We start from the raw sequence: 55,742 nt of genomic DNA, 5'->3' as shown, positions 1-55,742 counted from the left end.
CTCTTGGCGCGCCGGCTCTCGTAGGAGTCCATGGCGCGGCCCAGCTGGGCGAACTTCTCGGTGTAGCTGAACGGGTAGATGCCCGAAGGCGTGTCGGGACGGTTCGCGTCGACGTACTGCGTGCCCAGGTTGGAGAACACCACGATGATGTAGTGGCGGCCTCCCTTGCCCGGCAGGGCCCGGACGATGCCGGCGTCACTGGCGGTGTTGTTCACCCAGCCGGTCTTGTGGGCGAAGGAGACCTCGGCCTTGGCGTTGCAGGGCCGCACGTCCCGGCCGAACTTGTTGCCCGCCACGGTGACGGTGCCGTCCGCGCCGACCCAGCGGGCGGGAGCGGCGTTGGGGATGCCGGGCGCCGGATAGGCGCCGCCGCACCAGTTGGTGGTCGACAGCATGTCGTTGAAGCCCTGCTGCCTGAGCTTGGACATGAAGAACGCGCGCGACGAGGCGCTCAGCACCGCGTCGCTGGTGACCGGCTTGCCGTTCGGCGCGGTCCAGACGCGGCCGGGGGCGCCGTTGACCAGGGCCAGCAGCTTGGCCGTGTCCAGCGAGCCCATGGTGATCGAGTTGGACCACCGCCCGCCGGTGGCCGGGTTGGTGCCCTTGAGCTGGAGCGTCTCCAGGCCGAGGTCCTGGAAGGTCCGGTTCAGCGGGTCGATCGCGTTCTGCTCGTGGAGCAGCTTGACCAGGGCGCAGGACGCGCCGTTCGACGAGCAGGTGAGCGACTCGTCCATGTACTGCCGGACCGTCTTGGAGGTGGCGGTGCCGCACAGGGACACGGAACTGTCGGAGGTGGGCCGGTAGTCGAAGGTGTCGTCCAGCTTGATCTTGCCCTGGTCCACCAGCCGCAGGACGCCGAAGTTGACCATGAGCTTCAGGACCGAGGCGGGATAGTTGAGCATGTGGTCCAGCGGAGCGTTCTCCCTGCCCGCGACCACGTCGATGGAGCCCTGCCCCTTGTTGGCGTACCAGCCGGCGTCGTCCCACTGCCGCCAGCGCACGCTCGTGGTGGACAGGTTGCGGTCGACCGGGACCACGACGCCGTCCTTGTAGAGCGGGCTCATCAGCACGGTGCCGGACGAGACGGGGCGCCCGTTCCTGTCCAGCTCGATGATGGTCGCGTCCATCTGCGGCTGCTGGACGATCGGCTTCGGCTCGGCCGCCGCGTACAGGCGCGCACGCTGCCTCGGCGACTGCGTGGCCTCCTTGTCCACGGGAGCCCGCAGCGCACGGGCCTGGGCCGAGCCGGGCGGCGCCGTGTCCAGGACCTCCTCGAACCGCAGCCGGTCGATGGTCTCCCGAAGCCGCTCGGCGACCGGGCTCGCCGTCCCCTTCTGCGCCTGGGCGGCCTTCTTCACGTCGACCGCCTCCGCCCCGGCCGAGCAGCCCGCCAGCGCGATCACCGTCATGAGGCCGACGGAGCCGTTCAGCCATCTACGTCTCATTGTTCTCGCCTTTCCCCGATGGTGAATTCGTGATCATAGGGAGCGGAGGGCGCACCCACAGCCGAACAACGGGAAAAGCCGTCAACGACGGATCAACGAAAAATCAACGACGAGAGGCGTCGCGTACTTCGCCGGCGCACTGACCTGCCGGGAGAGCGCTCGGCGTCGCCGGGGTCAGGACAGCAGGCCCTGGGCGGTGGCCATGTCCAGGGCCGCCCGGGCGGCGGGGGCCAGCAGGTCGCGGTCGGCGGGGGCCACGTAGCGGTACTCGTCGACCTCGCCGGCGGGGAGGATGTCGCCCTGATAGGCGGCCGTGAAGCAGGCCATGCGGACGTGGGTGAAGGCGGGCTGGTCGTGGGCGGGGGCCCGGATGACGCCGACCTCGCGGAAGGAGCCCTCGTCCAGTTGGACGGCCAGCTCTTCGCGGACCTCCCGGGAGAGGGCCGACCAGTCGTCCTCGCCGGGCTCGCGCTTGCCGCCCGGGAGGTAGAGCAGGTCGCGGCCGCGGGACCGGACGGCGAGCAGGCGGCCGTCGACGGTGTGCAGCCAGGCGACGACGTCCAGGTCCATGGTCACTCCTCGGTGGCGGGGCGGATGGTGAGCACGGCGTCGGAGGCGAGGCCGAAGCGGGCGGCGGCCGAGCCCTGGTTGACGGCGAGGCCGAGCCAGCCGGAGGAGTCGACCCAGAGCAAAGGCTCTCCCTCGGCCACGCTGCCGAAGGTCTCCACGAACGGGGCGCGGATGGTGCGGGGCGTGCCGTCCCGGGTGGTCCAGGTGACCTCCAGGGGCGTGCCATATGCGGGCGTGGCGGGCAGGTCGTCCCTTCTGGCGGCGAGGACGAGGCTGCCGAACCGGTCGATGTAGAGGGTGGACGCGGTCAGGGCGTCGTCGTCCTTGGTGACCGGTGGCACCTGCAGCGGGCGCAGGGCGCTCGGTGGGACGCGCGGGCCGAGTTCGGCCGGGGGCAGGCCGTTGGCCACGTGGGCGGCGGCGGGGGAGAAGATGTCGCGGCCGTGGAAGCTGGTGGACACCTCCGGCAGCCGGTAGGCGGGGTCGGCCAGCTCGTACGCGTGGATCGCGCCGCCCAGCACCTCGGCGGCCGGGGGCAGGAGCCCGTTGTCGGGGCCGATCAGCACGTCGCCGCGTCCGGTGACGACCGCCACGGGACGGCGCGGGGTGCCCACCCCCGGGTCGACGATCCCGACGTGCACGCCGGCAGGCAGGTACGGAAGGGCCTGGCGGAGCAGCATGGCGCCCTCGGTCACCGCGTAGGGCGTCACTTCGTCGCTGAGGACGAGCACGTTCGCCGACGGGGCGATCGAGTAGATCACACCGGCGCAGATGGCGGTGTAGGCGGCGCCGAAGTCGGTGGTCAGGCTGACGAACGGACGGTCGGGCACGGCAGCGAGGCTACCAAGCGGATCTTTCAGGTGACGGCGAAGAGGATGCCGATGACGCCCAGCAGCACGGTGACGGCGGTGGCGAGGAGGACGGAGGCGGGATCGGCGACCGGGGCTCCGGCGGCCAGGCGCCGGCCGCGGCGGTGGTGGGTGCGGCGGGCGCGGCGCAGTTGGAGGGCGGCGGCGCCGCAGACGGCCGCGGCGGCGAGAGCGGCGCCGGCGGCGGAGGGCGCGAGCCGGACGCAGAGCAGTCCCGCGGCCAGCAGGGAGAGGGTGGTGCGCGACCAGGCGAGGGCGGTGCGTTCGGGCTGGGCGCCGGGGTCCCACAGGCGGCTCACGGTCTGCCTCGCCTCGCCTAGGTGACCAGCAGGGCGACCAGCAGGACGACGGCGGCGGCCGCCAGGCCGTACGACATGATCGGGGCCAGCGCGGGCGGCGGCAGGGTCTCGGCGCGGCGCAGCGCGCGTTCGGTGCGCAGCCAGCGGCGGAAGGCCAGGACGGCGATCAGGGCGCCGGTGGCGGCGAAGCCGACGGCCAGCGCGTCGCGCGCGGGGGCGGCCAGCAGGTCGCGGCTGAGGGCCAGCCCGATCCCGGCGGCGATCACGGCCAGGGCGGTGCGGATCCAGGCCAGGAACGTGCGCTCGTTGGCGAGGGTGAACCGCGGGTCGGGGTCGTCGCCCTCGGCGAGCAGCCGGTCGGTCCACCGCCCGCGCTCGGGGTCCACGGCGGTCCTCGGAACATCACCCGGTGTGGTCGTCATTGCCGGTTCATCGTATGCGGCTACCGTTTTTTCCGCCGAACCGGTGTGATTGGTGAATCCGACTGGCAAAGGCTGATTTGTCTAATTGCCGGCGCCGGGGTCGTCCTCGCCGAAGCGGCGGGCCGAGGCGTCCTCCTGGGCCAGCCGGTGCAGGGCGGTGAGCACCTGCTCGTACAGCACCGTGGACACCAGCATGGCGTGCACCGCCCGGGTGCGCGGGGCGTCGGCGGCGACCGCGCCGATCTCGTGCTCGGCCACGGCGGTGGCGGCGCGCGTGTACGGGAGCAGGTCGGCCAGCGTGATGGGGAAGCCGAGGCGGCGCAGCGCGACGAAGGTCTGGGCGAGCAGGTCGCGGGCGGGGGCGCGCTCGGTGACGCGCCAGCCGAGCTCGCCGATCAGCGCGTCGACGTCCCGGCGCGCGGCCCGCCACTGGGCCGCCAGGTCCTCGGGCGCGGCCGGGTCCTGGTCGGGCGGGTCCACGTGCGGGCCGATGGCGTACTGGGTGATGCCGAACAGCCGGTGCATGCCGACGTCCTCGTCGTCGACCGCCGCCACGATGCGCCGGATGGCGGCCACCGGCAGGTCGCCGACCTCGCGCAGCGCCCGCACCAGCCGCAGCCGCTCCAGGTGCCGCTCGTCGTACTCGGCCCGGGTGGCGCCGGTCGCCGTGCCCTTCGGCAGCAGGCCCTCGCGAATGTAGAACTTGATCGTCTGGATGGTCAGCCCGCTGCGGTCGCTGAGCTCGGAGATCTTCACCGCGCACACCCCCCTTGACTGGATACTAGAGCTATCCAATACTTGGATACCAACACTATCTAACTGGGGGGACCAGATGTTCACCGTCGTCGACGGGGATCGCGTCGAGCGGATCGACGCCCGGCCCGGGCCCGGCGGGCGGCCCTTCGCCCCGCTGGACCGGCCGCTGCTCGGCTGGGAGCGCAAGCCGCACGGCTGGTGCCGCGACGACGCCTGCCTGCCCGCGGCCCGCGCCGCCGCGATCGAGACGCCCGACGGCGTGGACGTGGCCGCCTTCGCCGAACTGACCGGTCACGTCGCCGTCGTCGACGCGGCGGAGCGCGCCCTCGCCCTGGCCGCCGCCGCGCCGCGGCTCACCGTCGCCGAGGCGCCCGACTTCGAGCTGGACGGCGTCCGCCTCGCCGACTTCCGCGGACGCAAGGTGGCGCTGGTGTTCTGGGCCTCCTGGTGCGGGTGCCGCTACGACCTGCCCGCCTGGGAGGAACGGCACGCGGCGCTGCGCGACCACGGGTTCACGGTCGTCAGCGTGGCGTGCGACCGGTCGGCCGGCGACGCGCGGCCGTGGATCGAGGAGGCGAACGCCACCCATCCCGCCCTGGTCGACACCGAGGGCGTCGTCGCCGAGCTCTACAACGTGATCAACGTGCCGACGGTGGTGTGGATCGACGAGGAGGGCCGCATCGCCCGTCCCCAGGACACCCAGACCGCCACCGACCTGTTCCGCTCCATGAACGGCCTGGACTCCCAGGAGTCCTACGCGGCGCTGCGCCGCTGGGTGGTCGACGGCGACGCCGGGCTGGACCGGGCGCAGGTCCGCGAGCACCTGCGCGTCCCGACGGCCGAGGAGCAGCGGGCCCGCGCGCACGCCCGCCTGGCGGTCTGGCTGGCCCGCGAGGGCCGGGACGAGGCGGCGCGGCGGCACGTGGCCGAGGCCGCCGCCCTCGCCCCGCACGACGTGGCGATCCGCCGCGGCCTGATGCCGCTCACCGGAGACGACCCGTTCGGCGACGCCTATTTCGCGTTGCGCGACGAACTCGAGAAGGCGGGCATCCCCATCTACCGGCCGCTGCCCACCCGGCCCGGGACGTCGGTGTGAGAACACGGGCCGGCGACGTAACGGCCGCCGTGCAGGGGTAAGGCGCGGGCGGACGCACGCGCGCCGGGCGGGGCGTGACGACGGCGTAGGCGGCCAGCGCTCCGATCAGGGGCGGTCAGGAACGCCACCAGCGGCGCGCCGCCGAGGGCCGTCCGGTCGAGGGACGTCGAAGGACTAGGACGCGGTGCGGCGCATCGCCTCGGAGATCTTCTCGGCGGCGGCCATCACCGGACCGGCGTGCAGGCGCCCGGGGGAGCGGGTCAGGCGCTCCAGCGGGCCGGACACCGACACCGCGGCGATCACCCGGCCGCCCGCGCCCCGTATCGGCGCCGACACCGAGCCGACGCCCTGCTCGCGCTCGCCCACGCTCTGCGCCCAGCCGCGGCGCCGCACCTGGGCCAGGGTGGTGGCCTCGAACTTGGCGCCGCGCAGGCCCCGGTGCAGCCGGTCGGGCTCCTCCCAGGCCAGCAGCACCTGCGCGGCCGACCCGGCGGTCATCGGCAGCGCGGCGCCCACCGGGATGGTGTCGCGCAGCCCGCTGCTGCGCTCGGCGGCGGCCACGCACACCCGCACGTCGCCCTGCCGCCGGAACAGCGAGGCGCTCTCGCCGGTCAGGTCCCGCAGCTGGGCCAGGATGGGCTGGGCGATCGCCAGCAGCCGGTCCTCGCCCGCGGCCACCGCGAGCTCGGCCAGCCGCGGGCCCAGGATGAACCTGCCCTGGGTGTCGCGGTGGACGAAGCGGTGGTGCTCCAGCGCGACGGCGAGCCGGTGGGCGGTCGGCCGCGCCAGCCCGGTGGTCTGGACGAGCTGCGCCAGCGAGGCGGGACCCGCCTCCAGGGCGTTCAGCACCAGAACCGCTTTGTCAAGTACGCCGACTCCGCTAGAGTTGTCCATGACTTGATATTGCCGTCTCGTTATGTGAGATGCAAATCGGACGGCGAGCGCCGGCGCGACCCGCGCGCCGCTGCGAACGAACTCAGGTGAGGTGAGCGATGGGCCGTACATTGGCCGAGAAGGTGTACGACGCGCACGTCGTACGGCGTGCCGAGGGTGAACCGGACCTGCTCTACATCGACCTTCACCTGGTGCACGAGGTGACCAGCCCGCAGGCGTTCGACGGGCTGCGCATGGCCGGGCGCACCGTCCGCCGCCCCGAGCTGACGATCGCGACCGAGGACCACAACGTCCCCACGATCGACCTGCTGCGGCCGATCGCCGACCCGGTGTCGCGCACCCAGGTCGAGACGCTGCGCAAGAACTGCGCCGAGTTCGGCATCCGGCTGCATCCGATGGGCGACGAGGGACAGGGCATCGTCCACGTCATCGGCCCGCAGCTCGGCCTGACCCAGCCCGGCATGACCGTCGTGTGCGGCGACTCGCACACCTCCACGCACGGCGCGTTCGGCGCCCTGGCGTTCGGCATCGGCACCAGCGAGGTCGAGCACGTCCTGGCCACCCAGACGCTGCCGCAGATCAAGCCCAAGACGATGGCCGTCACCGTGAACGGCGCGCTGCCCGAGGGCGTCACCGCCAAGGACCTCATCCTGGCGATCATCGCCAGGATCGGCACCGGCGGCGGCCAGGGCCACATCATCGAGTACCGCGGCGAGGCGATCCGGTCGCTGTCGATGGAGGGCCGCATGACGGTCTGCAACATGTCCATCGAGGCGGGCGCCCGCGCCGGCATGATCGCGCCGGACGAGACCACGTTCGCCTACCTCAAGGGCCGTCCGCACGCGCCCCAGGGCGAGGAATGGGACCGCGCCGTCGAGTACTGGACGTCCCTGCGCACCGACGACGACGCGACCTTCGACAAGGAGGTCGTGATCGACGCGTCCGAGCTGACCCCCTTCGTCACCTGGGGCACCAACCCCGGGCAGGGCCTGCCGCTCGGCGAGTCGGTGCCCGACCCGGCCTCCTACGACGACCCGGTGGAGCGCGCCGCCGCCGAGCGGGCGCTGCAGTACATGGGCCTGACCGCGGGCACCCCGCTGCGCGAGATCGCCGTCGACACCGTCTTCGTCGGCTCCTGCACCAACGGCCGCATCGAGGACCTGCGCGCCGTCGCGGGCGTCCTCAAGGGCCGCAAGGTCGCCGACGGGGTGCGCATGCTGGTCGTCCCCGGCTCGATGAAGGTCAAGAAGCAGGCCGAGGAGGAGGGCCTGCACGAGGTGATCTCCGCCGCCGGCGCCGAGTGGCGGGAGGCGGGCTGCTCGATGTGCCTGGCGATGAACCCCGACAAGCTCACCCCGGGCGAGCGCAGCGCCTCCACGTCCAACCGCAACTTCGAGGGCCGGCAGGGGCCCGGCGGCCGCACCCACCTGGTGTCGCCCGCCGTCGCCGCCGCCACCGCCGTCACCGGCCGCCTGACCGCGCCCGCCGACCTGTAAGGACGTTCTCGATCATGGAAGCCTTCACCACCCACACCGGACGCGCGGTGCCGCTGCGCCGCAGCAACGTCGACACCGACCAGATCATCCCGGCCGTCTGGCTCAAGCAGGTCAGCCGCACCGGGTTCGACAAGGGGCTGTTCTCGGCCTGGCGCGAGGACCCCGAGTTCGTGCTGAACCGCCCCGAGTACGAGGGCGCCAGCATCCTGGTCGCCGGGCCGGACTTCGGCACCGGCTCGTCCCGCGAGCACGCCGTCTGGGCGCTGCAGCAGTACGGGTTCCGCGTCGTGATCGCCCCCCGCTTCGGGGACATCTTCCGCAACAACTCCACCAAGATGGGGCTGCTGCCGGTCGTGCTGCCCGGCGACGTCGTCGAGGAGCTGCAGACCCGCGCCGAGCAGGACCCCACCGCGCAGATCACCGTCGACCTCGGCGCCCGCGAGGTGCGCGCCGGCGACCTGGTCGCCCCCTTCGAGATCGACGACTACACCCGCTGGCGCCTGATGGAGGGCCTGGACGACATCGGCCTGACCCTCCGCCACGCCGAAGACATCGCCGCCTACGAGCAGCGCCGTCTCGACTGGCTGCCCACGACCGTCTGAACGGCCCGGCCCGGGGCGACATCCGGCCCGTAACGGGCCGGACCGCCCCCCGGGTGCGTGAGCATGCCCGCCCACCGACGACAATCGAGAGTGTGCGCAGACACACGCTCGTATCGTTGGGGGGCTCTCCTTGACCCATGCCGGACCCCAGCCGGGCGAGCAGCCGACGGTCCCGGCGCCGTGGAGCGGCCCCGAGTGGGACGATCCCGCGCTGACCCTGCTCGCCCGGCGGCTCCGCGACGCCCACCGCCTGGTGGCGCCGCTGCCCCGGGACACCCGCCGGCGCCTCATCCGGCACCTGCTGGCGATCACCGACCTGGCCAAGCGGGACGCCGACCTGGCCGCCCGCAGGCTGGACGCCTTCCTGGCCGACTTTTCCGGCACGTCCGACGCCCGCTAACGTGCGGGGTGGCCGGACAGGTCCGGCTCCCGGGTGAGACGGGGGCGATGCCGACAAAAACGTCAGCGACACGGGGATTCTTGCGTGCAGGTGATTGTGTCGCTGCGGAGGCTGCCTTAGTTTCGTTCGGGCAAGGGGGGAACTAGAGGAGTAACCCATGAACAAGCGTGAGCTGGTCGACGCCATCTCAGAGCGGCTGGGCAGTAAGAAGGCCGCAGCCGAGGCGGTCGACGCGATCCTGGAGACGATCCAGGACGCCGTCGCCAAGGGCGACAAGGTCGCGATCACCGGGTTCGGTTCGTTCGAGAAGGCCGACCGGCCTGCCCGTACGGCTCGCAACCCCGCAACCGGCAAGACCATCCAGGTTCCCGCGACGTCCGTGCCCAAGTTCAAGGCGGGCGCCGACTTCAAGAACCTGGTGGCCGGCAAGAAGTAGGTCGTCGGCAGACTACCCGTGGCAGCGCCCGGGCCGCCGCCCCAGGCGGCTCCCGGGCGCTGCGGCATTCCATGCGCAGCTCAGCCCGCCGCAGGGCCCTTCCGAGCCGCGTCCGCGGGGCTCGCGGCGATACGGCCGCTTCGGGGCCGCTCAGGGCCGCTCAGCGCTGTGCAGGACTGTTCGTGGCCCCTGACCTGCGCGGTCGCTCACGTGGCGTCGCCGGGCAGCGGGAACGTCGACAGCGTCACCACCGTGATCCGGCCGCCCTCGGCGGCCAGGTTCACCCGCTGGCCGAATCGCAGCATCCGCAGGCCGCCCGCCTCGAACGCGGCGGTGTCGAAGGGGAGCTCGGTGCCGTCGTCGAGCAGCACGCTGCCCGAGCGCGTCTCCGGGTCGTACGTCCGCACCGTCCCCTGCATAGCGGCCACCCTAGCCGTTCCCACGCCCCGCGCGGTGATCAAGGTTCCCGCGTTCGCCGCCGGCCCGCTAGGCGGGAGTGTGCAGGGCGGTGATGAGGCGGGCGACGGCCGTGGTGCGCGGGCCGCAGCCCAGGGCGAGGGCCTCGCGCAGGTCCGGCAGGGTGTCGACGTCGCGGCGGACGCTGGCGGTCTCCGGGACCAGCAGCTCGCGGGCCCCGCGGGCACGGTGCGCGGCACGCGAGTCGCCGCCGAAGGCGGGCGCGAACGGCACGCCGGGCCGCGCCGTGTACAGGGTGGTGCCGATGCCTGCGGCGTCCGGCACGAACGCCGTCGGCGCCCCGGCCGCCGCGTCCAGGACCCGGGCCAGCTCGTCCGGACGCAGGGCGGGCAGGTCGGCGGAGATCGCGCCGACCCCGCTGTCCGGGGCCAGCTCGCGGCCGCGCACCGCCCCGTACACCAGGGCCGGGTTCAGCCCCGCGTCCGGCTCGTCCGGCACCACGCGGGCGCCCAGCGCGGCCAGCTCGGCGGCGGGCACCGGGTCGTCGGTGACGACGATCACGTCGCGGACGCGGTCGCAGCGCAGCGCGGCGGCGACCGTGTCGGCCGCGACCGCGAGCGCCAGGGCCTGCCGGTGCGGCCCCGCCGACGCGGACATGCGGGACTTCGCCCGGGCCAGCACCTTGACCGGCACCACGAGCGACCACTGGAGATGATGCGCAGCGCGCTGTGCTGTAGACATGGCAACTCGACACTATGCGCACGCAACCGCGAAACTGAGGACACCCCGCGCTCACCGCGTGGGCGCATCGAGAAAGGGACGGGCATGAGTCAGGGGTACGGGTATTCGCCGGGCTGGCGGAAGCTCACCATCGTCGTGCTGCGCCCGCTGCTGTACGGGCTGCTGAAGCGAGACTGGCGTGGCCGTGCCAACGTGCCCCGGAAGGGCGGCCTGATCCTGGCCGTCAACCACATCTCCGAGTCGGACCCGCTGGCGCTGTCGCACTTCGTGTACGAGTCGGGGCGCTACCCGGTGTTCCTGGCCAAGTCCCAGCTGTTCGGCGTCAAGTTCATCAAGAAGATCCTCTACGGCACCGGGCAGATCCCGGTGTACCGCGACCGCACGGACGCCGCGCTGGCCCTCAAGGACGCCGAGAAGGCCCTGGAGGCTGGCCAGTGCCTGATCTTCTTCCCCGAGGGCAGCTGCACCCGCGACCCGGAGCTGTGGCCGATGACCGGGCAGACCGGCGTGGCCCGCATGGCGCTCAAGACCGGCGCCACGGTCGTCCCGGTGGCGATCTGGGGCACCCACGAGCTGCTGCCGTACCGCAAGGTCGAGAAGCGGGGCCTGGCGGGCAGCCTGAAGAAGGGCTTCCACCCGTTCCCCCGCAAGAAGATCAAGGTGATCGCCGGGCCGCCGGTTGACCTGTCCCGGTACGAGGGCAGGCCGCTCACCAAGAGCACCCTGCGCGAGGCTACCGGCGACATCATGACGACCATCGCCGGGCTGCTGGGCGAGCTGCGCGGCGAGGAGCCTCCCAAGGAGCTGTACGACCACCACAAGGTTCTGGAGGAGCGCCGCCGGGCCACCGCCGAGGCCGGCTCCGAGACCCGCTCCGGGGACGGGGCCGGGAAGCCCGTCGAGGCCGCGAGGCCGGAGAAGACCGCGGACGCGGGCGAGGGCAAGGGGGCGGAGACCGCGTGACAGTCCGCACCGCCGTGATGGGGGCGGGGTCCTGGGGGACCGTGTTCGCCAAGCTGCTGCGCGACGCGGGCGGCGAGGTCACGGTGTGGGGGCGCCGTCCCAAGGTCGTCGAGGCGATCAACGAACGCCGCGAGAACCCCGACTACCTGCCGGGGACCGTCCTGCCCGAGGGGCTGCGCGCCACCACCGACCCGGCCGAGGCCCTGGCCGGCGCCGACTTCGTGGCGCTGGCCGTCCCCGCCCAGACGCTGCGGGAGAACCTGGCGGCCTGGACGCCGCTGCTGCCGCCCGAGTCGGTGCTGGTCAGCCTGATGAAGGGGGTGGAGCTCGGCACCTGCCGCCGGATGTCGGAGGTGATCGCCGAGGTTGCCGGGGTGCCGGACGAGCGGGTCGCGGTGTTCTGCGGGCCCAACCTGGCCCGCGAGGTCGCCGCCGGGCAGCCCGCCGCCGCCGTCGCCGCGTGCGTGGACGAGGAGCGCGCCCGGCGGCTGCAGGCCGCCACCATGACCCCGTACTTCCGCGTCTACACCACCACCGACGTGATCGGGTGCGAGCTGGGCGGCGCGGTCAAGAACATCGTGGCGCTGTGCGTGGGCATGGCGGTGGGGCTCGGCTTCGGCGACAGCACCCGGGCGCTGCTGATGACCCGCGGGCTGGCCGAGACGGCCCGGCTGGGCGCCGCGCTGGGCGCCGACGAGCACACCTTCGCCGGGCTGGCCGGGATGGGCGACCTGATCGCCACCTGCAGCTCGCCGCTGTCGCGCAACCGCACGTTCGGCGAGAACCTGGGCCGCGGCATGACGCTGGAGCAGGTGGTGGCGGTCACCAAGCAGACCGCCGAGGGCGTCAAGTCGTCCGAGGCGGTGCTGGAGCTGGCCCGCAAGCACAACGTCGAGATGCCGATCACCGAGGCGGTCGTCAACGTGCTGCGCCACGGGGTGCCCATCAAGGACGCGGCGATCTCGCTGATCTCGCGTTCCCCCAAGCCGGAGCGCTACGGAGTGTGACATGCTGTGAACGATGCGTACCACGGGAAGCAGTCGTTCACACGGTGAGAACACCCGCGCCGTCCATCTGCCGGCGCCGCCGCTGCCGCGTCAGGCCCCGGTCGGGCTGCCGGTCTGGCGCGCCGGCGCGTTCGCCTTCGCCGGCGCCGCCGAGCACGCCGCCCTGCTGAGCGGCCGCGCGCCCGGCTACTCCTACGGCCGGATGGCCAACCCCACCGCCGACGCGTTCGCGGCCGGCCTCGCGGCCCTGGAGGGCCACGGGACGTCCGGGCCGGTGGAGGGCGAGGCGTTCGCGTCCGGCATGGCCGCCGCCACCGCCGTGCTGCTGGCGTTCACCGACGCGGGCGCGCACGTGGTCGCGCCCGCCGGGCCGCACCGCGACCTGTACGCGCTGCTGGACGGGCTGCTGTCGCGGTTCGGCGTCGACGCCTCGTACGTCGACGTCGCCGACGCCGCCGCCGTGCGCGAGGCGATCCGTCCCACCACCCGCCTGATCTGGGCCGAGGTGCCGGGCAACCCCGGGCTGGCCGTCCCCGACCTGCCGGGCCTGGCCGCGCTGGCCCGCGGCGCGGGGGCGCTGCTGGCCGTGGACGCCACCCTGGCCACGCCGGTGGTGTGCCGTCCGCTGGAGCACGGCGCCGACCTGGTGGTGCACTCGGCGACGGCCGCGATCGGCGGTCACGGCGACGCCACCGGCGGCGCGGTCGTCGGCGCGCCCGACCTGGTCGAGCAGGTCCGCCGCGTCCGCGTGCAGACCGGCGCGGCGCTGGCGCCCGACGAGGCGTTCCTGCTGCGCCGCGGCCTTGAGACCCTGCCGCTGCGGGTGCGCCGCCAGTGCGACACCGCCAACCTGTTCGCCGCGGCCGTCGCCCGGCACCCGGCCGTCCGGTCGGTCGACTACCCGGGGCTGCCCGGCCACCGCGGGCACGAGCAGGCCCGCGCCCTGTTCGACGCCGGCCCGGAGGGCACCCGGTTCGGCGCCGCGGTCACCGTCACCCCGTCCGGCGGGCGCCGCGCGGGCCTGGCCCTGGTCGACGCCCTGCGCCTGGCGACCCCGGCGACCTGCGTCGGCGGCACCCACACCCACGTCGCCCATGTGGCCTCCACCACCCACCGCTGCCACGACGACGCCGCGTTGCGCGCCGCCGGCATCGACCCCGGCGCGGTCCGCTTCTCCGTCGGGCTGGAGGACGCCGACGACCTGGTCCGCGACGTGACCGAGGCCCTCGACACCGTCGGCCGCACGCTCGACGGCGTCGACGGCGCCCGGCTCGTAGCCGACACCCACTGATCGCTGTAGGGTCGGACATCATGTCCGACGCATCACCTAAGATCCGTGTGGCCGTGGTCTTCGGCGGGCGCAGCAGCGAGCACGCGATCTCCTGCGTCACCGCGGGAGCCGTCATGGCCGCCATCGACCGCGACCGCTACGAGGTGGTGCCCGTCGGCATCGCCCGCGACGGCCGCTGGGTGCTCGCGCCCGAAAACCAGCGGCTGGCCATCGAGGACGGACGGCTTCCCGAGGTCTCCGCCGACGGCCAGGCCCTGGCGCTGCCGTTCGACCCGGCCAGCAAGGGCCTGATGGTGGTCGAACCGGGCCGGATGCCCGCCACCCTGACCGAGGTGGACGTCGTCCTGCCGCTGCTGCACGGCCCGTACGGCGAGGACGGCACCATCCAGGGCATGCTCGACCTGGCGGGCGTGCGCTACGTCGGCGCCGGGGTGCTGGCCAGCGCGGTCGGCATGGACAAGGGCTTCATGAAGCTGGTCTGGCAGGCCCGCGGCCTGCCGGTCGGCCGGTACGTGATGGTCGGCGACCGGGAGTGGCGCACCGCCCGCACCGCCAAGCTGGACGAGATCAAGCAGTTGGGCCTGCCGGTGTTCGTCAAGCCCGCCCGCGCCGGGTCCAGCATGGGCATCTCCAGGGTGGAGACCGAGGACGACCTGACGGCGGCCATCGAGGCGGCCCGCGAGCACGACCCCAAGGTCATCGTCGAGGCCGCCATCGTCGGCCGCGAGATCGAGTGCGGCGTCCTGCAGGGCCTGTCCGGCGGCCCCGCCGAGGCCAGCCTGCCCGCCGAGATCCTCATGGCCGGCGGCCAGGACTTCTACGACTTCGAGACCAAGTACCTGGACGGCGCGACCCGCATGGCCATCCCCCCGGACCTGCCGCCCGGGGCCGTCGCCGAGGTGCAGCGCCTGGCGGTCGCCGCGTTCGAGGCCCTCGACTGCGAGGGCCTGGCCCGCGTCGACTTCTTCCACACCCCCGACGGCCGCTGGATCCTCAACGAGATCAACACCATGCCGGGCTTCACCCCGACGTCGGCGTTCCCCCAGATGTGGGCCGCCAGCGGCCTGGACTACCCGGCCCTGGTCGACCGCCTCATCCGAACCGCCCTCGACCGCCCCAGCGGCCTGCGCTGACCGCCACCCCCAGCACCCTCCGGGGGGTATCGCTAACCGGGTCTTAAGGGTGTTGAAATCACTCGGAAACAGGTCGGTCGGCAGGATTCTTCCGTAGAGAAGATCTCCGTGAGGAAGGAATCCCGTTGTCGCTCCCGCTTGCCTCCGAGCCGCCCAGTGCGGCCGCTCCCGGGTCCGCCGTGTCGCCGTGGGGCGGTGGGGACGCGAGCCGTGTGGTGCCCGGGCACGACCGGTGGCACCCGGAGATCCCGGCGGTGGCCGAGGTGCTCACGGGCGGCTCGATCCGGATGGAGTGCCAGGGGCGTGAGCCCGGGGCCGATCCGGTGCTGTGCGGTCCGGTCGTGGTGGTCGGCGCCGAGCCCGGTGACGTCATCGTGGTGGACGTGATCGGCGTGGGACGCTCCGACGGGGTGTACGCGCCCGCCGGGCATCCCGGTGTGATCGGGTGCGCGCCGGACGCGGCGATGCTGGCGGCCGCGGCGGCCGCCGTGCCGGACGAGGAGCCGGCCGCCGAACCGGAGGCGGAGGTGTGGCGGCTGGACGCCGGGTCTCCCGGGATGCTGCTCGGGCACGTCGAGGAGGGGTCGGCCGCGTACCGGCGGATCGCGGCGGCGGCGGTGCGCAGCGAGGCGCGCGGACGGCAGATCGGCGGCTGCGGCATCGCCCCGCTGACGGCCGGGTCGCGGGTGCTGCTGCCGGTGCACGTGCGCGGCGCCAAGCTGTCGGTGGGCGACCTGCACTTCCCGGTGAGCGGCGCCGACGACTGCCGCCTGGCCGCCCGGGCCGGGTGGATCGACCTGCGGGTCCACCTGACGCGCAGGGGCGTGGAGCGCTTCCGGGTGAACGGGCCGATGCTGATGCCGGCCCCCGGGCCGCTGGCGGGCCGCTAACCGCGGTCGTGCTCGGCGATCAGTTTCTCGATCTGCACGTTGAGGCGGGAGCCCAGGGGCCAGCCGACGTAGTGGGTCAGGAAGATCGCGATTTCGCGGAGTTCGTCCGGGGACAGCTCGCCGTTGGCCAGGGCGGCGGGGATCTGGATGTCCAGGACGTCGTTCAGGCCTTGACCGGCCAGCACGCCGACCAGCAGGAGACGGCGGTCGCGCATGCTCAGGCCGGGGCGCGTCCACACGTCGCCGAACAGGTGGTCGACGGTGACGCCGAAGAAGGCGTCGGGGGAGTCGCCGACGTCCCAGCCGTACACCTGGCGCATCATGTCCAGGCCGCGGCGGCGCCGCTCATCCATCGCGGTCCTCCTCCAGTCCGAGGGCCGCGCCGAAGCGGTCCAGGGCGAGCCGTGCCAGGGGGACGTCGACGTCCAGGTCGCACGCCAGTTCCACGGCCAGGGCGAGGTCCTTCTCGCCCAGGTCGCGGACGTTGCGCAGGACGTCGTACAGGTCGTCGTCCGGGCGCAGGGGGGCGGTGGTGGGGCGCAGCATGATCGCGCCCGGCCCGCCGGTGACGGCGTCGGAGTGCCGGACGACGCGGGCGAGCCTGCGCAGCGAGACGCCCGACGCCTCGGCCAGGCGCTGCGCCTCGGCCGCCGCGGTGAACGCCACGAAGTGCAGCAGGTTGCGGGCCAGCTTCGTGCGGGTGCCCGCGCCGACCGGACCCATGTGCAGGACGAGATCCGCCCAGGCGCCGAAGGGTTCGCGGCAGCGTTCGAACGCCTCGGCGGAGCCGCCGACCATGACGGCCAGGGTGCCCACGGTCGCGCCCATGAAGCCGCCGCTGACCGGGGCGTCCACGACCTCGATGCCGTACGGCTCGGCCCGCCGCGCCAGCTCCTCGGCGGTACTCGCGCGGATCGTGGAGTGGACGGCCAGGACGGTGCCGGGCCGGGCGGACGCCAGGATCTCGGCGCCGACCTCGTTCACCTGGTCGTCGTCGCGCACCATCACCGAGACGATCTCGGCGGAGCGGGCCACCTCCGCGACGGTGCGCGCGGCGCGGGCGCCCGCCTTCACCAGGGGCTCCATGGCCTCGGGGCGGGTGTCGTGGACGACCAGGCCGGTGCCGGCCAGGTGCCGCGCCATCGGCGCGCCCATCTGCCCGAGGCCGACGAACCCGTACGCGCTCACGACCGGAACACCTCGCCGCCGTCCACGTTGAGGATCTGGCCGGTGATCCAGGACGCCTCGTCCGACAGCAGGAACAGGCACGCGCCGACCAGATCCCCAGGCGTGCCCATCCGCTTGATCGCCATCTTGTCCTGGACGATCTTCTCCGACATGCCGCCGGGGACGACCTCGCGGTGCGCGGCGGTGTCGGTGGGGCCGGGGGCGATGGCGTTCACGCGGATCCCCATGCCGCCCAGCTCGTGCGCCAGCTGCTGGGTGAGCCCGTTGACGCCGGCCTTGGCCAGCCCGTAGAAGCCCGCGTACTGCCAGGCGGCCGTGGAGGACTGGTTGACGATCGAGCCGCCGCCGCGTTCCCGCATGTGCGGCACGCACGCCCGGGCGCACAGCAGCGCCCCGTCCATGTTCACCGCCATGAACCTCCGGTAGTAGTCCCAGTCGACGGTGAGCAGCAGGTCGATGCGCATGCCGCCGAAGATCGCGGCGTTGTTGACCAGGTGGTCGATGCCGCCGAAGCGTTCGGCCGCCGCCGCGGCCATCGCCTCGACCGACGCCGGATCGGAGACGTCGGTCCGCACGAACAGGCCCTTGACGTCGTCGGCGACGCGCTGCCCGGCCTCGTCGACGTCCGCGACGACCACCGAGGCGCCCTCGCCGGCGAGCGCCCGCGCGTACGCCTCACCGATCCCGCCCGCCGCCCCGGTGACGACCGCGACCTTTCCCTCGAACCGCACTGTGCCTCCTCTAGGACGGGCTTTCGGCGATCGCCTTGGTCTCCAGGTACTCCTCGAATCCGGCCACGCCCATCTCACGGCCGATTCCGGACTGCTTGTAGCCGCCGAACGGGACGTCCGCCGCGTACCACACGCCGCCGTTGACGCTGACGGTCCCGGTGCGCAGCCGCCGCGCGACCGCCCGGGCGCGCTCGGCGTCGCCGCCGTGCACCGCGCCCGACAGCCCGTACGGCGAGTCGTTGGCCAGCCGCACCGCGTCGTCGTCGCCGTCGTGCGGCAGGATCACCAGGACGGGCCCGAAGATCTCCTCGCGGGCGGTGCGGCAGTCGTTGGTCAGGCCGGTGACCAGGGTGGGTTCGATCCAGAAGCCGTTCTCACGGCCCGCCGGACGGCCGCCGCCGCAGGCGAACGAGCCGCCCTCCCGCACCGCCAGCTCCAGGTAGCCCTCGACGCGGGCGCGCTGCCGGGCGGAGATCACCGGCCCGCACACCGTGCCGTCGTCGCGCGGATCCCCGACGCCGATCTTGGTGAGGGCCCTGGCGGTGATCTGGACGGCCTCGTCGTACCGCTCCCGGGGGACCAGCAGGCGGGTGGTGATCGCGCAGCCCTGCCCGGCGTGGGTGGCCGCCGCGAACGCCGCGTACGAGCAGGCCGACCGCAGATCCGCGTCGTCCAGCACGATGAACGCCGACTTGCCGCCCAGCTCCAGGAAGACCTTCGTCAGGTTGCGCGCGGCGGTGGCCATCACCTCGCGGCCGGTGGCGGTGGACCCGGTGAACGACACCGCGTCCACCCGCGGGTCACCGGCCAACTGGGCGCCGAGCCGGTGGTCGGAGGAGGTGACGACGTTGACCACGCCCGGCGGGATGTCGGTCTCCTCGGCGATCAGCTCGCCCAGCACGGCCGCGCACCACGGCGTGTCGGGGGCGGGCTTGAGCACCACCGTGTTGCCGGCCGCCAGGGCGGGGCCGAGCTTGGCCAGGTTGATCTGGTGCGGGAAGTTCCACGGCGTGATCGCGCCGACCACCCCGACGGGCTCGCGCCGCACCCGCCGCACGCTGGGGACGCCCATCGGCTCGGCCCGGCCGAGGTCGTGTTCCCACGCGTACGACTCGGCCAGGTCGGCGAACCAGCCCAGGTCGTTCACCGGGGCGTCCAGCTGGCCGCCGAACGTCAGGAAGCGCGGGGCGCCCACCTCGGCGATGGTCAGCTCGCGCAGTTCGTCGGCGTGCCGCCGCAACGCCTCCCGCAGTTGCCGCAGGCAGCGCACGCGAAACGGCACGTCGGCGGGCCAGGAGGAGGTGTCGAACGCGCGCCGCGCCGCTGCGATGGCCTCGTCCATGTCGGCGGCCGTGGCGTCGGCGGCCTCGCCGAGGGTCTCCCCGGTCGCCGGGTCGACGGTCGGGAACGTGCCGCCCGACCCGGCGGTCAGCCGTCCGTCCAGCAGCAGCGGTGAGGGGCCGCGGACGGCGGACGCGTTACCGAGCAAGCGATCGGTTGTTCTGGACACATGTCCAGACTACAGTTCAGGCCATGACGGAACGCAAGCCCCGCGACGACTATTCGGGCGAGTTCGACCCCGGCTTCCGGTTCGAGGACCTGTCCAAGGAGGCACTGGTCCGGCTGGTGCGCGAGTACGCGCTGATCGTCCACCTGCTCGACCGCTCCGCGCTCATCGCGGTCGGGCTGCGGTACGGCCAGCGCGCCGTCGAGGAGATCGCGATCGAGGAGTGGCGCGGCGCCAGCCTCGTCTACACCCGGCGGATCCGCGAGATCATGAAGATCGAGGGCGACGGCGTCTCGGCGATCTTCAAGTGCCTGCAGCTCGACCCCGGATTCGCCCAGCACTACATGGACGTGGAGTACGAGCTGATCTCCGAGACGCACGGCTTCTTCCAGCTGCGCTCCTGCGGCGCCCTCCTGGACGTCGAACCCTTCGGCGAACGCTCCATCAAGGGCATGTGCCACACCATCGAGGACGGCACGTTCGACATCACCGCCCAGGCGGTCAACCCCAAGGCGCGCATCCGCCCCGTGCACCGCCCGCCCCGCGTGCCCGCCGGCCGCGTCCCGCACTGCCGCTGGGAGGTCATCATCGACGACGACACCGAGGTGCTCCCCGAGGCCGACATCACCCGCATGGTCGCGGGCACGACCGCCGCCACCCACCGCTTCCCGCCCATGCGCGACGGCACCCCCCACATCCCCGGCTGAACCCCGCCGCGCCCGCATGCCGGGGACGACGCGTCCTCCGGGAGATCGGCACGCCGTACTTTCTGATATGCCAGGCTTGGGGCTTCAAGGTCATCGCCGCGAGGGGAGCCCGCCGTGTCCCAGACGCCCCGCCCCGGCATGCCGGCCGTCATCGGCCGCTACCAGGTCGTCGGCGAGCTCGGCGAGGGCGGCATGGGCACCGTGTACCGGGGCGTCGACGACTCCGGACGCGCCGTCGCCATCAAGGTGATCCGCCAGGAGCACGCGGCGAACCCGCAGTACCGGGCGCGGTTCCAGGCCGAGGTCGCCGCCGCTCAGCGCGTCCGCCCCTTCTGCACCGCCCCCCGTGCTGGACGCCGATCCCCACGCCGACCCGCCCTACCTGGTGACCGAGTTCGTCGAGGGGCCCAGCCTGAGGGACGCCGTCACCGACGGCGGTCCGCTGCGCGGCGCCGACCTCGAAGCGCTCGCGGTCGGGATGGCCACCGCGCTGACCGCCATCCACGACGCCGGGATCGTGCACCGCGACCTCAAACCGGACAACGTGCTGCTGTCGGCCCTCGGCCCGCGCGTGATCGACTTCGGCATCGCCCGTTCCGAGCTGGATGGCACCCGGCTCACCGTCCCCGGCGGCATCGTGGGGACCCCGGCGTTCATGGCGCCCGAGCAACTGGCGGGCGCGTCCGCCTCCCCGGCCACCGACGTGTTCGCCTGGGCGGCCACGGTGGCGTTCGCCGCGCGCGCGAAGCCCTGCTTCGACGGCCCCAGCGTGCCCGCGATCATCCACCGGATCGCCAGGGGGGAACCCGACCTCACCGGCCTCCAGGGGACGGTCCTGGAGGTCGTACGCGCGGCCCTGGCCAAGGACCCGGCGCGGCGCCCCACCGCCCCGCAACTGCTCGAACACCTCATCTCAGGCGCCCCCAAGGTCGCTGCCGCCTCGCCGCCCCTCCCGTCCGTCCGGCACGGCGGCTCGCCCGCGCATTCCGGCGGCCTCTCGCCGGCGCGGCCTGACAACGCGGCCACGCCGCCCGGCGGGGCGACGGCGCAGCCGGACGGCACGCACGCACGGCCCGGCGCGGGGGCGTGGGAGTCGCTGCCGCGGCCCGCCATGGACACCGACGCCGCCGTGGGACTGGTCGAGGAGCACTACCGGCAGGCCGCCGAGGCGGGCGATTCCGCCGCCATGTACCAGCTCGGCGCACTTCTCAGAGCCCGGGGCCAGACGGCGGAGGCCGACTACTGGTACCGGCGCGCCACCGCCGCGATGGACACGCCGCCGCCCGGCAACGGTCGTCCCGGATACGGCGTCCCGGCGACCCAGGCCCCGGCACGGCACGTCCAGGGCATGCCCGCCGCGGCCGGCCGCCACAACACCACGGCGATGTGCGCGCTGGTCCTGGGCGTGGTCGGCCTGCTCACCTGCGGTCTGTCGTCCGTACCGGCCATCCTCTTCGGGCACCTCGCGTCGAAGCAGGCCCGGCGCGCCGGGCAGAAGACGCCGGGCATGGCCACGGCGGGCATCGCCTGCGGCTTGGCGATGGTCGCGATCTGGGTGGTGGTCGCCCTGTTCTTGCTGATGAGTGACGGTTCGTCCATGGCGGGCACGCTCGACGGCTGACACGGGCCGCTCGGCCCCGCGGAAAATGCGTTGCCCAGCTCAGGGGAATTCTGGCACCGTAGTCGTCGTCGGCCCGTCCAAGGGAACGACACAAGGACTTCGAGAGGAGGATCGGCCATGACGCTCCAACGCCTACGACTGCCCTGGGCGTCGCTCGCCCGCCATGGCCGGTCCATCGCCTGACCTCCCGGCCGCGCGTTTCCGAGCGACGCCTTCCCCGAACGCTCGGCCCTTTTTTTCGCGCGGCTCTACTCCAACAGGCAGAGAGGCCACTTTCAGGAAGTGGATGTTCCGGGTTCGAATCCCGGGAGCCGCACCATGCCCCCGTCGCCCAACTGGCAGAGGCGCCTGTTCGAGAAGCAGGAATGGTGCAGGTTCGAATCCTGTCGGGGGTACGTTTCGGCCCCTCGTGCGCGTGGGGGTTGACGGGGCTGGACCGGGTACGGCATGCGGTATGCCGGAGCTTCCGGACGTCGAGGGCTTCCGCCGGGTGCTGGCCGAGCATGCCGGCGAGCCGATCACGGCCGTGCGGGTGTGCGACGCGGGCGTGCTGCGCGGCGTGAGCGCGCGGCGGCTGGACGAGGCGCTGCGGGGCCATCGCTTCGGGCAGCCCCGGCGGCACGGCAAGTGGCTGATCGCTCCGGCCGACGGCCCGGTGCTCATGCTGCACTTCGGGATGACCGGGTCGCTGTCGTGGCACGACGCGGACGAGCCGCGTCACCGGCACGACCGGGTCGTGTGGGGCTTCCAGGACGGTGAGCTGCGCTTCCGCGACATGCGTAAGCTCCAGGGCGTACGGCTCGTCGCTGACGAGGGCCAGGCCGGGCGGACGCTCGACGACCTCGGCCCTGACGCGCTGGACGTCTCCCGCGAGGAACTGGGCGCGCTGCTGGCCGGACGCCGGGGACGGCTGAAGTCGGCGCTGACCGACCAGACGCTCATCGCGGGCCTCGGCAACCTGCTGGCCGACGAGATCTGCTGGCGCGCCCGCGTCAGCCCGCTGCGGAACGTGCCGGACCTGGACGACGACGAGGTCACCGCGCTCTACCAGGCGATGCGGCGCGTGCTGCGCGATTCGGTCAGGGCGGGACGGGTCCCGCCGCGCGACACGTGGCTGACAGGGGCGCGCGACGAGCCCGAGGGAGCCTGCCCGCGCTGCGGCACGACGCTGTCCCGACGCCGTATCTCCGGCCGCACCACCGTATGGTGCCGCACCTGCCAGCCGAAGTGACGGCCCGGAAATTCATTTGCGGGAAATGGCCTTCCGCTGACACCGTGAAAGCACACGCCGGGGGCGGCGCCGACGCGGGAGAGTCGGGCTTGCCTGTAAAGCAGGTGCTTCGCGCTGAGTGGGTTCGAATCCCACCCGCCCCACAAAACTCGCCGCGAGTCGCGTCACGAATCGCGGAACGATTCTGAATTGTTCCGCAGGCCGCGCCGAATTGTCGGTAAAGGAGACCTGGGTGGCCGCTGCCCCGAATACGGCAGCCGCTCACCGTCGGGGTATCGAGCCGTGTCGAGATGCGGGGCGGGCTCGTATGCCGGGAGTGTCGTGGTGAGGGTTGCCAGTGTGGCGGCGGGGTGGTCGTCCGGTCTTGCCGAATTCGCGGAGTGGACGATGCCGGTTCGGGGGGCGACCTGGGGTGGTGCCGTCGTGCGGGGCCGGACGGGGGTTGCCGGACGGGGACGGCGCGGCTAACGTGCAATCAGTTAGGAAACTTTCCTAACAGTAAGCCGCGCCCCGATCCCCGCACCGCACGACCCTGGGAGCGACCTTGCGACGCATCCTCCTTTCGTTCCTGGCGGCGCTGCTGGCCGTGCCGGCGGCCGCCGCGTCCGCATCCGGCTCGTACGCCGCCGCACGTCAGGCGGCGGCCCCCGCCATCCGCCACGCCCCCTACATCGACATCACCATGACGACGCCGTCGCTGGCCGCGGCCGCGCGGGCGACCGGCGTCAAGAACTACACGCTGGCGTTCGTGCTGGCCGACAGCACCGGGTGCAACCCGTCCTGGGGCGGCATCATCCCCCTGAACGACGCGCGCATCATCAACGACGTCCGCGCGCTGCAGAGCGGCGGCGGCCAGGTGATCGTGGCGTCCGGCGGTGCGCTGTCGCCGTACCTGGAGCACGTGTGCGGCTCGGCCGACGCGCTGCTCGGCGCGTACAAGAAGGTCCTCGACACGGTCGGCACCAACCACCTGGACGTCGACATCGAGGCGGCCGTCGACGTCGCCAAGGTGAACACCGCCCTCAAGCGGCTCCAGGACGAGCGCGGCACGGCCATCAGCTACACGCTGCGCGTCCAGGGCCAGGACTACGGCGTGGACCCGTTCTCCGAGCAGATCCTGCGGGACGCGGCCGCCAGGGGGCTGGACGTCGTGGTCAACCCGATGCTGATGAACTTCGGGTACACCGGCGACTGGGGCGCCGCCATGATCTCCGCCGCGGAGGCGACGCTGCGGCAGATGCGGCAGATCTGGCCGGGGCGCGGCGACGCCGAACAGAAGCGGCGGCTCGGCGTCACCCCGATGATCGGCAAGAACGACTCGGGGATGACCACCACCCAGGCGCACGCCCGTGCCCTGCGCGACTGGGCCAACGCCAACCACATCGGCTTCGTCGGCTTCTGGTCGGTGGGACGCGACAACGGCGGCTGCGCCGACGGCCGCGTCTCCCCGACGTGCAGCGGCATCGCACAGTCCGCCTACGAGTTCACCGGCATCTTCAAGGGCTTCACCGGCTGAGGCCCGCAACAGCCGCCGGGCCGGGCGGGGATCCGCTGTCCTCGCCCGGCCGGCGCGGCCGTCCCCGGTCCACCGCTCAGGGCCGGGGACGGCCGCTGTCCAGGGGCGGGGTTGTCACGGGCGGGCTGCTGAACTAATGTCTGGACACATGTCCAGCGAGTTGGCGACCGAGCCCACCCGGCGGCGGCTCACCGAGCGGCAGGCCGACACCGTGCGGCGGCTGACCGACGCGGCCGTCGCCGAGCTGCGCGACCAGGGATACGACGGGCTGACCGTGCGGAACGTGGCCCGCCGCGCCGGGGTGGCGCCGGCCACCGCCTACACCTACTTCACGTCCAAGAACCACCTCATCACCGAGGTGTTCTGGCGACGGCTGAGCGCGCTGCCGCCCGTCGAGCGGGGGACGGGCCCGGCGCGCGAGCGGGTGGCGGCGGTGCTGCGCGAGGTGGCGCTGCTGGTGTCCGACGAGCCGGAGCTCGCGGCGGCGTGCACGGCGGCGATGCTCGGCGGCGACCCCGACGTGCGCGAGCTGCGCCTGCGCATCGGCATGCGGATCCGCGAGCGCCTGCAGACGGCGCTCGGGGACGACGCCGACCCCAAGGTGCTGAGCGCGCTCGAGATCGCCTACGCCGGCGCGCTGGTGCACGCCGGCATGGGCCACACCTCCTACGCCCGCATGGCCGACCGGCTGACGGAGATAGCCGAGCTGATACTGCCCGAGTGAGGTGACGGCTGTGGAGCCCCTGAGGGAGCCCCCCACCTACAGCCCGTTCGACTACGCCGTCCACGAGGATCCCTACCCGACGTACGCGCGCCTCAGGGACGAGGCGCCGCTCTACCGCAACGACGAACTCGGCTTCTGGGCGCTGTCGCGGCACGCCGACGTGGCGGCGGCGTTCCGCGACCACGTCACGTTCTCCAACGCCAACGGCGTCTCGCTGGAGCCCAGCGCGTGGGGCCCGCAGGCGCATCGGACGATGTCGTTCCTCGCGCTCGACCCGCCCCGGCACACGCGCATGCGCGCGCTGGTCTCCAAGGGCTTCACGCCCCGCAGGGTGCGCGAACTCGAAGGCCGCATCGGGGACCTGACGAGAAGGCGCCTCGAACCCGCCCTGGAGGCACGCGAGTTCGACTTCGTCGCCGACTTCGCGGGGCTGCTGCCCATGGACGTCATCTCGGAGATGATGGGCGTCCCCGAGGCCGACCGTGCGGAGGTGCGGCGCCTGGCCGACGTGGTGGTGCACCGCGAGGAGGGCCTGAACGACGTCCCGCCCGCCGGGATGGAGGCCGCGCTCGCGCTCGTCGGCTACTACGAGGGCATGCTGGCCGAGCGGCGCCGCCGCCGCACCGGCGACCTCACCTCGGCGCTGCTCGACGCGGAGATCGACGGCGACCGCCTCGACGACCGCGAGATCATCGCGTTCCTGTTCCTGATGGTGGTCGCGGGGAACGAGACGACCACCAAGCTGCTGGCCAACGCCGTGTACTGGGCGTGGCGCAACCCCGCCGAGCTGGCCAAGCCGTTCGGCGACCCGGCGCGCGTGGACGACTGGGTCGAGGAGACCCTGCGCTACGACACCTCCAGCCAGATGCTGGCGCGCACGGTGACGCGGGACTCGATCTGGCACGGTCGGCGCGTGCCCGCCGGCGACCGGATGCTGCTGCTGGTCGGGTCGGCCAACCGCGACCCCCGCGTGTTCCCCGACCCGGACGTCTACCGCCTCGGCCGCGACACGTCCCAGTTGGTCAGCTTCGGCGGCGGACGGCACTTCTGCCTGGGCGCCAACCTGGCCCGGCTGGAGGCCCGGGTCGCGCTGACCGAGCTGGTGAACCGGGTCCGCGGCTACGAGGTCGACGAGGCGCGCGCCGACCGCGTCCACTCGGTGAACGTGCGCGGGTTCGCGTCGCTGCCGGTCCGCGTGGAGGTGAGGTAGGTGCCGAGGTTCGAGCCGCATCCCGAGCGGCGTCCCGCCGTGGTCAGCGGCGCGTCGTCCGGCATTGGCGCCGCCACGGCGACGGCGCTGGCGACGGCCGGGCATCCGGTGGCGCTGGGCGCGCGCCGCGTCGGCACGTGCGAGGAGCTGGCCGCGACGATCCGCGCCGGGGGCGGGGAGGCGTTCGCGCACCGGCTCGACGTCGCCGACGCCGACTCGGTGAAGGAGTTCGCGGCGGCCGCCGCCGACGCGCTCGGCCCGATCGAGGTGGTGGTGTCCGGCGCCGGTGAGCTGGCCGCCGCGCGCGTCCACGACCTGGACTCCGAGACGTTCCTGGCGCAGTTGCAGGTGCTGCTGGTCGGGGCGCACCGGCTGGTGTCGCACCTGGTGCCGGACATGGTGCGGCGGCGGCGCGGCGACGTGGTGTTCGTCTCCTCGGACGTGGTGCGGTCGCCGCGCACGCGCATGGGCGCCTACGTCGCCGCCAAGAACGGCGTCGAGGGCATGGCGCGGGCGCTGCAGATGGAACTGGAGGGCACGGGCGTTCGGGCGTCGATCGTGCGGCCCGGACCGACCGCGACCGGCATGGGCATGGACTGGGACGCCCAGACCACCGGCGAGGTGCTGGAGGAGTGGGTCAGGTGGGGCCACGCCCGGCATCCGTACTTCCTGCGCCCGTCCGATGTCGCGGCGGCCGTGACGGCGGTGGTGTCCACGCCGCGCGGCGCGCATCTGTCCCTGGTGGAGGTGCAACCCGAAGCGCCCCTGGAGGAGGCCCGATGACCACCACGCTGCTCGACGTGCCGTTCGTCTCGGGCGGTCCCGACCACCTGGACGAGCTTCGCACCGACCCCATCGCGCTGATGCGCCGCGTCCGCGCCGAGTGCGGCGACGTGGGCGCGTTCCGCATCGGCGGACGCGCGGTGGTGCTGCTGTCGGGCGCCGAGGCCAACGAGTTCTTCTTCCGCGCGCCCGACGAGGAGCTCGACCAGGCCGAGGCGTACCCGTTCATGACCCCGATCTTCGGGACGGGCGTGGTGTTCGACGCCACGCCCGAGCAGCGCCGCGAGGCCCTGCACAACCAGGCGCTCAAGGGCTCCCACCTCAAGGGGCACGCCGCGACGATCGCCGCCGAGGTGGACCGGATGGTGGCCGGCTGGGGCGACGAGGGCGAGATCGACCTGCTCGACTGGTTCGCCGAGCTGACCATCTACACATCGTCGGCGTGCCTGATCGGCCGCAAGTTCCGGCAGAGCCTGGACCGGCGGTTCGCCGAGCTGTACCACGACCTGGAGCGCGGCACCGACGCGATCGCCTACGTCGACCCGTACGCGCCGATCGACAGCTTCCGGCGGCGCGACCGGGCCCGGGCGGGGCTGGTGGAGCTGGTCCGGCAGATCATGGACGCGCGCCCCCCGAACCCGCCGCGCGAGGACCGCGACCTGCTCGACGTGCTGATGTCGATCCGCGCCGCCGACGGCACGCCCCGGTTCGACGCCGACCAGGTCACCGGCATGTTCATCTCGATGATGTTCGCCGGGCACCACACCTCGTCCGGCACCGCCGCCTGGACGCTCATCGAGCTGCTGCGTCACCCGGACGTGCTGGCGGGGGTCGTGGAGGAGCTGGACGGCCTGTACGCGGACGGGCGGGAGGTCAGTTTCCAGGCGCTGCGCGCCATCCCGCGCCTGGAGTCGGCCATCAAGGAGACGCTGCGGCTGCACCCGCCGCTGATCCTGCTGCTGCGGGTGGCCAAGTCGGAGCAGCGGGTGCTCGGCCACCGCATCCCGGAGGGGACGATGGTCGGCTGCAGCCTGGCGGTGTCCAACCGCATCCCCGAGGACTTCCCCGACCCGGACGCCTTCCACCCCGAACGCTACGTCGCGCCGCGCGAGGAGGACCTGGTGAACCGGTGGACGTGGGTGCCGTTCGGGGCGGGGCGGCACCGCTGCGTCGGCGCCAACTTCGCGATGATGCAGCTCAAGGCGATCTTCTCGGTGCTGCTGCGGGACTGGGAGTTCGAGCTGGCCCAGCCGCCGGACACCTACCGCAACGACCACTCCAAGATGGTGGTGCAGCTCGCGCGGCCGTGCGCCGTCCGCTACCGCCGCAGGTCGCCGGGGACGGCGCGATGAGGGTCGAGGCCGACCTGGACCTGTGCCAGGGGCACGCCATGTGCGAGCTGGAGGCGCCCGGCGTCTTCGAGGTGCCGCGCAAGGGCAAGGTGCGCGTGGCCGACCCCGAGCCTTCCGAGGATCTGCGCGACGAGGTCGCCGCCGCCGTCCGCTACTGCCCCACGCAGGCGCTCAAGCTCATCGACTGACCCCCGGAGGTGCCGGATGCCCGCGTTCCCGCGCGAGGAACTCGAAGACATGGTGGAGCACTGGCTCGACAGCAACCGGCGGTGCGAGCGGCTCGGCGACTGGCGGCCGCTGGCCGACCTGTACACCGAGGACGCCACCTACGGCTGGAACATCGGGCCGGGCCAGGACTTCATGGCCGTGGGCCGCGAGGAGATCCGCGAGCTGGCGCTCGGCTCGGAGATGGGCGGGCTGGACGGCTGGCGCTACCCGTACCAGAGCATCCTCATCGACGACCGCAGGGGCGAGGTCGTCGGGTTCTGGAAGCAGATCGCCGACGCCCGCCGTCCCGACGGGACACCGTACGAGGTGGCGGGCATCGGCGGAAGCTGGTTCCGGTACGCCGGCGGGCGGCGGTGGTCCTGGCAGCGCGACTGGTTCGACCTCGGCAACGTCACCGCGGTGTTCGCGGAGATGATGAAGGCCGACGTGCTGTCGGACGGGATGCGGCGACGGCTGGAACGCGCCTCGTCCGGCGGACCCGTCCCCGGCTACTACCCCCGCGGCGAAAGCCCGGTGCCGCTGTGGTGACCCACCCCTAGATCTGGCCCTCGGGCTTCTCGGGGATGGTGGCGGTGATCGCCGAGCCGAGCTCGATGAGGACGTCGCCCGGCGGCGCGTACTTGGCGGGCACGGTCACCTCGACGTACGCCTGACGGGCCACGGCGGTGAACGTGACGGGCCGGTCGGCGGGCACGCCGAACCAGTCGACCCCGTTGATGGTCATCAGCCGGGACTCCGGCCGCAGCTCGGCCGGACGCGGCACGCCGCAGCGCAATGCGATCGCGGGCGAGCCCCACGCGGCGGTCAGCGGCGACTCCGGGGAGGTGTCGCGGCGCTGCTGCCCGTGCACCTTCTCCGGCAGCCGCAGCCCCGCGCACAGCCGGGCCGTCGCGGCGTCCGGCGTGGGCACGGGCACCTGGACGGCCCCGGCGCCGCATCCGGCCAGCAGCAGGGCGGCGGGCAGGAGCGCCAGCGCGGCGCTCCGGGCCCGCGCCGTGCGGCGGGCGGCGGACGACGGCACGCGGGGGGCGGGAGGGCGCACGGTCGGGCCGATGCCTCAGATGTTCACGATCGGGCAGGTCAGCGTGCGGGTGATGCCCTCGACCGCCTGGATCTGGGCCACCACGAGCTTGCCGAGGTCGTCGACGTTGCCGGACTCCGCGCGGACGATCACGTCGTACGGCCCGGTCACGTCCTCGGCCTGGACGACACCCGGGATGTCGGCGATCTGACGGGCGACCTCGGCCGCCTTGCCCACTTCGGTCTGGATGAGGATGTAGGCGCGCACCATCTCGTCCTCCCCGGGCGAAGAATTTGCCGTCGGACGGTCACCGTATCGTGATACCCGCTGTGACGGCGCGTCGGGGGCGATCTCCATATATCGGGGGGCGAATGACCACGATCGGTGAGCTGGGGGAGTTCGGGCTGATCGCCCGCCTGACCAGGGGGCTGCCGCTCGGGCGGGACGTGCCGCTCGGCCCCGGCGACGACGCGGCCGTGGTCGCCGCGCCGGACGGGCGTGTCGTGGCCACCTGCGACCTGCTCGTCGAAGACCGGCACTTCCGCCGCGACTGGTCGTCCCCCTACGACATCGGGCGCAAGGCCGCGGCGCAGAACCTCGCGGACGTGGCCGCCATGGGCGCCCGTCCCACCGCGCTGCTGGTGGGGCTGGCCGCGCCCGCCGCCACCGAGGCCGCCTGGGCGCAGCGCCTGTACGCGGGGCTGGCCGACGAGTGCGCGGTGACGGGCGCGTCGGTGGCCGGCGGCGACGTGGTGGCGGCCCCGGTGATCACCCTTGCGATCACGGCGCTGGGCGATCTGGGCGGGAGGCCGCCGCTGACGCGGTCCGGGGCGCGTCCCGGCGACCTGGTGGCGGTGCGGGGGCGGCTCGGCTTCTCCTCGGCGGGCCTGGAACTGCTGCGGCGCGGCGAGCGCGAGCCCGCGGAACTGGTCGAGGCGCACCGGCGGCCCTCTCCCCCCTACGAGGCGGCCGAGGAGGCGCGCGCGTCCGGCGCGACCGCGCTGCTGGACGTCAGCGACGGCCTTCTGCAGGATCTCGGTCACATCGCCGAGGCCTCCGGCGTCCGCGTCGAGGTCGACTCCGCGGCCGTCCCCGTACCGGCGGTCCTCGGGCCCGACGGGTTGCGGCACGCGCTCACCGGGGGTGAGGACCACGCGTTCGCCGGCACCTTCCCGCCCGCCGCGCACCTGCCCCCCGCCTGGGCGGTCATCGGCCGCGTCGCCGACGGCAAAGGCGTCATGGTGGACGGCCGCCCCTACGGGCCCGGGGGATGGGACCATTTCCGCGGATGAGCTTGCCGAGGGGCCCGCGGGCCGGCGGACGGCCTCGGATAGCCCCGTCTGACGGCGCGGTGCGTCTTTCACCGTCTGGTAGGCACATTTGGTGCTGGTTTGGTATACATCCTCTGATCGAAGAGGGATGGGATGGGACGACACACCAAGCCGAACCGACCCGATGACGAGGGCGACGCCACCGGCGCGGATCCGCCGGAGACCGGCCGCCAGTGGTCCAAGCTCCTCGGTCTCGTTCCCCTTCCGCTCTTCCCGATGCTGGCGCTGGTAATCGCCGTCGGTGTGGTCGCCTACGCGTTCAGCACCCAGCAGATCTCCCTGAACTTCGCCGGCGGCGCCCCGTCCGAGCCGCACACCGGCAACCGTGAGAGCCAGGTGTCCGAACGCGGACAGGGCGACCGCGCCAGCCGGGGCGCCGAGCGCGCCGACGGCCTGGTGGTGGCCTTCCGGGTCGCCTCCCGCACCGAGACCGGCTACCGCGCCACCGCCACCGTCACCAACCGCGGCTCCCAGCCGGTGGCGAGGTGGGCCCTCGCCTTCAGGATCAAGAACTCCCAGATCGTGTCGTTCTCCGGCGCCAGCGTCGTGCGCACCGGCACGACCGGCCACGTGCGCAGCCGCCCCGGCGCCCAGGCCCTCGCCCCCGGCCAGTCCGTCCGGATCGTGTTCGTCGGCACCGGCACCCCGCACGGCCCGTACTACTGCGTCCTGAACCGCCTGCGCTGCACCCGGGTCTGACCCGCCTTCCGCGCGGATCATCCCGGCGGTGAAACGCCTAAAGTGGGCGGCATGACGCAGAACTCCCCAGCCGACAAGGCACTGCCGCTCGTGCTCACCGTGGCGGGCTCCGACTCCGGCGGCGGCGCCGGCATCCAGGCCGACCTGAAGACGATGTTCGCCCTCGGCACCCACGGGATGAGCGTCATCGCGGCGGTGACCGCGCAGAACTCCCTGGGCGTGCAGGGCTACTGGGAGCTGCCGCCCGAGGCCGTCCGCGCCCAGCTCGACTCGGTGCTGTCCGACATCGGCGCCGACGCGATCAAGACGGGCATGCTGGCGTCCTCCGCGCTGGTGGAGACCGTCGCCGAGGTGCTCGCCGGGGTGGACGCCCCCGTCGTGGTCGACCCTGTCGGCGTGTCCAAGCACGGCGACGCGCTGCTGGCCCCCGACGCCGTCGAGGCCGTCCGGAGCGCGCTGCTGCCCGCCGCCACCGTCGTCACCCCCAACCTCTGGGAGGTCGAGCAGCTCACCGGCGTGAAGGTGGTGGACGAGTCGGGGATGCGCGAGGCCGCCGAGGCGGTCAAGGCGCTCGGCCCCCGCTGGGTGCTGATCAAGGGCGGCCACCTGCCGGGCGAACCCGCCGACCTGCTGTTCGACGGTGAGCGGGAGTACCGCTTCACCGCGCCCCGCCACGACAACCGCCACACCCACGGCACGGGCTGCACCCTGGCGTCCGCGATCGCCTCCTACCTGGCGCGCGGCGAGGACGTCCACGACGCCGTGGCCAAGGCCAAGGAGTACGTCACCGGGGCCATCGCCGCCGGATTCCCCCTGGGCGCGGGCATCGGCCCGGTCGACCACGGCTGGCGGCTCCGCGAGTCCTCCTGACCCGTCCCGCGGACAAGAAAAAGTCGGCTCGCCGGAGAACCGGTGAGCCGACTCGTGGGGGTTCCAGGGGGTCGGCCCCCTGGGAGACACAGCGGGTGCGGCGACGGCGAAGTCGAGCGAAGCCCGACGAGCAGCCTCGGCCGCCCCGATCCGTCTCAGACGGTGGGCTTGACGACCTTGCCCGCCTTGATGCAGGACGTGCAGGCGTTGATCCGCTTGGTGCTGCCGTTCACGACGGCGCGCACGCGCTGGATGTTGGGGTTCCAGCGGCGCGGGGTGCGGCGGTGCGAGTGGGAGACGCGCATGCCGAAACCGGGTCCCTTGCCGCAGACGTCGCAGACGGAAGCCACGGGAAACTCCAAGTGGTGTCGATGCTGTGCGATGGAGCGACCGGTGTCTCACCGGACGGACCGGCGCTCGCGAATGGCACCCCGGACGAGGCGCACGGACCAGGGTAGCCGACCCGGCGTCGGAGAGGCGAATCGGCCGCGCCCGTACGCCGAGCGCGACCGGTTCCCAAGGGTACGGTGCGCGCGGTACAGATGGGGGCGCGGAAACCCCTGCGGCCCCCGGCGGACACCTCCGGCGGCGGCCGGGCACCGGTGGAGAGGGGCGAGTGTGGGCGAGGTCCTCGACGCGGCGGCGGTACGGCGGTGGAGCAGGCTGGCGGCCGACGCCCTCGGCCGGACCCGCGGTGAGATCGACTCCCTCAACGTCTTCCCCGTCCCCGACGGCGACACCGGCACCAACCTGCACCTGACCGTCCTGGCGGCCGCCGAGGCGGCGGAGCGGGCGGACGCCGACGTGGCCGGCGTGTGGCGGGCGCTGGCCCAGGGCGCGCTGCTGGGCGCCCGGGGCAACTCCGGGGTCATCCTCAGCCAGGTGTTCCGCGGGCTCGCGGAGATCCTCGGGCCGGGGGGCGCGTCCCCCGACCCGGTCCGCTTCGGGGAGGCGCTGGAGTACGCGGCGGTCCTGGCGCGCAACGCCGTCGCGCATCCAGTCGAGGGCACGATCCTCAGCGTGCTGGACGCCGCGTCCTCGGCGACCGGCGACGGCGCGACCGGGGACGACGGGACCGGCGGCCTGGCCGGAGCCGCCCGCGCGGCCGCCGCCGGGGCGCGGCAGGCGCTGCGCCGCACCACCGCGCAGCTCGACGTGCTGGCCCGCAGCGGCGTGGTGGACGCCGGCGGGGCGGGGCTGTGCGTGGTGCTCGACGCCCTCGCCGCCGTGCTCACCGACGAGTACCCCGAACGGTACGAGGTGCCCGCCCGCACCGGGGTCCCCCCGGCCGGGGAGCGCCCCGCCCGGCAGGAGGCCGCCCCCGGCTACGAGGTGATGTACCTGCTGGACGCGCCCGACGAGACCGTCCCCGACCTGCGCGAGGACCTCGACCGGCTCGGCGACTCCCTGGTCGTCGTGGGCGGCGACGGGCTGTGGAACGTCCACGTGCACGTCGACGACGCGGGCGCGGCCATCGAGGCGGGCCTGAGGGCGGGCCGCCCGCACCGCATCCGCGTCACCTACCTGCACGCCGAGGAGCACCCGCAGGCGCCGTGCGCGGGACGCGCCGTGGTGGCGGTCACGGCGGCCGACGGGCTGGCCGAGCTGTTCGAGAGCTGCGGCGCGCGGGTGGTGCGCCGCGCGCCCGGCGCCGCGCCGCCGCTGGCCGTGCTGGCCGACGCGATCATCGCGGCGGGCGACGAGGTGGCGGTGCTGCCCAACGAGCCGGAGGTGCTGGCCCTGGCCGAGGCCGCCGCGGAACGGGCCCGCGACAGCGGCGTGCGCATCGCGGTCGTCCCCACCCGGGCGTCGGTGCAGTGCCTGGCGGCGCTGGCCGTGCACGACCCGCTGCGCCGCTTCCACGACGACGTGATCGCCATGACCCGGGCGGCGGGCGCCACCCGGTTCGGGCATCTGGAGGTCGCCGCCGGGGAGGCCATGACCAGCGTGGGCCTGTGCCAGCCCGGCGACGTCCTCGGCCTGATCGAGGGCGACGTCGCCATGATCGGCGCGGATCTCGCCGACGTGGCCCGGCAGGTGCTGGACCGGATGCTGTCGGGCGGCGGCGAGCTGGTCACCCTCATCGCCGGCGCGCACGCCCCGGCCGGGCTGGCGGCCGCGCTGGAGGACCACCTGCGCGAGCACCGGCCGGACGTGGAGGTCGTCGTCTACGACGGCCGCCAGGAGCGGTACCCCCTGCTCGTCGGGGTCGAGTGACCCCGCCTCTGACGGCGCCGCGCGGTAGAAAGGGGGACGTGGCGAAACTCGACGAGCCGTTGCGCAAGGTCCTGGGGGACAGGACGGCCAAGGTGCTGGACAAGGGCCTGGACCTGCAGACCGTCGGCGACCTGCTGCACCACTATCCGCGCCGGTACGCCACCCGCGGCGAGCTCACCCCGCTCAACGACCTGCAGGACGGCGAGCATGTCACGGTGATGGCCGAGGTCGTCAAGGTGCAGGGCCGCACGCTGAGCCGCAGCCCCGGCTACGTCCTGGAGATCACCGTCACCGACGGCACCGGCGAGCTGAAGCTGAGCTTCTTCGGCCGCAAGGGCTCCTACCGGCCCGAACGGGAGCTGTCGCCGGGCACCCGCGGCCTGTTCGCCGGGAAGATCAGCACCTACCGCCCGCGCAGCGGCCGCGTGCAGCGCCAGCTGGCCCACCCCCAGTACAAGGTGGTCGCGGCGCGCGACGCCGAGGAGGCCGCCCAGGAGTGGGCCGACGAGATCATCCCGATCTACCCCTCCACCAAGGGCCTGGACATCGAGACGATCGGCAAGTCCGTCGGGGTCCTGCTGGACAACCTCGACGGCCTGGGGCTGGGCGACGACCCGCTGCCCGAGCCGATCCGGCGCCGCTACGGCTTCGTCGGCCTGCGCGAGGCGTACGAGGGCATCCACCGCCCCCGCGACTGGGAGGAGCTCGGCCGCGCCCGCAAACGGCTGAAGTGGGACGAGGCGTTCGTCCTGCAGATCGCGCTGGCCCGGCGCCGCCGTGCCGCGAGCGCCCTGCCCGCCAAGGCGCGTCCCCCCGTCGCGGACGGCCTGCTCGACGCCTTCGACGCCCGCCTGCCGTTCGAGCTCACCAAGGGCCAGCGCCAGGTCGGCGACGAGATCGCCGCGGACCTGGCCCGCGAGCACCCCATGCACCGCCTCCTGCAGGGCGACGTCGGCGCGGGCAAGACGATCGTGGCGTTGCGGGCGATGTTGCAGGTGGTGGACGGGGGCGGGCAGGCGGCGCTGCTGGCGCCGACCGAGGTGCTGGCGCAGCAGCACTACCGGTCGATCACCGGGATGCTCGGGGAGCTGGCCCAGGCCGGGCAGATCGGCGGGGCCGACCACGCCACCCGGGTGGCGCTGCTGACCGGGTCGCAGGGCGCCAAGGCCCGCAAGGAGGCGCTGCTGGACGTGGCGTCCGGCGCCGCGGGCATCGTCGTCGGGACGCACGCGCTGCTGCAGGGGCACGTGCAGTTCGCCGACCTGGGCCTGGTGGTGGTGGACGAGCAGCACCGGTTCGGGGTCGAGCAGCGCGACGCGCTGCGCGAGAAGGTGTCCGGGGGGCGGCCCCACGTGCTGGTCATGACCGCCACGCCGATCCCCCGCACGGTCGCGATGACGGTGTTCGGCGACCTGGAGACCTCGGTGCTGGGGCAGCTGCCGGAGGGGCGGTCGGAGATCCGCACGCACGTGGTGCCCCCGGAGAAGCCCGCGTACTTCGCCCGCATCTGGGAGCGCATCAAGGAGGAGGCGCGGCAGGGCCGCCAGATCTACATCGTCTGCCCGCGCATCGGCGAGCAGGAGGGCGCCGAGGACGACGCCCCGGTGGTGGCCGAGGACGAGGCCGAACGGCGCTCCCCGCTGGGGATCATGGAGCTGCTGCCCCGGCTGGAGGGCGACCTGCTGGCCGGGCTGCGCATCGGCGTCCTGCACGGCAAGCTGCACCCCGACGAGAAGGACGCGGTCATGCGCCGCTTCGCGGCGGGGGAGCTGGACGTGCTGCTGGCCACCACGGTCATCGAGGTCGGCGTGGACGTGCCGAACGCCACCGTCATGGTGATCATGGACGCGGACCGGTTCGGCGTCTCCCAGCTGCACCAGCTGCGCGGCCGCGTCGGCCGCGGCACCCTGCCCGGCCTGTGCCTGCTGGTCACCGACGCCGAGCCCGGCAGCGGGTCGCGTGAGCGGCTGGACGCGGTGGCCTCCACCACCGACGGGTTCCGGCTGTCCCGGCTGGACCTGGAGCAGCGCCGGGAGGGCGACGTGCTCGGCGCGGCGCAGGCCGGGCGCTCGTCCAGCCTGCGGCTGCTCACGCTGCAGCGCGACGAGGACGTCATCCGCGCCGCCCGCGAGGAGGCCACGCGGCTGGTGGACGAGGATCCCGATCTGGCCGGGCATCCCGCGCTCGCCGACGAGCTGGCCGCCCTCCTGGACGAGGACCGCGCCGACTACCTGGAGAAGGCCTGACCTGGCACGGGCCGCGTCCGGTCCTGTGACGGACGCCATGGCGAGGATTTCCTATTTAATAGGTTGACTTGGTGGGTTTTTTCGATGACGATGGGGTCGTGTCTCCGATCCGGCCCCTCACCGCGCGCCTGCACGTCGACTTCCGGCGCCAGGCCAGCGCGTTGTGTCCGCGCCGCTGAACCGAGGTCCACAGGTTCCGACGGCACCGGAGGCATTCCCCCATGACGACCACCGACCACAGCGGGCCCGCCGAGCTGGACGGGCTCCTGCGCGACCCCGAACCAGAGGTGCGCGCCGCCGCCCTTCACGCCCTGGCCGGGAGGGCCCGCGCCGGCCGCGCCCCGCTGGCCGCAGGCGACACCTTCGCCTGGGCGCTGGCCGACGCCGATCCCGGCGTCCGCCGCGTCGCCGCCGACGCGCTGCGCGACCTGCCCGAGCTGTACCTCGGGGAGGAGGGCGTCGAGGCGCTGCTGCTGGCTCGGTCCCACAGCGTTGACCCGTATGTGCGCGAGGCCGCCGCCGAGGTGCTGGCCGTCCTCACCCAGACGGCCTGCGAGCTGTACGCGCAGGGTCTGCACGACGGGGAGCCGCACCTGCGGGTACAGGCCGTCCTCGGGCTCGTCGCCCTGCGCGCCGCGGCGGAGGTCGCCGACGCCGCCGACGACCCGGCGCGGGAGGTGCGGGTCGCGGTCGCCGAGGGACTCGCCAGGCTGGCCCGGCCCGCCGGGCTGCCCGCCCTGGAGCACCTGCTCGCCGACCACGACCCGGTGGTGCGGATGGCCGCGCTGGACGCCGCCGCCGGGCTGCGCGTGCCCGAGCCGCTGGCCGGACGCGTCGTCACCGCCCTCGCCCACCCCAGCTGGCAGGTGCGGCGACGCGCGGCGCTGGCCCTGGGCGCCGCCGACGACCCGGAAACGGCGGTCCCGCCGCTCGTGCGGGCGCTGCGTGACCGTATCGTGGACGTGCGACGCGCAGCGGTCCAGTCTCTGGAACGATGGGCTTCGCACCGACCGGACGTGCTCACCGCCCTCACCGAGGCGCTGGCCGATCCGGATCCGGGTGTGCGCACGCAGGTCCGCTGGGCGCTGGCCTGACGGCCGGCGGCGCACACGGGCCCGGCACGGGCCCGATACCGGCGTGGGCGGGGCGTCCTGGGGTGGGGACGCCTCGCCCGCCTTATCTCACGGCCGCCATCCGAGCGCCGCGATACTGAGGGCATGACGAGGGTCATTGCGGGGAGTGCCGGCGGGCGGCGGCTGGTCGTGCCGGCGGGGCGGGACACGCGGCCTACCAGCGACCGCGCCCGGGAGGGGCTTTTCTCCACCATCGGCGCGCTGCTCGGGCCGCTGGACGGGCTGCGCGTCGTCGACCTGTACGCGGGATCGGGCGCCGTCGGCCTGGAGGCGCTGTCCCGGGGCGCCGCGCATGCGCTGCTGGTGGAGTCGCATCCGCGCGCGGTCAAAGTCATCCGGGAGAACGTGGCCGCCCTGGGCCTGCCGGGTGCGCGCGTCTGCGCCGACCGGGTGGAACGCGTCGTACGGCGCCCCCCGGACGAGCCGTACGACCTCGTCTTCGCCGACCCCCCGTACGCGCTGTCCGACGACGCCGTGACGAGTCTCCTGGAGACGCTGCGGGACCAGCAGTGGACGGCCCCCGACGCCCTCGTCGTCGTCGAACGAGCGGCACGCGGCGCCCCGCCCCAGTGGCCCGAGGGCTATCTCGCCGAGCGGGACCGGCGTTACGGTGAGGCCGTGTTCTGGTACGGCCGCGCCGTGGAGCGGTCGTAGGAGCAACCGGCGCCCCTGGGGGTATGGCTCCGGATGATGCGCGGCACCGACAAGGCAGTGAGGCGGACCTGGGTCCTCACGGTCGTCATGGTGCTCGCGCTCATGGCCAACGTCACCTACCTCCAGGGCTTCGACGCCCAGAACCTGCGCGACGACCGGCTCAACGCGCGGCAGTTCCAGAACCGCAACAAGATCGCGCGCGGGCCGATCGTGGCGGGCGGCGAGCGGCTCGCCTGGTCGCGGCAGGTGCCCGGCGAGCGCACCTACCAGCGCCGCTACCTGGACAGCAGGGTGTTCGCGCCGGTCACCGGATACTTCTCGCGGTTCTCCCAGAGCGGCCTGGAGGACGCGGGCAACCACATCCTGGACGGCACCGACCCCCGCCTGGCCACCACCAGCCTGGTCGACCGGATCCTCGGCAAGAAGATCCCGGGCGGCACGGTGGAGGCCACCGTCGACCCGGACGCCCAGCGCGCCGCCTACCAGGCGCTGGCCGCCTCCGGGGCCCGGCGCGGCGCCGCCGTCGCGCTCGACGCGTCCACCGGCGCCGTTCTGGTGCTGGCGTCCACGCCGTCCTACGACGCCAACGAGGTGTCGACCTTGGACGCCGGGCGGGCCGACGCGGCGTTCCGCAGGCTCAACGCCGACCCTCTCAAGCCGATGCTGAACAAGGCGACCGGCGAGCTGTTCCCGCCCGGATCCACGTTCAAGGCCGTCGTCGCGGCGGCCGCGATGACCGCGGGCGCCGACGAGGACACCCGGGTCCGGGCGGGCCGCGCCTACCGGCCGAGGGGCGCCGGACAGGCGATCAACAACGACGCCGCCGACATCGGCGGCCAGTGCGACCAGGCGGCCATCCCGCTGATCGACGCCTTCGCCCAGTCCTGCAACACCACGTTCGCGTACATGGGGGCCGAGCAGCCCGGCAACGCCGCCGTGGCCGACCAGGCGGCCAGGTTCGGCTTCGGCGGCCGCATCGCGATCGCCGACGGCGTGAACAGCGCGGCCAGCTCCTACCCGCGCACCGACCAGCCCGCGTTGGCCGCGCTGGGCGCGATCGGGCAGGGCAGCACCGTCGCCACGCCGCTGCAGATGGCCATGGTCGCGGCCGCGGCGGTCAACGACGGGCAGGTCATGAAGCCGTACCTGGTGGACCGGCTGCTGGGCGCCGACGGGTCGCCGGTGGAGAAGACCCGGCCGCGCCGCCTGGGCCGCGCCCTCTCCGCCGACCAGGCCCGGCGGATGCGCGACATGATGGAGGCCGTGGTGCGGGAAGGTACCGGAAAGACCCTGCAAGGCAGCGCCGTGCTGGGCGGTAAGACCGGCACCGCCGACGTGGAGGGCGCCTCGTACAACGACCGGTGGTTCATCGGCTTCGGTCCGCGCTCCGACCCCCGCTATGCCGTCGCGGTGATGACCGAGGCCCCCGGATACGGCATCAACTCCGGCCCCATCGCGGCCCGCGTCATCGCGGCCCTCGGCTAGCCGGAAGCCGGGTGTGGCCGGCCGCGGGCGGGGCAGGAGCCCGGGTGAAAGCGCACCGAACGCGGTTTGGTACGGTCGCGCCGCAGGTCGCAACCGCGGGACCGAAGGGGCTAACCTCGTGCGCCGTGTCGTCTGTCCGGGATCGTTCGACCCCGTCACCAATGGGCATCTCGACATCATCAGCCGGGCCTCCCGCCTCTACGACGAGGTGGTCGTCGCCGTTCTGATCAACAAAGCCAAGAAGAGCCTGTTCACCGTCGACGAGCGCGTCGACATGATCGCCGAGGTCACCAAGGAGTACGGCAACGTCAAGGTGGACAAGTTCTACGGCCTGACCGTCGACTACTGCCGGGAGCAGAACATCCCGGTGATCGTCCGGGGGCTGCGCGCCGTCAGCGACTACGAGTACGAGCTGCAGATGGCGCAGATGAACCACCGCATCGCCGGGGTGGAGACGCTGTTCATGGCCACCAACCCCGAGTACGCGTTCCTGTCGTCCAGCCTCATGAAGGAGGTCGTGCGGTTCGGCGGGGACATCTCCGGGCTGGTGCCCGACATCGTCCACGAGCGGCTCGTCGAACGCCTCCAGGAGCCCACCGCCTGAACCGGCGCCGGACGCCCCGAGTCGCCCTGAGTTGGGTGCTGGCCGTACGGTTCGGTACCCTGGGAAATCGGCCTGGAGCGACGGCCGTGATCCACCATGCGTCACGAAAGTAGGAATCCTCTGTCCCGCCTCGACTCGACCCGCCCGCTGGTGCTCGACACCCGAGCGCTGAGCCGGCAACCCGGGTCGTCGCGTGAGGAGACCCTGGTCGTGCCCGCCCCGGAGGATTTCGGCGTCGAGATGGTGGGCGTTCCCGAGGGCGCGGACCTGGAACTGGACCTGCGGTTCGAGGCGGTGCTGGAGGGCGTGCTCGTGACCGGGACGGTGCGCGTGCCCCTGGAGGGGGAGTGCGCGCGCTGCCTGGACCCGATCGCCTCGACCTTCGAGGCGGACTTCCAGGAGCTGTTCGTCTATCCTGACACCCGCTCCGGCGGGCACGCGGAGGACGACGAGCTCCGACTCGAGGACGACCTCATCGACCTCGAACCCGTGCTGCGGGACGCGGTGGTGCTGGCGCTGCCGCTGTCCCCGCTGTGCCGGGAGGACTGCCCGGGGCTGTGCCCGGACTGCGGCGCGCGGCTGGCCGACGTCGGCCCGGAGCACCGCCACGAGGCGGCCGACCCCAGGTGGGAGGCCCTTCGGGGCCTGCTTCCCCCGGATCTGCCTCCGGGCGGGAGCGGACCACACGACCGACGAGAAGGAAAGCAGGAGGGCTGACGTGGCCGTCCCCAAGCGGAAGAAGTCGCGCAGCAACACGCGGCACCGGCGTGCGCAGTGGAAGGCCACCGCGCCGAACCTGATCGAGTGCCCGACGTGCCGCGACAAGAAGCTCCCGCACGTCGCGTGCCAGACGTGCGGCACCTACGACCGGCGGCAGGTCATCACCCCGTCGGCCTGACCTACGTACCACGGGGGGCGGATCCGCGCGCGGCGCGGCCGCCCCTTGAGGTGCTTTCGCCATCGACCACCCGGCGGGCCGGGTCCGGCGCGGGCGAGCGAGGTCGGGGACGGGCGCCCGAGGCCGTGGTGCACGCCGGGAAAGGCCCCCTGGGCCGGTCGACCGGCGCGCACCTCGTCTTCGCGGAACTCTCCTCGCCGCACCGTCCCGTGCCGTCCGGCCGGTCGCCCGCCGTGACGGCAGCCGCGGCGCACGCGGCTGCGGGGCCTTGCGAGGAGGGCCTGTGAGCGCCAAGAAACCCGAACCCGTGCCCGCCGACCGCGCCGAACTCGTCGCCGCGCTCGGCGTGGACGTCTCCGACGAACTGCTGGAACGGGCGCTGACGCACCGTTCGTACGCCTACGAGAACGGCGGCCTGCCCACCAACGAGCGCCTGGAGTTCCTCGGCGACTCGGTGCTGGGCCTGGTCGTCACCGACACCCTGTTCCGCGGCCACCCCGACCTGCCCGAGGGGCAGCTGGCCAAGCTGCGCGCCGCCGTGGTCAACATGCGGGCCCTGGCGGGCGTGGCGCGGTCGCTGGGCGTGGGCGCCCACATCCGGCTCGGCCGGGGCGAGGAGGGCACCGGCGGCCGCGACAAGGCGTCCATCCTCGCCGACACCCTGGAGGCGCTGATCGGCGCCGTCTACCTGGACCGCGGCCTGGACGAGGCGTCCGCGCTGGTGCACCGGCTGTTCGACCCGCTGATCGCCCGTTCGGCGGGCCTGGGCGCGGGCCTGGACTGGAAGACCTCGCTGCAGGAGCTGACCGCGGTCGAGGAGCTGGGCGTGCCCGAGTACCACGTCGCCGAGAGCGGGCCCGACCATCAGAAGACCTTCCGCGCGTCCGTGCGGGTCGGCGGCGTCACCTACGGCTCGGGCGAGGGCCGCAGCAAGAAGGAGGCCGAGCAGCACGCCGCCGAGGCCGCCTGGAACGCCATCCGCGAGATGGCCGTGCGGCGGGAGGCCGCCAACGGACCCGAGCGGGACGCGCCGGGCGGCGGCGCGCGCGACGTCTCCGGCAACGGCGCCGCCGACGACGGCGCGGGCACGTCCGGGCGCCCGTAGTCTGGCGACATGATCGGATTCGCCGTGCACGCCCCGGGGGCCCGGAATGCCTGAGCTGCCCGAGGTCGAGGTCGTCCGGCGCGGGCTGGAACGCCATGTGGCCGGCCGCACGATCAGGTCCGCCGAGGTGCTGCACCCGCGCGCGGTGCGCCGCCACGTCCCCGGCCCCGACGACTTCGCCGCCCGCCTGCCCGGCCGCACGGTGGACGTCCCGCGCCGCCGCGGCAAGTACCTGTGGCTGCCCCTGACCGGCCCGGGGAGCGCGTCCGGCGACGGCGCGGGCGAGGCGCTGCTGGCCCATCTGGGCATGAGCGGGCAGCTGCTCGTCGGGGACCCCGGCCGGGCCCTGGAGAAGCACCTGCGGATACGGATCGTGTTCGACGACGACGGGCACGACCTGCGGTTCGTCGACCAGCGGACGTTCGGCCACCTGATGCTGACCGAGCTGGTGCCCGACGCCTTCGCCCCGTCGGTGGCGGTGGCGACGATGGCGTCCGTCCCGGAACCGATCGCGCACATCGCGGCCGACCCGCTGGAGGACGCCTTCGACGACGAGGCGTTCTACCGGGCGCTGCGCCGCAGGCACACCGGGGTCAAGCGGGCCCTTCTGGACCAGTCGCTGGTCAGCGGCGTGGGCAACATCTACGCCGACGAGGCGCTGTGGCGGGCGCGGCTGCACTGGGCGCGTCCCACCGAGACCCTCACCCGCGCCGAGGTGCGGCGCCTGCTGGAGGCGGCGCGCGAGGTCATGACGGCGGCGCTGGCGGTGGGCGGCACCTCGTTCGACAGCCTCTACGTCAACGTCAACGGCGAGAGCGGCTACTTCGACCGCTCCCTGGACGTGTACGGGCGCAGGGACGAGCCGTGCCGGCGCTGCGGCTCGCCGATCCGGCGCGACGCGTTCATGAACCGCTCGTCCTACAGTTGCCCGAAGTGCCAGCCGCGTCCCCGCCGGGCGCGCTACTGAAGGGCCGTGGGGGAGGGCTGTGACCGACGAGGCGACGGTGCGGCTGACCGCGTGGGTGCGGGGCCGGGTGCAGGGCGTGGGGTTCCGCTGGTGGACGCGGTCCCGGGCGCTGGAGCTGGGCCTGGCGGGCAGCGCCACCAACCTGCGGGACGGCCGGGTGGAGGTGGTCGCCGAAGGGCCGCGTACGGCCTGTGAGCGGCTGCTGGAGCTCCTGCGCGGCCCGGGCGCACCCGGACAGGTGACCGGCGTCGCCGAGCGCTGGAGCGAGCCGCGGGGCGCCGTCGGCTTCGAGGAGCGCTGACCGGCGTCCCGGGGCGGGGCCGCTGACCTGCGGGAAGGCGGGCGGCGCGCACGCCGGGACGAGGACCCGATGATCGGGTAGGGAATTCCGGTTTGTACCTGCTAAACTAGTGACGACAGGTTGTTACCGGCCTGTGATGTGCGTCTTGACCAGGACACCGGCCGGTGCGACTCTAGACGATACGCGCACCAACACTTCGTTGCTCTTCGTGCGCGATCCCTGCTGGTTACTCAGCGTGGAGGACCCTTAGTCATGGCGAAGGCTCTACTCGGCCACGTCGGCGGTCCCGACCCCCGGATGGTCGCGGAGATGCGGCGCCTGCAGCAGCGCGTACGTGATCTGGAAGCCGAGCTGGTACGGCTTCAGGCGGAGAACGACGCGCTCGCTTCGGCGGCAGACGACGACGTTATCTCGCTCGGGGTGAAGGACCGCGAACCGGCGCTGACCTGATCGGCGCCTTTTCCATCGAAACAACACAGGGACGCCGAGTCGGGCGTCCCTATTGTTTTGCACCTTTTTACTGGTCGTTGGTGATGTTCCCCACGGGGCGGCACGTCCTCGGCACGCCGCGCGAGACGTTGCGGCCGGGCCCGGTGCCGCCCGAGAAACTCCAGGTGGGCCGGGGTGCGTCGCATCCGGTACGGCCCGTCGTGGCAGCCGCCGGACATCCCGCCCGCCGGACGTGACGGCATCCGCCGCCGGATCCGGCAGACCATCAGGGCGACGCCGCGTCCCTTCGCGACCGAACGGAAGCGCCCTTTCCTCGCGACCGCCTGTCCCGCCGGAACGGACGGAAGATCGCCGCGACGGCCGAGGGCAGCACGGCCGTAGCCGGGCGGCACCCCCGGCCTCGACCGGGCCGGCGCCGTCCACGCCCGGCCACCAGCGCCCCTCGCCGCGTCGGCAGTGCCGACCCCCTCCCCGGTCGCCGCTTCCGTAAACGCGGTTTCCGCCGACGACGTTCGGCTGATACGGGCGGACCCCGGCACATCGGGCGTGGCACATTAGAAGGGAACGGCAGCGCGGATGCCGGGCCAGGGGCGTCTTGGCCGGTATCGTTCGACAAGCTCCCGGCCCTGCCGCCGGGAATGCGACACGGGCCCGCCCGTCTGGGGGACGTAGGGGCGGCCCGCACAAAGAGCGTTTCGGGGGCGTGGCCCTGCGCGATCCGTCGAGGAGGACAGCGAGCGCGTGTACCTGAAAAGCCTGACGCTGCGCGGCTTCAAGTCCTTCGCGTCCTCCACGACCCTGAAGTTCGAACCCGGCATCACCTGCGTCGTCGGGCCGAACGGGTCGGGCAAGTCCAACGTCGTCGACGCGCTGGCCTGGGTGATGGGCGAGCAGGGCGCCAAGTCCCTGCGCGGCGGCAAGATGGAGGACGTCATCTTCGCCGGGACCGCCAGCCGCCCCCCGCTGGGCCGCGCCGAGGTCGTCCTCACCATCGACAACGCCGACGGCGCCCTGCCCATCGACTACACCGAGGTCACCATCAGCCGGCTGATGTTCCGGTCCGGGCAGAGCGAGTACGCCATCAACGGCGACCCGTGCCGCCTGCTGGACATCCAGGAGCTGCTGTCGGACTCCGGCATCGGCCGCGAGATGCACGTGATCATCGGGCAGGGGCAGCTGGACCGGGTGCTGCACTCCGGCCCCGAGGGCCGCCGGGCGGTGATCGAGGAGGCCGCCGGCGTCCTCAAGCACCGCAAGCGCAAGGAGAAGGCGCTGCGCAAGCTGGACTCCATGCAGGCCAACCTGACGCGCGTGCAGGACCTGGTCGGCGAGCTCCGCCGCCAGCTCAAGCCCCTCGGCCGGCAGGCCGAGATCGCCCGCCGGGCCGCGGTCATCCAGGCCGACCTGCGCGACGCCCGGCTGCGGCTGCTCGCCGACGACCTGGTCACCCTGCGCACCAGGCTGGAGCAGGAGGCCGCCGACGAGGCCGCCGTGCGGGAGCGGCGCGCCGAGACCGAACGCGCCCTGGCCGAGGCGCAGCGCCGCGAGGGCGAGCTGGAGGCCGAGGAGGCCATCGAGGCGCCCAAGCTGGCGCAGGTCCAGGACACCTGGTTCAAGCTGTCGGCGCTGCGGGAACGGCTGCGCGGCGTCGCCGACCTGGCCGCCGAACGGCACCGCAACGCCACCGAGGCGCACGAGGAGGAGCGGCGCGGCCGCGACCCGGAGGAGCTGGAGCGCGAGGCCGCGCAGATCCGCGAGCAGGAGGAGATGCAGCGCGCCGCCCTGGAGGAGGCCCAGGCCGGGCTGGACGGCGCCGTCGCCGAACGCTCCGGCGCCGAGGAGGCCCTCGCCGCCGAGGAGCGCCGCCTGCAGGCCGCCGCGCGCGCCGCCGCCGACCGCCGCGAGGAACTGGCCCGGTTGCGCGGACGTGTGGAGGCGCTGCGCAGCAAGGTCCACGCGGGCGAGTCGGAGATCGGCCGTCTCGCCGAGGCCCGCGCCGAGGCCGAGGCACGCGCGGAGGCGGCCCAGGCCGAGTACGAGGCGTACGAGGGCGAGGTCGTCGAGGACCCCGAACTCGTTGCCGAACACGAGCTCGCCCAGGAGACTCTGGCCACCGCCAAGGAAGCCCTTGAGGAGGCCCGCGCCGCCGTGGACGGGCCCCGCCAGCAGTTGAAGGCCGGCCGCGCGGCCGTGGCGGCGGCCCGCTCGGCCGACCAGGCCGCCCAGAAGAACGTGACGGCCCTGCAGGCCCGTATCGAGGCGTTGAACCTGACCCTGGGGTCGGCGGCCGACGGCGGGGAGGCGCTGCTCGCCGCGGGCTCCGACGGCTCCCTGCGTGGCGTCCTCGGTACGGTGGCGTCGCTGCTCACCGTGCGGCCCGGCTACGAGACGGCCGTGGCCGCCGCGCTGGGCGGCGCCGCCGAGGCCATCGCGGTCGGCTCGCTGGACACGGCGGAGGCCGCGCTGACGCTGCTGCGCGCACGCGACGCGGGACGTGCCGGCCTGGTCGTCGGAGGCGGGGTGGAGACGCCGCCGGACGACCGCGTCCCCGGCGTCGACTACGCGGCCGACGCGGTGACCGTCCCCGACGAGATCCGTCCGGCCCTGCGGCACCTGCTGCGCGACGTGGCCGTGGTGGACGACGTGGCGGCCGCCGCCGAGCTCGTCCGGCGCGAGCCGGGCCTGCGCGCCGTCACCCGCGACGGCGACCTCGTCGGCGCCCACTGGGCCCAGGGCGGCGCCGCCGGAGGCGCCCAGAGCCTGCTGCAGATGCGCGCCACCCTCGACCAGGCCACCGAGGACCTCGCCGCCGCCGAGGCCGCCGCCGAACGCAGCGCCGCCGACCTCGCCGAGGCCGTCGAGGCCGAGCAGCAGGCCCAGAGCGCCCTGGACGCCGCCCAGGCGGCCGTCAACCAGGCCCAGTCGGGCGTCAACCAGGCCCAGAGCGACCTGGACCGCGTCCGCGGCAGGCTGCGCGAGTTCGAGAGCAAGGCCGCCCAGGAGGCCAAGCACGCCGCCCGGCTGGAGGCGGGCGTGCGCGCCGCGCGCGGCGAGGTGGAGCGGCTCACCAAGGCGCTGGACGCGGCCAACGAGTCCCTGGGACGCGACGCCCAGGCCGCCGAGGAGCTGGCCCTGCGGCTGGCCGAAGCGGAGGAGGCCGCCGAGGTCGCCGACGACGCCGGGCACGACACCGAGGCCCGCGACGAGCTGGCGGCCCGCTGCCAGGAGCTGCGCGCCGCCGAGATGGAGGCGCGCCTGGCGGTCCGCACCGCCGAGGAGCGCGTCCAGGCCATCGCCGGCCGCGCCGACGCGCTGGAACGCGCCGCCCGCCGCGAACGCGAGGAGCGCGTCCGGGCCGAACGCCGCCGCGCCCGCCGCCAACGCCAGGCCAAGATCGCCCAGGCGGTGCTGTCGGGCGCCCGGCAGTCCTTGGACCGCATCGAGGTGTCGCTGTCGGCGGCGGTCGCGCAGCGCGAGGCCGCCGAACGCGCCCGCGCGGCCCGCGAGTCGGAGCTGAAGGTGGTGCGCACCCAGGTCCGGGAGCTGTCGAGCACCCTGGAACGGCTGGTCAACGTCGTGCACGGCAGCGAGGTCGCCCGCGCCGAGCAGCGGCTGCGGCTGGAGCAGATGGAGCAGCGGGCGCTGGAGGAGTTCGGCCTGGAGGTCGAGGCGCTGATCAACGAGTACGGGCCCGACCAGCCCGTCCCGCCCGGCCCCGAGGCGGGGGAGGACGCCCGGCCCGTCCCGTACGACCGGGCGGCCCAGGAGAAGCGCGCCAAGACCGCCGAACGCCAGCTCAACCAGCTCGGCAAGGTCAACCCGCTGGCCCTGGAGGAGTTCGCCGCCCTGGAGGAACGCCACGCGTTCCTCACCAACCAGCTGGAGGACCTGAAGAAGACCCGCCGCGAGCTGCTGGGCATCGTCAAGGAGGTCGACGACCGCGTTCAGCAGGTCTTCGGCACCGCCTACGAGGACACCGCCCGCGAGTTCGAGCGGATCTTCGTGCGGCTGTTCCCCGGCGGTGAGGGCAGCCTGTCGCTCACCGACCCCGAGAACCTGCTCGAAACGGGCGTGGAGGTCGCCGCCCGCCCGCCCGGCAAGAAGGTCAAGCGGCTGTCGCTGCTGTCGGGCGGCGAACGCTCCCTGGTGGCGATCGCGTTCCTGGTGGCGGTGTTCAAGGCCCGCCCGTCCCCGTTCTACGTGCTGGACGAGGTGGAGGCCGCCCTCGACGACACCAACACCCAGCGCCTGCTCACGGTGTTCGAGGAACTGCGGGAGAACTCCCAGCTCATCATCATCACCCACCAGAAGCGCACGATGGAGGGCGCCGACGCCCTCTACGGCGTCAGCATGCGCGGCGACGGCGTCACCCAGGTCGTCAGCCAGCGCCTGCGCGAACCCGAACCCGCCTAGCCCGCCCGCCTAGCCCGCCCGGCCTGCCCGCCCGGCCTGTCCCGGACGAGACGACCGGATGACCGTGAGCCGACTGGAGGATGGACGCCCAGGGCGGGTAGTGGACCGGTGGTCGGCGCATCGGCGCCGGTCTGGAAAACTGGGGACGCTATGGAGTATCTGATCCTCATCGCCGGGCTGACCGTCCTCGCGCTCGTCGTGGGCGGCGTGTTGTTCTTGCGGCCCGGCCGCCGCAAGCCCCGCCCGCCCGTCGAGCCTCCGGCGCCGCCCACCGTGACGGGCGCCGGCACCGTCACCGTCGAGGAGGAGGATCGGGCGGCGACGACGCTTGAGCGCGCGCCGCCGGTGGAGGCGCCGCCCGCGCCGCCCGCCCCGCCCAAGCCCGAGATCGAGGTCCCGCCGCCGTCGGCGGGACGGCTGGTGCGGCTGCGGGCGCGGCTGGCCCGGTCGCAGAACGCCTTCGGCCGCACCCTGCTCGGCCTGCTGTCGCGCGAGACGCTGGACGAGGACGCCTGGGAGGAGATCGAGGACACGCTCATCGGCGCCGACATCGGCGTGAGCGTGGCCCGGCAGATCACCGACGACCTGCGCACCCGCGTGCAGGTGCTGGGCGCCCGCACCCCCGAGGAGGTGCGCGCCCTGCTCAAGGAGGAGCTGGTCAAGCAGATCGGCCCGGACCTGGACCGCTCGCTGCGCACCGCGCGGCACGGCAACCGCCCGGCGGTGCTGCTGGTCGTCGGCGTCAACGGCACCGGCAAGACCACCACCTGCGGCAAGCTGGCCCGCGTGCTGGTCGGCGACGGCAACAGCGTGGTGCTCGGCGCCGCCGACACCTTCCGCGCCGCCGCCGCCGACCAGCTGGTGACGTGGGGCTCGCGGGTCGGCGCCGAGGTGGTGCGCCGCGACGAGGGCGCCGACCCCGCCAGTGTCGCGTTCGAGGCCGTCAAGACCGGCATCGACACCAAGGTCGACACGGTGATCGTCGACACCGCCGGGCGCCTGCACACCAAGACCGGGCTGATGGACGAGCTCGGCAAGGTCAAGCGCGTGGTGGAGAAGCAGGCCGAGGTGGACGAGGTGCTGCTGGTGCTGGACGCCACCACCGGCCAGAACGGCCTGCAGCAGGCCCGCGTGTTCGCCGAGGTCGTCAACGTCACCGGCATCGTGCTCACCAAGCTGGACGGCACCGCCAAGGGCGGCATCGTCGTGCAGGTGCAGCGCGAGCTCGGCGTCCCGGTCAAGCTGGTGGGGCTGGGCGAGGGGCCCGACGACCTCGCCCCGTTCGAGCCGGAGGCGTTCGTCGACGCCATTCTCGGGGACTGAGCCGGCGCTCCGTCCGCCGGACGATTCCGTCACATACGCCCCAGTGGCACCGCAGGTGCCGCTGGGGCGTTCTTCTTTGCTGGTTTCGGACGCCTGTCAAGGCGTGTTACGTCCGTCGAAGACGGCCGGAAAAAGCGAAACAACGGCCGGTGAGGGTTTCGAAACATTTCAGAAACATCCCTGTGGCGGGTTTCACACCGTAGAAACACAAGGGCCTTTCGGGTGAAACGGCTTCCTAACACGCTCTGAGCAGTCCAAGTTCCGTGTCGAGGAGGGACTCTCCCCGAGATGAAGATCGATAGCGGCAGTACCGCCTGGATGCTGGTGAGCACGGCGCTCGTGCTGCTCATGACGCCCGGAGTGGCCTTCTTCTACGGCGGCATGAGCCGGGCCAAGAGCGTGCTCAACATGATGATGATGAGCTTCGCCAGCATCGCCGTGGTGGGGATGATCTGGGTCGTGTACGGCTACTCGCTCGCCTTCGGCGACGGAGGGGGGCTCAGCTCGTTCATCGGGGGATTCGGCGACGCGGGCCTGGTCGGGCTGGAGAAGGCGGCCACGGCCGACGACGGCTCGGGCATCCCGCAGCTGGTGTTCGTGGCCTTCCAGGCGACGTTCGCCATCATCACCGTCGCGCTGATCAGCGGTGCGGTGGCCGACCGCGCCAAGTTCGGCGCCTGGCTGGTGTTCACCGTGGTGTGGGCGACCCTGGTGTACCTGCCGATCGCGCACTGGGTGTGGTGGTCCAACGGCGACGACAAGGCCGGGTGGATCTTCGACCTGGGAGCGCTGGACTTCGCCGGCGGGACGGTGGTGCACATCAACTCCGGTGTCGCGGCCCTGGCGCTCGCCCTGGTCCTCGGCAGGCGCAAGAACTGGCCGAAGGAGCCGAGCCGCCCGCACAACCTGCCGTTCGTGCTGCTGGGCGCCGCGCTGCTGTGGTTCGGCTGGTTCGGGTTCAACGCCGGGTCCGCGCTGGCCGCCAACGAGACCGCCGCGGTGGCGTTCATCAACACCATGGTCGCGACCTGCGCCGCCGGGTTCGCCTGGATCGTGGTCGAGAAGCTGCGCGACGGCGCGTTCACCACGCTGGGCATGGCCTCCGGCATCGTCGCGGGCCTGGTCGCCATCACCCCGGCCTGCGCGTTCGTCACGCCGATCGGCGCGATCGCGCTCGGCCTGGTCGCCGGCGCGGTGTGCGCGTTCGCGGTCGGCCTGAAGTACAAGCTGGGCTACGACGACTCGCTGGACGTCGTCGGCGTCCACATGGTCGGCGGCATCGTCGGCGCGCTGCTGATCGGCATCCTGGCCACCACGGCCGTCAACGACGCCGGCGCCGACGGGCTGCTGGCGGGCGGCGGGCTCGGGCTGCTGGGCAAGCAGGCGGTGGCCGTCGTGGCCACCCTCGCCTACTCGTTCGTGGCGACGTTCGTCATCGCCAAGGTCATCGACCTGGTCATGGGCTTCCGGATCCCCGAGGACGAGGAGCTGAGCGGGATCGACACCGCCACGCACGCCGAGACCGCCTACGATTTCGGCGGTGTGCCGTCCGGGACGTCGCTGGCCGCGGCCGCGTCCCACAAGTCCCCCGCCGTCTCCGAGGGCGGCGCCGCTTCGACCAAGAAGGTGCAGGCCGACGCATGAAGCTGGTCACCGCTGTCATCAAGCCGTTCAAGCTGGACGAGGTGAAGGCGGCCCTGGAGACCTTCGGGGTCAAGGGGCTGACCGTCAGCGAGGCCAGCGGCTACGGCCGCCAGAAGGGGCACACCGAGGTGTACCGGGGCGCCGAGTACAAGGTCGACCTGGTGCCCAAGCTGCGCGTGGAGATCCTCGTCGACGACGAGGACGCCGCCGACGTCATCGACGTGGTCGTCAAGGCCGCGCAGACCGGCAAGATCGGCGACGGCAAGGTGTGGGCCGTCCCGGTGGAGACCGTCGTGCGCGTGCGCACCGGCGAGACCGGCCCCGAGGCCCTGTAGGTCACCGCGTGGCCCTCGTTCACGGAACATCCGGGGGAGAGATCGAGGAGACCCGTTCGGCGACCGGCACGGGCGGCACCACGGACACGGCCCGCGCAGCACTGGCGGCTGCGCGGGCCGCGCGCGCCGACGAGCTGGACCGCTGGCTGACCGGTCTGTTGGCAAGGGAGCGCGTGCCGCACCGGGACGCCCCCGCGCGGGGGGTGGCCCTGCTGGCGGTGGGCAGCCACGCCCGCCGCGAGCTGACCCCGGGCGGCGACCTGGACCTGGTGCTGGTGCACGACGGCCACCCCGAGATCGCCGACATCGCCGACCGGGTCTGGTATCCGATCTGGGACGCGGGACTGCGGCTGGACCACTCGGTGCGCACGGTGACCGAGGCGCGGGCCGTGGCGCGCGCCGACATGAAGGCGGCGCTCGGGCTGCTGTCGGCCCGTCCGATCGCCGGCGACCGCGCCCTGGTCGGCGAGCTGCGCGCCGCCGTGCTGGCCGACTGGCGGGCCGACGCCGGCCGGCGGCTGGCCGAGCTGGCGGGCATGTGCCGCGAGCGCTGGCGGTCCCAGGGGGAGCTGGCGTTCCTGCTGGAACCCGACGTCAAGGAGGCGCACGGCGGGCTGCGCGACGTGCACGTCATGCAGGCGGTCGCGGCGTCCTGGGTGGCGTCGGCGCCCGGCGAGCGCGTCCGCGCCGCCCACGGCCTGCTGCTGGACGTCCGGCACGCGCTGCACGAGGTCACCGGCCGCGCCACCGACCGGCTGGTCCTCCAGGAGCACGAACCGGTCGCGCACGCCCTCGGCCTCCTCGACGCCGACGTGCTGCTGCGCGCCGTCGCCGAGGCCGCCCGGACGATCACCTACGCGGGCGACGACCTGTGGCGCCGCGTCGAACGCTTCTGCGCCTCCCGCCGCGGCACCGGCACCCCGCGCTCACTGCCGCCCACCGCCGAGACCGAGGCCCGTCCCGGCCCGGCGATGAGCGCTGGGGCGGGCACCGGGCGGGCGCCGGGACGCGGCGTGGCGCGCGGGGTGGAGCGCAAGCCGGTGGGGGACGGCGCCGTCGAGCACGACGGCGAGGTCGTCCTCGCCCGGGGCGCCGACCTCGACGACCCCGCCCTGGTGCTGCGCGTCGCCGCCGCGGCGGCCCAGGCGGGCCTGCCGCTGGCCCCCGCCACGGTCGACCGGCTCGCCGAACGCGCCGCGCTGCCGTCCGCGCCCTGGCCCGACGCGGCCCGCGACGCCCTCGTCGCCCTGCTGGGCGCGGGCGGCGCCGCCATCGGCGTGTGGGAGGCCCTGGACCAGGCCGGGCTGATCGTCCGGCTCATCCCCGACTGGGAACGCGTCCGCAACCGGCCACAGCGCAACCCGTTCCACCGCTTCACCGTCGACCGGCACCTGGTGGAGGCCGCCGCCGAGGCCGCCGCGCTCACCCGCGAGGTCGCCCGGCCCGACCTGCTGCTGGTGGGCGCCCTGCTGCACGACATCGGCAAGGGCTGGCCCGGAGACCACTCGGCCGGCGGCGCCGTCGTGGCCCGCGACCTGGGCGCCCGGATGGGCTTCGCGGACGGCGACGTGCGCGTGCTGGAGACCCTCGTCCGGCACCACCTGCTGCTGCCCGACACCGCCACCCGCCGCGACATCGACGACCCCGCCACCGTCCAGGCCGTCACCAGGGCGCTGGAGGCCGTTCCGGGACGGGAACGCGAAACCCTTGAGCTGCTGTCGGCGCTGGCGGTCGCCGACGCCAAGGCCACCGGCCCGTCCGCCTGGGGGAGCTGGAAGGCCCGGCAGGTGGCCGAGCTGTCCCGCCGCACCGCCGCCGCCCTGTCCGGGGGGACGCCGCCCCCCGCCCCTGTGCTCGGCCCCGAAACCCTGGCTCTGGCCCGCCACGACGGGGGCGCGGTGCGCATCGCGGGGTCGCGCGTCACCATCGCCGCCCCCGACCGCCCCGGGCTGCTGTGGCGCGCGGCGGGCGTGCTGGCCCTGCACAGGCTCGTCGTACGTTCGGCCCGAACCGTGTCGTCCCCCTCGGCCTCGTCCCGCGACACCGCCGTGCTGGACTTCACGGCCGTCCCCGAGTACGGCACACCGCCCGACCCCGCCGCGCTGGAAGCCGACCTGCGGCGCATGCTCGCCGACCGGCTCGACGTGGCCGAACGCCTGGAACGGCGCGCGCGGTCCATGCGGGTCCGTCCCGGCATCACCGTGCCGCCCCCGCGCGTCGGCATCGTCCACGACGCGTCCAGCACCGCCACCGTCGTGGAAGTCCGCGCCCACGACCGCCCGGGCCTGCTGTGGCGGATCGGGCAGGCCCTAGGGGAGTGCGGCCTGTTCGTGCGCGCCGCCCAGGTCGACACGCTCGGTGCCGAGGCGGTGGACGTCTTCTACGTCGTCGATTCGCAGGGACGCCCCCTCACCGACCCCGACGCCCTGGCATCGGTACGCCGACACGTCCTGGCCGCGCTGCGCTGACACCACCGTCAGGGGGTGGGGAGGCGGCTTCGGGGGCACAGCCGCCTCCCCACCCGGCTCAGGGTGCGTCCGGCCCGTGTCCGGGCCACCCGGGCTTGTCGGGACGCGGGCCAGGCCGGTGGGAACCCGACGGACGGCCGGTCGGCCTGTGCGGGGAGACGCCATCGGGCTTCTCCCCGAAGCCGGGGCTCGGGGTGCTCTTGGGCTTTTTGTTGCCGTTGTTGTCGTCGCGGCCCGTCGGCCTGGTGTCGACGGGGGGACGGCTGCTCTGCGCAGGGCTCCGCGGCGTGGACGCCCCGTTGCTTCCCTGCGGCGTCGGCCGCAGCAGCCGCGAGCAGTAACCGGCCACCTGGCCCTTGCTGCCCGCCGCCTCGGCGAGGTCGTGGAACCGCCGCGAACGCAGCGCCTTCGCCTTGTCGTTGTTGTCCAGGCCCGCGTAGTCGCGGCACTGCTCGACCAGTTTCGGGTCGGCCGCCGTCCCCTTGGAGGGGTTCGTCGTGCCGCCCGGCCGCGGCGGAACCGGCGTGGGCGCGGTCGGGGAGGACAGCGGTCTGCGGGACGAGGACGTGTCCTTACCGGCGGGCCCCAGGGGCAGGGTCCCCGTCCCCGCCGCCACCGCGACCCCGCCGCCGACCACCGTGACCAGCACCGCCGCAGCGATCTTCGCGGTGAACGCGCCGGCGAGCCGCGGACGGCCCCGCCCCGCCCGGTGCGACGCCGTGGCCCTGTGCGGCGCGGCGGCCCCGTGCGGCGCGGCGGCGCTCGCCGAGGACGCGGCGCGGAAGGCGGCGACGGCGGCCTCCTCGCCCGCCAGCTCCGAGTCCTGGGCGGGCGCGGCGGCGCTGGCGAGGAGCCGGGCGAGGGGATCGGCGTGCGGACCGTCCGCCGCGCCGTCGAGCAAATGCTCCGCTGCGGCGCGGTCGAAGTCCTGGCTGCCCGTACTCATTTCACTCTCTCCAGCGCCACATCCCCTTGAGCTGTCACACCCGGGCCCGTTCACGCCTGACCGGCCGTCGGGCCGCGCCGGTCCTCGGCGGGCCCGACGGTCCGCCG

At 73.6% G+C, this 55,742-nt stretch carries 58 protein-coding genes and 3 tRNA genes (2 of these 61 only partly in view); 44 read left to right on the top strand and 17 right to left on the bottom strand.

The features are described from left to right. Window positions 1-24, top strand: partial view of a mannose-1-phosphate guanylyltransferase gene (gene manB / locus ABD811_RS11955; RefSeq protein WP_344945344.1) — the end only. Its footprint begins 1,206 nt before the window's first position; the window shows 24 of its 1,230 coding nt (coding positions 1,207-1,230); the start codon falls outside the window, past its left edge; its stop codon occupies window positions 22-24. On the opposite strand, the gene ABD811_RS11950 is transcribed toward manB, so the two are convergent. The 6 genes from ABD811_RS11950 to ABD811_RS11925 all read right to left on the bottom strand — a co-directional run. Then, window positions 1-1,445 carry the 5' portion of a serine hydrolase gene (locus ABD811_RS11950; RefSeq protein ID WP_344945341.1) on the bottom strand. It extends 7 nt beyond the left edge of the window, so only the first 1,445 of its 1,452 coding nucleotides appear in the window; it begins with the start codon at window positions 1,443-1,445; the stop codon falls past the left edge of the window. The genes manB and ABD811_RS11950 overlap by 31 nt on opposite strands. 174 nt (window positions 1,446-1,619) lie before the next feature. Then, on the bottom strand, window positions 1,620-2,015 hold the full coding sequence (locus ABD811_RS11945; protein ID WP_344945338.1) for an NUDIX hydrolase: 396 nt from the start codon (window positions 2,013-2,015) through the stop codon (window positions 1,620-1,622). Between the two features lie 2 nt (window positions 2,016-2,017). Continuing rightward, window positions 2,018-2,845 (bottom strand): SAM hydrolase/SAM-dependent halogenase family protein, encoded by an 828-nt coding sequence (locus ABD811_RS11940; protein WP_344945335.1) that lies wholly within the window; start codon window positions 2,843-2,845, stop codon window positions 2,018-2,020. 26 nt (window positions 2,846-2,871) lie between these two features. Next, a complete protein-coding gene (locus tag ABD811_RS11935) occupies window positions 2,872-3,183 on the bottom strand; it encodes a DUF202 domain-containing protein (protein ID WP_344945332.1) in 312 nt (103 codons plus the stop codon). 17 nt (window positions 3,184-3,200) lie between these two features. After that, entirely contained in the window at window positions 3,201-3,605 is a 405-nt protein-coding gene (locus ABD811_RS11930; RefSeq protein WP_344945329.1) for a YidH family protein, read from the bottom strand. Between the two features lie 81 nt (window positions 3,606-3,686). Then, a complete protein-coding gene (locus ABD811_RS11925; protein WP_344945327.1) occupies window positions 3,687-4,361 on the bottom strand; it encodes a MerR family transcriptional regulator in 675 nt (224 codons plus the stop codon). Between the two features lie 76 nt (window positions 4,362-4,437). Here ABD811_RS11925 and ABD811_RS11920 point away from each other — a divergent pair, with 76 nt between their 5' ends. Then, on the top strand, window positions 4,438-5,457 hold the full coding sequence (locus ABD811_RS11920) for a redoxin domain-containing protein (RefSeq protein WP_344945324.1): 1,020 nt from the start codon (window positions 4,438-4,440) through the stop codon (window positions 5,455-5,457). 174 nt (window positions 5,458-5,631) lie between these two features. Here ABD811_RS11920 and ABD811_RS11915 read toward each other — a convergent pair whose 3' ends face one another. Then, window positions 5,632-6,351, bottom strand: a complete 720-nt coding sequence (locus tag ABD811_RS11915) for an IclR family transcriptional regulator (protein WP_285493300.1) — start codon at window positions 6,349-6,351, stop codon at window positions 5,632-5,634. Window positions 6,352-6,449: 98 nt separating this feature from the next. Between ABD811_RS11915 and leuC the strand changes: the two genes are divergently transcribed. The 4 genes from leuC to ABD811_RS11895 all read left to right on the top strand — a co-directional run bounded on the left by leuC (window position 6,450) and on the right by ABD811_RS11895 (window position 9,285). Next, window positions 6,450-7,847 (top strand): 3-isopropylmalate dehydratase large subunit, encoded by a 1,398-nt coding sequence (leuC, locus tag ABD811_RS11910; RefSeq protein WP_344945319.1) that lies wholly within the window; start codon window positions 6,450-6,452, stop codon window positions 7,845-7,847. Between the two features lie 14 nt (window positions 7,848-7,861). Beyond that, a complete protein-coding gene (gene leuD, locus ABD811_RS11905; RefSeq protein WP_344945316.1) occupies window positions 7,862-8,449 on the top strand; it encodes a 3-isopropylmalate dehydratase small subunit in 588 nt (195 codons plus the stop codon). 130 nt (window positions 8,450-8,579) lie between these two features. After that, window positions 8,580-8,849 carry an SCO5555 family protein gene (locus ABD811_RS11900; RefSeq protein ID WP_344945313.1) on the top strand — a complete coding sequence of 90 codons (270 nt, stop codon included), beginning with the start codon at window positions 8,580-8,582 and terminating at the stop codon, window positions 8,847-8,849. 157 nt (window positions 8,850-9,006) lie between these two features. After that, window positions 9,007-9,285 carry an HU family DNA-binding protein gene (locus ABD811_RS11895; RefSeq protein WP_067916442.1) on the top strand — a complete coding sequence of 93 codons (279 nt, stop codon included), beginning with the start codon at window positions 9,007-9,009 and terminating at the stop codon, window positions 9,283-9,285. Window positions 9,286-9,491: 206 nt separating this feature from the next. On the opposite strand, the gene ABD811_RS11890 is transcribed toward ABD811_RS11895, so the two are convergent. Next, a complete protein-coding gene (locus tag ABD811_RS11890; protein ID WP_344945306.1) occupies window positions 9,492-9,704 on the bottom strand; it encodes a hypothetical protein in 213 nt (70 codons plus the stop codon). Between the two features lie 67 nt (window positions 9,705-9,771). Beyond that, the gene (cofC, locus tag ABD811_RS11885; protein WP_344945303.1) at window positions 9,772-10,443 is read right to left on the bottom strand and encodes a 2-phospho-L-lactate guanylyltransferase; all 672 of its coding nucleotides are present in this window, start codon (window positions 10,441-10,443) and stop codon (window positions 9,772-9,774) included. Between the two features lie 84 nt (window positions 10,444-10,527). Here cofC and ABD811_RS11880 point away from each other — a divergent pair, with 84 nt between their 5' ends. From ABD811_RS11880 to ABD811_RS11860, 5 genes are all read left to right on the top strand, one after another. After that, window positions 10,528-11,406, top strand: coding sequence for a lysophospholipid acyltransferase family protein (locus tag ABD811_RS11880; protein WP_344945301.1), 879 nt, complete (start codon window positions 10,528-10,530; stop codon window positions 11,404-11,406). Window positions 11,407-11,423: 17 nt separating this feature from the next. Next, window positions 11,424-12,413 (top strand): NAD(P)H-dependent glycerol-3-phosphate dehydrogenase, encoded by a 990-nt coding sequence (locus ABD811_RS11875; RefSeq protein WP_344945509.1) that lies wholly within the window; start codon window positions 11,424-11,426, stop codon window positions 12,411-12,413. Between the two features lie 13 nt (window positions 12,414-12,426). After that, complete coding sequence (locus ABD811_RS11870) at window positions 12,427-13,704, top strand: trans-sulfuration enzyme family protein (RefSeq protein WP_344945298.1); 1,278 nt, start codon at window positions 12,427-12,429, stop codon at window positions 13,702-13,704. Between the two features lie 20 nt (window positions 13,705-13,724). Next, on the top strand, window positions 13,725-14,837 hold the full coding sequence (locus tag ABD811_RS11865) for a D-alanine--D-alanine ligase family protein (protein ID WP_344945295.1): 1,113 nt from the start codon (window positions 13,725-13,727) through the stop codon (window positions 14,835-14,837). Between the two features lie 125 nt (window positions 14,838-14,962). Next, a complete protein-coding gene (locus ABD811_RS11860; protein WP_344945292.1) occupies window positions 14,963-15,727 on the top strand; it encodes an acetamidase/formamidase family protein in 765 nt (254 codons plus the stop codon). Here ABD811_RS11860 and ABD811_RS11855 read toward each other — a convergent pair. From ABD811_RS11855 to ABD811_RS11840, 4 genes are read right to left on the bottom strand one after another with little or no spacing between them, the layout of a single operon-like run. Next, a complete protein-coding gene (locus tag ABD811_RS11855; protein WP_344945290.1) occupies window positions 15,724-16,080 on the bottom strand; it encodes a carboxymuconolactone decarboxylase family protein in 357 nt (118 codons plus the stop codon). The genes ABD811_RS11860 and ABD811_RS11855 overlap by 4 nt on opposite strands. Beyond that, a complete protein-coding gene (locus ABD811_RS11850) occupies window positions 16,073-16,915 on the bottom strand; it encodes an NAD(P)-dependent oxidoreductase (protein ID WP_344945286.1) in 843 nt (280 codons plus the stop codon). Before ABD811_RS11850 ends, ABD811_RS11855 begins: the two co-directional genes overlap by 8 nt. Next, on the bottom strand, window positions 16,912-17,646 hold the full coding sequence (locus ABD811_RS11845) for an SDR family oxidoreductase (protein ID WP_344945283.1): 735 nt from the start codon (window positions 17,644-17,646) through the stop codon (window positions 16,912-16,914). Before ABD811_RS11845 ends, ABD811_RS11850 begins: the two co-directional genes overlap by 4 nt. A gap of 10 nt (window positions 17,647-17,656) precedes the next feature. Next, a complete protein-coding gene (locus tag ABD811_RS11840) occupies window positions 17,657-19,135 on the bottom strand; it encodes an aldehyde dehydrogenase (RefSeq protein WP_344945280.1) in 1,479 nt (492 codons plus the stop codon). Window positions 19,136-19,179: 44 nt separating this feature from the next. Here ABD811_RS11840 and ABD811_RS11835 point away from each other — a divergent pair, with 44 nt between their 5' ends. From ABD811_RS11835 to ABD811_RS11775, 13 genes are all read left to right on the top strand, one after another. Continuing rightward, window positions 19,180-19,860 (top strand): hypothetical protein, encoded by a 681-nt coding sequence (locus ABD811_RS11835; RefSeq protein ID WP_344945277.1) that lies wholly within the window; start codon window positions 19,180-19,182, stop codon window positions 19,858-19,860. 346 nt (window positions 19,861-20,206) lie between these two features. Beyond that, entirely contained in the window at window positions 20,207-21,481 is a 1,275-nt protein-coding gene (locus ABD811_RS11830) for a protein kinase domain-containing protein (RefSeq protein ID WP_344945274.1), read from the top strand. 242 nt (window positions 21,482-21,723) lie between these two features. Next, a tRNA-Leu gene (locus ABD811_RS11825) sits at window positions 21,724-21,800 on the top strand. A 1-nt stretch (window position 21,801) separates the two neighbouring features. After that, window positions 21,802-21,876 (top strand) — tRNA-Leu (locus ABD811_RS11820). Between the two features lie 59 nt (window positions 21,877-21,935). Next, window positions 21,936-22,712, top strand: coding sequence for an Fpg/Nei family DNA glycosylase (locus tag ABD811_RS11815; protein WP_344945272.1), 777 nt, complete (start codon window positions 21,936-21,938; stop codon window positions 22,710-22,712). Window positions 22,713-22,772: 60 nt separating this feature from the next. After that, a tRNA-Tyr gene (locus ABD811_RS11810) sits at window positions 22,773-22,855 on the top strand. A 401-nt stretch (window positions 22,856-23,256) separates the two neighbouring features. Further along, entirely contained in the window at window positions 23,257-24,228 is a 972-nt protein-coding gene (locus tag ABD811_RS11805) for a chitinase (RefSeq protein WP_344945269.1), read from the top strand. A 148-nt stretch (window positions 24,229-24,376) separates the two neighbouring features. Then, window positions 24,377-24,952 (top strand): TetR/AcrR family transcriptional regulator, encoded by a 576-nt coding sequence (locus tag ABD811_RS11800; RefSeq protein WP_344945266.1) that lies wholly within the window; start codon window positions 24,377-24,379, stop codon window positions 24,950-24,952. A gap of 10 nt (window positions 24,953-24,962) precedes the next feature. Then, on the top strand, window positions 24,963-26,162 hold the full coding sequence (locus ABD811_RS11795; RefSeq protein ID WP_344945264.1) for a cytochrome P450: 1,200 nt from the start codon (window positions 24,963-24,965) through the stop codon (window positions 26,160-26,162). Then, entirely contained in the window at window positions 26,163-26,945 is a 783-nt protein-coding gene (locus tag ABD811_RS11790; RefSeq protein WP_344945261.1) for an SDR family oxidoreductase, read from the top strand. Next, the gene (locus tag ABD811_RS11785; RefSeq protein WP_344945258.1) at window positions 26,942-28,297 is read left to right on the top strand and encodes a cytochrome P450; all 1,356 of its coding nucleotides are present in this window, start codon (window positions 26,942-26,944) and stop codon (window positions 28,295-28,297) included. The genes ABD811_RS11790 and ABD811_RS11785 overlap by 4 nt, the downstream gene beginning before the upstream one ends. Further along, a complete protein-coding gene (locus ABD811_RS11780) occupies window positions 28,294-28,485 on the top strand; it encodes a ferredoxin (protein WP_344945255.1) in 192 nt (63 codons plus the stop codon). Before ABD811_RS11785 ends, ABD811_RS11780 begins: the two co-directional genes overlap by 4 nt. Window positions 28,486-28,501: 16 nt before the next feature. Then, the gene (locus ABD811_RS11775) at window positions 28,502-29,053 is read left to right on the top strand and encodes a nuclear transport factor 2-like protein (protein WP_344945252.1); all 552 of its coding nucleotides are present in this window, start codon (window positions 28,502-28,504) and stop codon (window positions 29,051-29,053) included. A 7-nt stretch (window positions 29,054-29,060) separates the two neighbouring features. Here the strand turns inward: ABD811_RS11775 and ABD811_RS11770 are convergent, their stop codons facing one another. Continuing rightward, window positions 29,061-29,567 carry a DUF3515 domain-containing protein gene (locus ABD811_RS11770; protein WP_344945249.1) on the bottom strand — a complete coding sequence of 169 codons (507 nt, stop codon included), beginning with the start codon at window positions 29,565-29,567 and terminating at the stop codon, window positions 29,061-29,063. Window positions 29,568-29,582: 15 nt separating this feature from the next. Beyond that, complete coding sequence (locus tag ABD811_RS11765) at window positions 29,583-29,816, bottom strand: Lrp/AsnC family transcriptional regulator (RefSeq protein WP_344945246.1); 234 nt, start codon at window positions 29,814-29,816, stop codon at window positions 29,583-29,585. 101 nt (window positions 29,817-29,917) lie between these two features. On the opposite strand from ABD811_RS11765, the gene ABD811_RS11760 reads away from it, so the two are divergent. The 3 genes from ABD811_RS11760 to thiD all read left to right on the top strand — a co-directional run bounded on the left by ABD811_RS11760 (window position 29,918) and on the right by thiD (window position 32,446). Beyond that, a complete protein-coding gene (locus ABD811_RS11760) occupies window positions 29,918-30,838 on the top strand; it encodes a thiamine-phosphate kinase (RefSeq protein ID WP_344945243.1) in 921 nt (306 codons plus the stop codon). 132 nt (window positions 30,839-30,970) lie between these two features. Beyond that, window positions 30,971-31,576, top strand: coding sequence for a cellulose binding domain-containing protein (locus ABD811_RS11755; RefSeq protein WP_344945241.1), 606 nt, complete (start codon window positions 30,971-30,973; stop codon window positions 31,574-31,576). A 51-nt stretch (window positions 31,577-31,627) separates the two neighbouring features. Beyond that, complete coding sequence (gene thiD, locus ABD811_RS11750; protein ID WP_344945238.1) at window positions 31,628-32,446, top strand: bifunctional hydroxymethylpyrimidine kinase/phosphomethylpyrimidine kinase; 819 nt, start codon at window positions 31,628-31,630, stop codon at window positions 32,444-32,446. Between the two features lie 155 nt (window positions 32,447-32,601). Here the strand turns inward: thiD and rpmB are convergent, their stop codons facing one another. Next, entirely contained in the window at window positions 32,602-32,796 is a 195-nt protein-coding gene (gene rpmB / locus ABD811_RS11745; RefSeq protein ID WP_030164391.1) for a 50S ribosomal protein L28, read from the bottom strand. 268 nt (window positions 32,797-33,064) lie between these two features. Between rpmB and ABD811_RS11740 the strand changes: the two genes are divergently transcribed. The 17 genes from ABD811_RS11740 to ABD811_RS11660 all read left to right on the top strand — a co-directional run bounded on the left by ABD811_RS11740 (window position 33,065) and on the right by ABD811_RS11660 (window position 54,689). Then, complete coding sequence (locus tag ABD811_RS11740) at window positions 33,065-34,663, top strand: DAK2 domain-containing protein (RefSeq protein ID WP_344945234.1); 1,599 nt, start codon at window positions 33,065-33,067, stop codon at window positions 34,661-34,663. 38 nt (window positions 34,664-34,701) lie between these two features. Next, window positions 34,702-36,909, top strand: a complete 2,208-nt coding sequence (recG, locus tag ABD811_RS11735; RefSeq protein ID WP_344945231.1) for an ATP-dependent DNA helicase RecG — start codon at window positions 34,702-34,704, stop codon at window positions 36,907-36,909. Between the two features lie 221 nt (window positions 36,910-37,130). Next, entirely contained in the window at window positions 37,131-38,003 is an 873-nt protein-coding gene (locus ABD811_RS11730; protein WP_344945226.1) for a HEAT repeat domain-containing protein, read from the top strand. Between the two features lie 123 nt (window positions 38,004-38,126). Continuing rightward, window positions 38,127-38,696 (top strand): 16S rRNA (guanine(966)-N(2))-methyltransferase RsmD, encoded by a 570-nt coding sequence (rsmD, locus tag ABD811_RS11725; RefSeq protein WP_344945224.1) that lies wholly within the window; start codon window positions 38,127-38,129, stop codon window positions 38,694-38,696. 57 nt (window positions 38,697-38,753) lie between these two features. Continuing rightward, the gene (locus ABD811_RS11720) at window positions 38,754-40,181 is read left to right on the top strand and encodes a penicillin-binding transpeptidase domain-containing protein (protein WP_344945221.1); all 1,428 of its coding nucleotides are present in this window, start codon (window positions 38,754-38,756) and stop codon (window positions 40,179-40,181) included. A gap of 118 nt (window positions 40,182-40,299) precedes the next feature. Continuing rightward, window positions 40,300-40,785 carry a pantetheine-phosphate adenylyltransferase gene (gene coaD, locus ABD811_RS11715; RefSeq protein ID WP_344945217.1) on the top strand — a complete coding sequence of 162 codons (486 nt, stop codon included), beginning with the start codon at window positions 40,300-40,302 and terminating at the stop codon, window positions 40,783-40,785. A 96-nt stretch (window positions 40,786-40,881) separates the two neighbouring features. Beyond that, entirely contained in the window at window positions 40,882-41,502 is a 621-nt protein-coding gene (locus ABD811_RS11710) for a YceD family protein (RefSeq protein ID WP_425549394.1), read from the top strand. Between the two features lies 1 nt (window position 41,503). After that, entirely contained in the window at window positions 41,504-41,683 is a 180-nt protein-coding gene (gene rpmF / locus ABD811_RS11705; protein WP_344945211.1) for a 50S ribosomal protein L32, read from the top strand. A gap of 307 nt (window positions 41,684-41,990) precedes the next feature. Further along, window positions 41,991-42,788, top strand: a complete 798-nt coding sequence (gene rnc, locus ABD811_RS11700) for a ribonuclease III (protein ID WP_344945506.1) — start codon at window positions 41,991-41,993, stop codon at window positions 42,786-42,788. A gap of 46 nt (window positions 42,789-42,834) precedes the next feature. Next, entirely contained in the window at window positions 42,835-43,755 is a 921-nt protein-coding gene (mutM, locus tag ABD811_RS11695; protein WP_344945208.1) for a bifunctional DNA-formamidopyrimidine glycosylase/DNA-(apurinic or apyrimidinic site) lyase, read from the top strand. A gap of 19 nt (window positions 43,756-43,774) precedes the next feature. Continuing rightward, window positions 43,775-44,056: an acylphosphatase gene (locus ABD811_RS11690; protein ID WP_344945206.1), complete on the top strand. Its 282-nt coding sequence runs from the start codon at window positions 43,775-43,777 to the stop codon at window positions 44,054-44,056. A 252-nt stretch (window positions 44,057-44,308) separates the two neighbouring features. Further along, the gene (locus tag ABD811_RS11685) at window positions 44,309-44,506 is read left to right on the top strand and encodes a hypothetical protein (protein WP_344945204.1); all 198 of its coding nucleotides are present in this window, start codon (window positions 44,309-44,311) and stop codon (window positions 44,504-44,506) included. Between the two features lie 741 nt (window positions 44,507-45,247). Beyond that, entirely contained in the window at window positions 45,248-48,919 is a 3,672-nt protein-coding gene (gene smc, locus ABD811_RS11680) for a chromosome segregation protein SMC (protein WP_344945201.1), read from the top strand. A 150-nt stretch (window positions 48,920-49,069) separates the two neighbouring features. Then, entirely contained in the window at window positions 49,070-50,242 is a 1,173-nt protein-coding gene (gene ftsY / locus ABD811_RS11675; RefSeq protein ID WP_344945198.1) for a signal recognition particle-docking protein FtsY, read from the top strand. A 288-nt stretch (window positions 50,243-50,530) separates the two neighbouring features. Next, window positions 50,531-51,886 (top strand): ammonium transporter, encoded by a 1,356-nt coding sequence (locus ABD811_RS11670; RefSeq protein ID WP_344945195.1) that lies wholly within the window; start codon window positions 50,531-50,533, stop codon window positions 51,884-51,886. Then, on the top strand, window positions 51,883-52,221 hold the full coding sequence (locus ABD811_RS11665; protein ID WP_285493269.1) for a P-II family nitrogen regulator: 339 nt from the start codon (window positions 51,883-51,885) through the stop codon (window positions 52,219-52,221). Before ABD811_RS11670 ends, ABD811_RS11665 begins: the two co-directional genes overlap by 4 nt. Before the next feature lie 8 nt (window positions 52,222-52,229). Further along, on the top strand, window positions 52,230-54,689 hold the full coding sequence (locus ABD811_RS11660; RefSeq protein WP_344945191.1) for a [protein-PII] uridylyltransferase: 2,460 nt from the start codon (window positions 52,230-52,232) through the stop codon (window positions 54,687-54,689). A gap of 58 nt (window positions 54,690-54,747) precedes the next feature. Here the strand turns inward: ABD811_RS11660 and ABD811_RS11655 are convergent, their stop codons facing one another. Then, the gene (locus tag ABD811_RS11655) at window positions 54,748-55,635 is read right to left on the bottom strand and encodes a hypothetical protein (protein WP_344945188.1); all 888 of its coding nucleotides are present in this window, start codon (window positions 55,633-55,635) and stop codon (window positions 54,748-54,750) included. Window positions 55,636-55,742 lie beyond the last annotated feature (107 nt).

Origin of the sequence: Actinomadura miaoliensis (assembly GCF_039536785.1) — a bacterium.
Lineage (GTDB): Bacteria > Actinomycetota > Actinomycetes > Streptosporangiales > Streptosporangiaceae > Spirillospora > Spirillospora miaoliensis.
Note: the sequence above shows the minus strand (reverse complement) of the source record. Positions and strands in the feature narration are given on the sequence as shown.

Excerpts from the sequence above, each read along its gene's own strand:
- ABD811_RS11945 (WP_344945338.1), bottom strand. The coding sequence starts at position 2,015 with ATGGACCTGGACGTCGTCGCCTGGCTGCACACCGTCGACGGCCGCCTG.
- ABD811_RS11930 (WP_344945329.1), bottom strand. The coding sequence starts at position 3,605 with ATGACGACCACACCGGGTGATGTTCCGAGGACCGCCGTGGACCCCGAG.
- ABD811_RS11920 (WP_344945324.1), top strand. The coding sequence starts at position 4,438 with ATGTTCACCGTCGTCGACGGGGATCGCGTCGAGCGGATCGACGCCCGG.
- ABD811_RS11915 (WP_285493300.1), bottom strand. The coding sequence starts at position 6,351 with ATGGACAACTCTAGCGGAGTCGGCGTACTTGACAAAGCGGTTCTGGTG.
- leuC (WP_344945319.1), top strand. The coding sequence starts at position 6,450 with ATGGGCCGTACATTGGCCGAGAAGGTGTACGACGCGCACGTCGTACGG.
- leuD (WP_344945316.1), top strand. The coding sequence starts at position 7,862 with ATGGAAGCCTTCACCACCCACACCGGACGCGCGGTGCCGCTGCGCCGC.
- ABD811_RS11895 (WP_067916442.1), top strand. The coding sequence starts at position 9,007 with ATGAACAAGCGTGAGCTGGTCGACGCCATCTCAGAGCGGCTGGGCAGT.
- ABD811_RS11890 (WP_344945306.1), bottom strand. The coding sequence starts at position 9,704 with ATGCAGGGGACGGTGCGGACGTACGACCCGGAGACGCGCTCGGGCAGC.
- cofC (WP_344945303.1), bottom strand. The coding sequence starts at position 10,443 with ATGTCTACAGCACAGCGCGCTGCGCATCATCTCCAGTGGTCGCTCGTG.
- ABD811_RS11880 (WP_344945301.1), top strand. The coding sequence starts at position 10,528 with ATGAGTCAGGGGTACGGGTATTCGCCGGGCTGGCGGAAGCTCACCATC.
- ABD811_RS11875 (WP_344945509.1), top strand. The coding sequence starts at position 11,424 with ATGGGGGCGGGGTCCTGGGGGACCGTGTTCGCCAAGCTGCTGCGCGAC.
- ABD811_RS11870 (WP_344945298.1), top strand. The coding sequence starts at position 12,427 with ATGCGTACCACGGGAAGCAGTCGTTCACACGGTGAGAACACCCGCGCC.
- ABD811_RS11865 (WP_344945295.1), top strand. The coding sequence starts at position 13,725 with ATGTCCGACGCATCACCTAAGATCCGTGTGGCCGTGGTCTTCGGCGGG.
- ABD811_RS11855 (WP_344945290.1), bottom strand. The coding sequence starts at position 16,080 with ATGGATGAGCGGCGCCGCCGCGGCCTGGACATGATGCGCCAGGTGTAC.
- ABD811_RS11835 (WP_344945277.1), top strand. The coding sequence starts at position 19,180 with ATGACGGAACGCAAGCCCCGCGACGACTATTCGGGCGAGTTCGACCCC.
- ABD811_RS11815 (WP_344945272.1), top strand. The coding sequence starts at position 21,936 with ATGCCGGAGCTTCCGGACGTCGAGGGCTTCCGCCGGGTGCTGGCCGAG.
- ABD811_RS11800 (WP_344945266.1), top strand. The coding sequence starts at position 24,377 with ATGTCCAGCGAGTTGGCGACCGAGCCCACCCGGCGGCGGCTCACCGAG.
- ABD811_RS11785 (WP_344945258.1), top strand. The coding sequence starts at position 26,942 with ATGACCACCACGCTGCTCGACGTGCCGTTCGTCTCGGGCGGTCCCGAC.
- ABD811_RS11780 (WP_344945255.1), top strand. The coding sequence starts at position 28,294 with ATGAGGGTCGAGGCCGACCTGGACCTGTGCCAGGGGCACGCCATGTGC.
- ABD811_RS11775 (WP_344945252.1), top strand. The coding sequence starts at position 28,502 with ATGCCCGCGTTCCCGCGCGAGGAACTCGAAGACATGGTGGAGCACTGG.
- ABD811_RS11765 (WP_344945246.1), bottom strand. The coding sequence starts at position 29,816 with ATGGTGCGCGCCTACATCCTCATCCAGACCGAAGTGGGCAAGGCGGCC.
- ABD811_RS11760 (WP_344945243.1), top strand. The coding sequence starts at position 29,918 with ATGACCACGATCGGTGAGCTGGGGGAGTTCGGGCTGATCGCCCGCCTG.
- ABD811_RS11755 (WP_344945241.1), top strand. The coding sequence starts at position 30,971 with ATGGGACGACACACCAAGCCGAACCGACCCGATGACGAGGGCGACGCC.
- thiD (WP_344945238.1), top strand. The coding sequence starts at position 31,628 with ATGACGCAGAACTCCCCAGCCGACAAGGCACTGCCGCTCGTGCTCACC.
- ABD811_RS11730 (WP_344945226.1), top strand. The coding sequence starts at position 37,131 with ATGACGACCACCGACCACAGCGGGCCCGCCGAGCTGGACGGGCTCCTG.
- rsmD (WP_344945224.1), top strand. The coding sequence starts at position 38,127 with ATGACGAGGGTCATTGCGGGGAGTGCCGGCGGGCGGCGGCTGGTCGTG.
- ABD811_RS11710 (WP_425549394.1), top strand. The coding sequence starts at position 40,882 with ATGCGTCACGAAAGTAGGAATCCTCTGTCCCGCCTCGACTCGACCCGC.
- mutM (WP_344945208.1), top strand. The coding sequence starts at position 42,835 with ATGCCTGAGCTGCCCGAGGTCGAGGTCGTCCGGCGCGGGCTGGAACGC.
- ABD811_RS11685 (WP_344945204.1), top strand. The coding sequence starts at position 44,309 with ATGGCGAAGGCTCTACTCGGCCACGTCGGCGGTCCCGACCCCCGGATG.
- ftsY (WP_344945198.1), top strand. The coding sequence starts at position 49,070 with ATGGAGTATCTGATCCTCATCGCCGGGCTGACCGTCCTCGCGCTCGTC.
- ABD811_RS11670 (WP_344945195.1), top strand. The coding sequence starts at position 50,531 with ATGAAGATCGATAGCGGCAGTACCGCCTGGATGCTGGTGAGCACGGCG.
- ABD811_RS11665 (WP_285493269.1), top strand. The coding sequence starts at position 51,883 with ATGAAGCTGGTCACCGCTGTCATCAAGCCGTTCAAGCTGGACGAGGTG.
- ABD811_RS11655 (WP_344945188.1), bottom strand. The coding sequence starts at position 55,635 with ATGAGTACGGGCAGCCAGGACTTCGACCGCGCCGCAGCGGAGCATTTG.